We start from the raw sequence: 57671 nt of genomic DNA, 5'->3' as shown, positions 1-57671 counted from the left end.
AGCGTGGCCCACAACACCCGCGCAGCCCGCATCTTGGCAATTTCCATGAAATGATTCATGCCGATGCCCCAGAAAAACGACAGCCGGGGCGCAAACTCGTCGATATTCATCCCGGCTTTCAGGCCGGTGCGGATGTATTCCAGCCCATCGGCCAGCGTGTAGGCCAGTTCCAGGTGGGCCGGAGCGCCCGCTTCGTGCATGTGGTAGCCGCTGATGCTGATCGAATTAAACTTGGGCATAAACCGGCTGGTGTAGGCGAAAATATCCCCGATGATCCGCATCGACGGTTCGGGCGGGTAAATGTAGGTGTTGCGCACCATGAACTCCTTCAAGATGTCGTTCTGGATGGTGCCCGACAACTTTTCGGGCGAGACTCCCTGCTCTTCTGCAGCCACAATGTAAAACGCCATGATCGGAATAACCGCCCCGTTCATCGTCATCGACACCGACATCTGATCGAGCGGAATCTGGTCGAAAAGGATCTTCATGTCCTCGACGGTATCGATGGCTACCCCGGCTTTGCCCACATCACCGACCACGCGCGGATGATCCGAATCGTAGCCCCGGTGCGTCGCCAGGTCGAAAGCCACCGAAAGCCCTTTTTGCCCGGCGGCCAGGTTTCGGCGGTAAAAAGCGTTGGAGGCTTCGGCGGTCGAAAAACCGGCATACTGGCGGATGGTCCACGGCTGGGTCACGTACATGCTGCTGTACGGCCCGCGCAGAAACGGTGGAATCCCGGCCACGGAGCCCAGGTGTTGTGCGTTGGCGAGATCAGCGGCTTCGTACTGCGGTTTAATCCGGAGGCCTTCGGCAGTAGGAAAGGGCTGGGGGCGTGAAGCAGCGTTTTTCCTGCTCGCCGACTCGTCCGAAAGGAATGTCTGGGGGGAGGTATTAAAATGGGGGCGCATACGATGACTTTATTCAAAGGTTGCGGCTAAGCGTCGATCCAGAAGCAAACCCGGTTTGTCCGGAGCCGTTGGGTGGTTAGCAAGGCTGGAGTTACCGGCTTCTTCCGTTCGAAATCGGGTGACGCCCACCAGAATCCGCCCGGCTTTTACGGCTTCCACCTGAGCCTGATACGCTATCTCGATTTCGTTTTGCAGAAAACCGCTTCGAAAAACCGCCTGCAAACCGCCCCGTTGCTCCACGTCCAGAAACAACGCCCAGGCGGCTTCGACCAATTGTTGCGTCAACGTTTCAAGGTAATATGAGCCAGCCGCCGGGTCAGTGGTTTTGTCCAGATGGGCTTCTTCTTGCAGCAAAATCGACACGTTCCGGGCAATTCGGATGGAAAATTCGTCGGGTTCGCGAAAAACAGCGTCGTACGGATGCACCGTCAAGGCGTCGCAGCCTCCGATCACGGCGGCCATCGCTTCGGTAGTGGCCCGGAGGAGGTTGGTGTCGGGCGTGGCCGCAGCGTCGTAGAAGGTGGACGTTTGGGCGTGAAGGAATAATGAATAGTGAATATCGAATACCGAATAATGAACTATTAGCCGCTGCCAGAGGATGCGGAGGGCGCGGAGTTTGGCAATTTCGGTGAAATAACTCGTGCCGACCGACACCGAAAGCATGGTTTTCGGTAAGAGTTGCGCGATGGATAAGCCATTGTCGGTCAGGTAGTCATACAGTTCGACCAAGGCGTTAAGCGTAAAGGCCAATTCCTGCGAAGCTGTGGCCCCGGCGTTGTGAAAAACGTGGCTGCCAATGGTCAGCGTCCGGAACTGGGGCGAGTCCAGTGTCAGGCGCGTGGCTTGGGCGAGTTGGGTCAGCGCATCGGTTGGGTCGTCGCCGGTTTGAAGCAAATGGGCCATTGGCTCATCGACCAGACCGCCCCGAAGCTGGTAGGGCAGCAACGGTTTCAGCTGATTGACCAGTGTCCCGGAGTGTCCCTCGGTCCGGAACCAGACCGGCGTGTCGCTTAGCTTCAGGCCGTTGAGCAGTCGCGCCCAGTCGAGGTCAGCCACGTTTGAATGCCTGAGGTCCAGCCAAAGGGCATCGGCTCCTTTCGCGAGCGTATCGCGCAAAACCGCATTGGCATCGGTTTCAGTAGTCAACCGGACCGTCGGCATAGTCAGCCAGCCCGGCGTCCGTTGAAGCGCTTGCCGGTTTTTGGAAACTGTCAGATTATCAACATCTTCGGGCGTATAGAAGGGTTCCGTTACAAAACCGTCCGGCGTCAGCCGTTGCAACGATGCAAACGGTTTTCCTTTCAGGTCGGCTACTACCTGCTGCGTCCACTGGGCTTTCGTAACGGGCGAAAAAAGGGCTTTTATGTTCAATTCGGTCATGGCTGGATGGGCTGGATGCTGGATACTCGATGCTGGATGCTTGATAAAAGGCACCGGAAATCCAGTATCTAGCATCCAGTATCAAAGTTAGGTCTTTTCGGGTAACGCCATAGCAGACGTAACTCGTATCCACGGTCGTGTTGCATTATTTTGATAATCTATTTTACTGTATTGACCCGCTCGAAAAATGCCTTTACTTTTATCCTTCCGGAGTTTGACGGGGAAGCTTGTCGGCTCTGATTTTTTTTCTACTTTTGTCTCCCTTTTTTCACCCACCGGGCTGAGCGCCGACTGGCAATTGGCTTTTGAATTGGCGAAATGTAAACGTGAGCGTACCCGTATCCGGCATACAGCGCGAAGCAGTGACGGTCTGGAACCGTTGCCTGCAGGTCATCCAGGAGAACATCCCGGACCAGAGTTTTCGCACCTGGTTCGAACCGATCGTTCCTCTGCGCCTGCACGGCAGCGAACTGACCATCCAGGTACCCAGCCAGTTTTTCTACGAATGGCTGGAGGAGAACTACGTGCATCTGCTCCGGAAAGCACTCGATTTTGCCATTGGTCACCACGGGCAATTGCAGTATTCCATCATTGTCGACAAAGGCGATGAGGGGAATAAACCGCTGACGGTCAACGTACCGACGACAAAGTCGCCCCAAACCGCCAAGCCCGACAACGTCGATGCGGACATTCTGAAGAGTCCGTTCGAAATGAAGGACCTCGATTCGCTGCAACTCGACTCGTACTTAAATCCGGCTTATACCTTCGACAATTTCATTGAGGGCGACTGCAACCGGCTGGGCCGCTCGGCGGGGTTTGCCATCGCTCAGAATCCGGGGACGACGGCCTTCAATCCGCTGATGATTTACGGCGGGGTTGGGCTGGGCAAGACGCACCTCGTCCAGGCGGTTGGCAATTACATCAAGAATAACAACCAGGACAAGTTTGTTCTGTACGTTTCCTCCGAAAAGTTTACGAACCAGTTTATCAACGCCATCCGAACCGATTCACTGCGCGACTTCATGAGTTTTTACATGCAGGTCGACGTGCTGATCATCGACGATGTACAGTTCTGGGCCGGGAAAGAAAAAACGCAGGAAACGTTCTTCCATATTTTCAATCATCTGCACGGCGGCAAGAAGCAGATCATCATGACCTCCGACCGCGCCCCCCGCGATTTGCAGGGCATGCAGGACCGGTTACAGTCGCGCTTCAAGCAGGGGTTGACGGCGGATTTGCAACAGCCGGATCTGGAAACCCGGACGGCCATCATTCAGAAAAAACTGCAATCGGAGGGGATTTTTATCGAGCACAACGTCATCGAATACCTGGCCCACAGCATCAACACCAATGTGCGGGAACTGGAAGGTGTCATAGTCTCGCTCATGGCGCAGGCATCGCTCAACCGCCGGGAAATCGACCTTGACTTGGCCCGCAGCACCCTCCGCAACATCGTCATCGATTCGGACAAGGAGGTCACCATCGATACGGTACAGGATGTTGTGGCCGATTTTTTTAAGGTAACCGTGGCTGATCTGAAGAGCAAAAGCCGTAAGAAAGAAACGGTTTTTCCCCGTCAGATTGCGATGTACCTGGCCAAAGAACAAACGGAACTTTCACTAAAGTCGATTGGCTACCACTTTGGTGGGCGCGACCACAGCACAGTCATTCACGCCATCCAGACCATCAGCGATCAAGTCAGTAATAATCCGCAAATCCGCGAAACCGTCGAGAAGCTGAAAAGCTCGTTGAAATAAGACGTACTCACGGACTTTAGTCCGTGTTTTGGGAGTTTAACCTATCTAAATGGTAATTTAAACTCACAAGGACTAAAGTCCGTGGGTACGTCAAAACCGTAAATCGTTGATTCGCTACCTTCCCCGGCACCAGATCGACACGCAGGCCTACGACCACTGTATTGCCCGCTCCCCGCAACGCCTGATTTATGCCTTTTCCTGGTATTTGGACGTGGTTTCTCCCAACTGGGCGGTGTTGGTCGAAGGGGAGTATCAGCGCGTGATGCCGCTGCCCGTTCGGACGCGGTACGGCGTAAAAGCCTTGGTTCAGCCCCTTTTCTGTCATCAGTTGGGCGTCTTTGCCGCCAATGAAACGCCCGATGCTACGGTTTTGGACCGTTTTCTACAAACCCTTCAGCAGCACATCCGCTATATTCCGGCTTACCAGTTTCAGGCCGCCAATGCGACGCATTTGTCAGCGGAGTGGGGGCCGTTGAGATCGATGACCAACCATGTATTGAATTTGCAAAAACCGTATGAAGAACTGACCTCCGGATACTCGAAAGACCGGAAAGTTAACCTGAAACGCGGGTTGCAACATAACTGGGAAGTGGCTGATAGCGACCAGATTCAACCCCTGATCGACCTGTTTCAGAGGTACAACACGGTCGGAATCGGGCGGGTAGCGCCCCAGGCTTACGATCAGCTCCGGAATCTGGTAGCGGTTTTGCGGGAACGGGAGCAGGTTCGTATCCGGGTAGCATCAGAAAACGGGCAGATCGAAGCGGGTTGTTTGCTGCTGACGGATGTAAACCGCGTGATTCACCTGTTCTGCTCGGCCAGCCCGCAGGGGCGGAAAGGCAACGCCCGGACCGTCATTCTGGATCAGTTTATTCGGGAGTATGCCGAACAGCCAATGCTGTTTGATTTTGAAAGCCCGGAAGTTGAAAGTCTGGCGGCTTTCAACCGGAGTTTTGGTGCGGAGCCGGAAGCGTACGTTCGGCTGGTCAGCAACCGGTTGCTGGGCCCAGTGCGGTTTTTGCACTGGGTTAAAAAATGGTTACACCAAAACGTATTGCCGCGATGACGATCCGTTACCTCGACCGCCCGGACCTCGACCTCGTTGGCTGGGACAATTGCGTCGGTACGTCGACTCAACGACTCTTCTACGGTTTTTCGTGGTACCTGGACGCCCTGACCACCGGACCGCGGGCGCCGTACTGGGGTGGGATCGTTGCCGAATCCGGTGGGAAGTATGTGGCCGTGATGCCAGTTGTTTACCGAAAAAAATGGGGGATTCGGTACGTGTACCAACCCGATTATTGCCAGCAACTCGGTATTTTCAGTCAGCAAGGGTTGGCTTTACAGCCGGTTTTGCCCCAATTCTGGGCGCAACTGACCCGACAGTTTAAATGGGTACTTTCCTACCGGTTCAACGAAAAGAACGAGGAGGAGCTTTTCTTTCCTGACGGTTTTTCGGTTTTGAAACGGGAAAATCATCTCTTGCCATTGGACAAACCGTATAAAGCGCTTTTTGAAGTGTATGCCACCGATCGCAAAATTAATCTCAACCGGGCGCGAAACACGGGTTGGTGCGTGGAAGAGCGCCCGGACGTCCGGGCGCTGATCCAACTCCACCGGCAGTATAACGAAGAAAAAGCCGTGGGCGGCATCAAGCTGGATTTAACCATCTACGACCGGTTTGCCAATGCCTGCGATGAATTGTACCGCCGGGGACTGGCCCGAATCTGGCTGGCCCGGAAGCCCGACAGCGAGACGGCCGAAGCCGGCGGATTATTCGTGCTGGACCGCGACCGGATCGTTTACCTGTTCAACGGCGCGTCGGTGGTGGGGCGAAAGCAGCAGGCCCGGCTCTGGCTGATCGACCGGCTGATCGAAGAGTTTGCCGGAACCGCGCTGGCGTTTGATTTTGAAAGCCCGGCAGTGGGGGCCGAGTCGGTAAAGGCGTATTACCAGAGTTTCGGAGCCGAGGCAAAACCGTATTCCGAAATAGCCTACAACCACCTGCCGAAATGGCTGACGTACGCCCGGACTTTAGTCCGTGGCTTTTTAACTCGCAGAAAAGCCACGGACTAAAGTCCGGGCGTACGTTAACGTTTGAAAAACCGCAGTTCGTTGCGCAGGCCGGAATGGCTTTTGAGGTCCATTTCCATCGCGCCGACCCACAGGTCTACTTCTACTTTCACCGGGATCTTGTTTCCGTCGTCCGACACCCAGATCCGAATGGCATCTTCGCCTTTAAAGAGTTTGTTTTCAGGCAAAACCGGGTTGATTTTGAGAACGTTGATGTGGCCAAATTTGGTCTTAATGGTTTCTTTTCCCCGATACCGGACTTTCATATTATACACCTTGTCGTCAAAAAAGGCCGGGACTTCGATGAGTTGGCCGGGGTGAACGCGGTTGAAGTCGATCGTCCGTAGAAAGTAGTAACCGCTGATTACGTCGTGAACGTTTTCGGGCACCTTGAAAACGTCTTTTTCGGTCTTTTCCTCCGAACGAACGGTATTGGCAAAATGGTTGAATGTGACATTTTCTTCCTTGCGGTGATTGCCTTCTTCGATGTGGATGAAGAATTTCTGGGGCAAAATCGCCGTGGTATCGATGTACGACCGCCAGGTATTCCGGATGCGGGTGATGAGGTCGAAAGCGCCCACGGTTCGGCCGTAGACGTTCACCCGGTAGCAGGGACGCTCGTTGACTTTGTACACCGTCGGTGCGACATCCACTGTGGCTTCGGCCGCGTTGAAAATGCCGTAATGGACTTTATACTCCAGATGCTCACCCGCTCCGAAACTGGTGTTGTTCACCCGTCGGTAGGCATTATCCGGTTTCAGGGCAACCTGCGACAAGGCTGCCGTGGTCAGGATGGATAGGATAAGGATGACTCGTTTCATAAGCGCGTAACACCAGACCCCGCAAAGTTCAGGATTAGAGATTGGTCTTCATCATTCCATCGGGATGAATCGCCAAAAAAGCCGGTTCAACCGAACAGTATTGATTTACAACGACGGATACGTCTTTTTCAGATACGTCAGATACTGGTTAAAATTGCTGTTAAACTTCTCTTCAAATTCACGCCGGAAGCGGTTTTGTTGCTGCCGGTAGGTTTTATAGCCCACGAAATACGCGTTATTCGGTAAATTTTCCTTCGTAAACCGTCGCTTTTTCGGAACCGGCGACGTCCCGGAAGGTTTCGCGTCCAACGTATCGACGGTTGCAACAATCTGATCAATCAACTGCCACTTGGTTGCCTCTTTGACCCGTTCGGGCGTCTGAGCGTTGTAGGTGGCATACAAACTGTCGAGTTTCCCGGTGCCGCGCAACACGTGTTCGTCGTAACGTTCGCCGTACTGTTTGGCTGCCAGGTAGCCCGTTGCTTCCGGGGAGTTAGCCCCGTACTTCTGAGTAAGAAATTTCAACGCGCCATATTCACCGACAAAATCGGCGAGGTTTTCGTTGTATTCCAGGTTATTTTTTACAAACAAGGTGCCATGTGTAAGTTCATGGATGATCAGTTCAGCCAGTTGGCCTTCCGATCGTTTTAACATGGACGACAGAATCGGATCGCGGAAAAATCCTAAGGTCGACCAGGCCGACACTTCATTTAAACGCGTATCATAGCCCTGTTGTTTCAGAGTTGCCAGCTCCTGATCGGCCCGGTCTTTCTCAAAGAACCCTTTGTAGGCAAACGTACCGATGATCGGAAACTGCCACTCTTTGGCGACAAGGCGGTATTTCTCCGAGGCTACGACTACCCACAGAATCGGTTTCCCGTGCTGATCGTAGAAGGTGGTATAATTTTTAGACGGATTAATACCCAGAGAGTCAACAGCATAACGCTTGATTTCCTGAATAAGTTCTATTTTTTGCTTCAATGAGTCGGGAAAAGACGCATCGGCCAATACCTCCTCAACCGGTCGGGTGTTCCACAAAATGACGAACTGACCCTTCGCCTGCATCCAGCCGTAGCTCACCAGCTCATAGTTCCAGACACCTACGACAATACATACCCCCAAAAAGCCCAAAAAGATTTTTCGAATCATAGAGACAGTCTAAATTTTGTAATTCTCCTTGTTGAAGCCACCCCCAACCCCCTAAAGGGGGCTTCTGAATCCGGAGTTTTGAGCCCCCTTTAGGGGTTGGGGGTGGCCCGGAGACAGGTAAATGCCATTTTTAGACAGTCTCATAGACAAAGGTACCGTCTTCAGTGGGTAAAGTTGATATAAATTCCTTCCGAATGCTCAAAGAGCCGGTTCTTAAGATCATAATGCGGTTCAAACCGGGCTGTCACCGAAAGTCCGCCCGCAATTGGAATGTCTTTTAAAAAACGCACGATCAGCAATTGGCGGTTTTTCTCCTGATAAACACTATTGTATCGGCGGGTATAATTCTGGTATAAATACCCGCCCAGTTCGGCGCGGTAGTTCGTGCCTTGCCAGTAACTGACCAAAACCGTCAGCGGCTTCAGATTGATAGTCAGGTTGGGGTAAAACGCTCCGCCCGAATCGCTTTTTCCCGCCAGTTCTGAATACCCAACGACGTACGTATCCAGCCGTGCAGATCGGAAGAAACCGGGTAGTCTGTTCGCCCAGGTCAGACTCAGGCTCCCGGCGGCATTGACGGCTGTGCGAACCGGCAACGAAGTGTTTATGTTCTGCCCGCCCGCATGAAAAACGGTTACCTGCACCGGGATCGACAACGCCCAGTGCTTGTCCGGGTCCCTTTTACTAATGGTCTGCTCCAGCGAAAAACCGCCCCAAAACTGTTCCTGGCGCGTGTAACCGGGTAAGGTATTTTGCAAATAACTAATCCAGAAATCGAAGAACGTGTGCTCAGTCTGGTGATGGATTTGTAGGCCATTTTCCAGCCGCTGCTGCAACAGCCGCTCAAAATTGTATAGTGGTTCGATTAGCCGGTGACTTACGGCCCCTTCCAACGTCCCAAAGAGGTAATTCCATCGGTTGTGTTTGAACTTGATGGTGAGGGTAGGCGCAAGCTGGGTGATCCGTTCCTGACCGAAATCTTTTTTTAGAAATACGCCCGCTTCCAGAACCACGTTTGGAGCAGGCTGGTAAGCAACCCGAGGATTTACCTGATAACCAAAAAGGGTGTAGCCATCGGTGATGGGCCCGAAGTATTCATTGTTCCGGACAAAACCCAGCAGATGGACGCGGAAGTTCAATTTTCGAACGCTATCAAACCGGGCATACTGTTCGAATACCTGATTGTTGAGTTGAGCAGAAGATATGTTTGAGTTAAAATATAAATAACATAAAAATAAAACATTTTTTGGTGTTATGATTGGATTTCTAAAGAATAAATGTTTTATTTGTGTTACTATTTGACCGGTTTTCCGGCGGACAATACCTTTCATATCATACTGTTTATTTTAAAAGCCCGCCTTGCAAATCTGGTCATAAAATGCTAATTTTATAAGGTTAAACATACTAAAAATCATTTTTTGCGTAAACACATCACATGGCACAAGCACCTGTTAGTACGGCTAATGACAGCAAACTGAAAGCCCTGCAAACCACCATTGAAAAGTTGGATAAAGCCTACGGGAAAGGAACCGTCATGCGGCTGAGCGAGAGCAAAGTTGTTGATGTTCCGGTCATTTCGACGGGTTCTCTGGGGCTGGACCTGGCACTGGGCATTGGTGGGGTTCCGCGCGGCCGGATTGTTGAAATCTACGGGCCGGAATCGTCGGGGAAAACGACGCTAACGATGCATTGCATCGCCGAAGCGCAGAAAAACGGTGGCCTGGCTGCCTTCATCGACGCCGAGCACGCTTTCGACCGTGTCTATGCCGAAAAACTGGGGATCGATACCAAAAATTTGCTTATCTCTCAGCCTGACAACGGCGAACAGGCGCTCGAAATTGCCGAACATCTGATTAGTTCCGGAGCGATCGACATCATTGTTATCGACTCTGTAGCCGCCCTGGTTCCGAAAGCCGAGCTGGAAGGCGATATGGGCGAGAGCAAAATGGGTCTGCAAGCCCGGTTGATGTCACAAGCGCTGCGGAAATTGACGGGGGTGATCAATAAAACCGGTTGCTGCTGTATCTTCATCAACCAGTTGCGCGAAAAAATCGGTGTGATGTTCGGGAACCCCGAAACAACTACTGGTGGTAACGCCCTGAAATTCTATTCATCGGTTCGTCTGGATATTCGCCGGATTGGGCAGATCAAGGATGGAGACGATATTCTGGGGAACCGGACGAAAGTAAAAGTAGTTAAAAATAAACTCGCGGCTCCGTTCAAAGTGATCGAATTCGACATTATGTACGGGCAGGGGATTTCAAAAGTCGGCGAAGTGCTTGACCTGGCCGTTGAACTGGAAATCGTGAAGAAATCCGGCTCGTGGTTCTCGTACGAAGGCAACCGGTTGTCGCAGGGTCGTGATGCCGTGAAAAACCTGTTGCTCGACAATCCTGAACTGATGGCCGAACTGGAAGCCAAAATCCGGGCGCAGGTCAACAGCGATGAAGGAGCGCTGGTTGACCCGGCAGGGGCTACGGCAGACGATGAAGATACCCTTGAGTAAGCGTTCTGCCGTGCGGTCGATTCAGTGAGTTTGAAGCAGAGTGTTTCAATTATTGTTTGACAAATGAAGAGGTGGTTGGCTGTTGCCGACCACCTCTTTTTTCGTACCCACGGACTAAAGTCCGTGTTTGAGTTGACCATTTAGGTAGAATAAACTCTAAAAACACGGACTAAAGTCCGTGGGTACGAAAAACGGTGTCAACCTTTGTTGACACCGTTGAACAAGTACGTATGAGTTGAATGAAACTACAGTTCCCGAATTCGAAGGTTCCGGTACCAGACCTTCTCTTTCGGATTGTGGCTTTGTAGTGCAATTTTGCCTTTGGCGTGGGCTTTGGCGTACGGCATTTCTTTGAATTTGCTTTTCGCAACCATGGCCTTCCAATCGTCACTGCCATAGATGTATTCTACTACCTTTTTGCCATTTAGGTAATGTTCTACATTGTTGTTATTGACAACAATGCGACCTTTGTTCCATTCGCCGACTGGTTTTACAGCACCGGGGTCGCTGGGGCCTTGGAGGTCATAATTAGCACCGGTCAACTGGCTGTCTTTCAATTTCTGACCATCACCTAATGGATAGTCTTTGTTGTCGATTACCTGGAATTCAGGACCAGACCAGTACGTCGCTTTGTTGGCGGGATCTTCAATGACCTTGTAAACCACTCCGCTATTGCTTTTCGCCGGAATCTTGAACTCAAATTCGAATTCGAAGTTTTCAAACTCCTGATCCGTGACAAGATCTCCACCGGTTCCGTCCGGAGCTAGGGTACCGTCTTCAATGTTCCAGCCAACAACGTGATCTTTCAGATAACTATGCCAGCCTTTGGTCGATTTGCCGTCGAACAATGCCACCCATTTCCCGGGTTTTGAACCTATGTTCGACAAACTCATCAACGACACCATCCCGGCCACCAGGCCGATTGCAAAAATTGTTTTTTTCATGGTTTTGAGGGTTTGTGGTTTTCCGTTTTCAGTATACGGTTTTCAGTACGCCGACGCTAACCAGTATTATTGAATGCGTCAGCACTATAAACTGAAAACCGTATACTGAAAACAGTTGTTCTATACCGCATTCATCATTTTCATCGCGTTCGGGTCCCAGTTGACGATCTGCTTTTTGAACAGACTGACGTTGCTGCACAGCGTCGGGCCGCAGGCCCGTAGTCCGAACGTCGCGTCTTCGGCCACCGGTTTGTTGGTCCGCACGGAGTCGAAGAAATTGACAAAGTGCTCATAGCGGTCGCCTTTGTAGTCTTTCGGCGTTTTATATACCATCTCCCGCGGGGCTTCCATTTCGGGGCGGTTCGGGTAGAGTTTGTTGTACTCCTTCAAATACGCTTCCTGCTGATCTTTCGGGAAGTTATCGATCGACAACCCCGGTGCTTTCGGCAGTTTGTGGCGCCGAACCGTCAGGCTGTCCCAACCAATGGACAAATCGCCTTCCGTCCCCACCAGACGGACGAGGTAGCCTCCTCCTCCGCCGTCGACAAAATTACTGCGCGTAGTCAGGTTGAACTCCGGATGCTCGGCGGTTTGCGGATAATCGAAAATGGCCAGGTGAATATCCGGCACATCCCGCCCATCTTTCCAATACCGTAATCCTCCGCTGGCATACACTCGGTTAGGGCCTTTTGAACCGGTGATGGTGTGGAGCGTCGTCAGCAAGTGTACGTAAAGGTCACCGGCCACACCCGTGCCGTAGTCCTGGTAGTTCCGCCAGCGGAAAAAACGCTTCGGATCCCACTCGCGTTTCTTGGCCGTGCCGAGGTAGGTGTCCCAGTCGACGGTTTGGGGTGAGGCATCTGGCGGAATTGAGTATTGCCAGGCACCCATCGCGCTGTGCCGGTCATACTGGGCTTCGGCAAACACCAGATCACCAATATCGCCGGCTTTTAGCAATTCTTTCGCCTTGGCAATGATGATCGAACTGGCAAACTGGCTACCGACCTGAAAGACCTTACCGGTTTCTTTCTGCACCTTAATCAATGTATGACCATCTTCGACCTTTTGCACCATCGGTTTTTCACAATAAATGTGCTTGCCTTTGCGCATGGCGTCCGACGAAATTTTCTCGTGCCAGTGGTCGGTGGTGCCGTTGATGATCACGTCTACATCCGGGCGTTCGATCACCTGGCGGTAGTCGCGGGTCGTAAACAGGCCGTCGCCCCAGAGCTCTTTAGCCCGGCGTAACCGGCCGTCGTACAGGTCACAGGCAGCTACGACTTCCGTGCCTTCCACCATCAAGGCGGTTTGCGTATCGCCAATGCCCATGCCGCCCGTACCGATCAAACCGATGCGAATCTTTTCGTTGGCGGCTGTAGTGCGGTGGTTTTTGATCAGATTAAGGTACATAGGAGCCGTTCCGGCATTGGCAAGGGTTGAGGGAACGGCTGCGGCTGCGGTTCCGGCCAGGCCCAGTGTTTTTAGAAACGACCGGCGTGAAGGAGCCTGTTCAGGGTTTTCCATAATGCAGATTGAATGTTTTCAGGAGCCTGTAAGTTACGACTTTTTAGAATAGGTCACGAAAAAAGCCCCGCCGAATTGGCGGGGCCCATGGGTTGTTGAGCCGGTTTTTACTTACATAACATCCTGTCGGGCGGCTTCCGGGTCGTTGTATTTCAGGTCCAGTTGGTCAGTCGATTTCATGTCCGAAGCGGCCGAACTGCCCTCCTGCATGGGCTGTTTTTTCACGGCGCTTTCATCCAGTGCTTCCTTGGGCTGATCAAGCATCTGAGCGGTTTCCTGCGGTCGCTCACCCGGCTGATAATCGTGCGTATCCTTGGCGTCGGCATCGTAGGGACGTGCCGCCGTGCCGGTATCCGGTTTTTCTTCCATGCCTTCGTCGGCCTGGGGCTTGCTGTAATTATCCGGCCCGGGACCTTGCTGATTTTCCGGTTTCGATGATGTTCCGAGGAATTCCGGAAGTTCTTCGTTTTTGGCCGGGTCCTGGCTTTGTGTGGGTACATCGGCTCCGGGCATGGTATCGGTCAGCATACTGGTGGGGGTGTTCGACGCGCCCGGCCGGTTGCTGGTCTGGTTATCTCCTTCGACCGAATTGTTGACCTCGTGCGAGCGTTCCGGTTCGCTGGGTTCCGTGATTTCGGGCTGATGTGGTCGGGGTGTCGAGGGCAAATCCGGAATTTCCGGGCCAGCGGGCGTTGGGCTCGGGGGCGTAGGCGTGTCGGGTCCGGCCGGAACCGGGTTGTTCGGATCGGGCGTCGAGGGAAGTTCGGGCACCATGTCGGCCTGCGGATGGGCTGATTGAATATCAACCACGTCGTAGGTGCGCTGATTCGGAGAATAAAGCCCGCGTTCTTCGTCATTGGTGTATTGACTAGCCAGGTCATCACTCACTTCACTGTCGACTTCCGCCGTCGGAACCAGCTTGCCGTCGACTAGTTTTACCATATGTGTCTGGGCCTGATCCTGGCCGTATTTTGTATCCGCGTTTTCGTTATTAACCAGATCCGCAGGTTGCGAATCATGAAAGACATTCGATTCCATACCGTATGTTAGGAGTTAGTGAATAGATAATAGATATAAACTATAACTGACGGTCGGGAAAAAGGTTTTCTTCGAATGCCTGCAAAACCATGCCCGATGTAGCGGAAAATTAATCGCTGGCAGGCAGAATCCGACCCGTTGGCGTTGAGGCAACCCGTAACCAGAAGTTACACAAATCTTCCACCACCGACTGGTAATCGTTGAACGAAGCCGGTTTCCGGACATACGAATTTGCCCCCAATTCGTAGGCGCGATCGATGTCAGTTTGGGCGTTCGACGTACTGAAAATCAACACAGGCATCAAATTGTAGCGCGGGTCGGACCGGAGTTTCTGCAACACGTCAAAACCGCTCATTAGGGGCATGTTTAGGTCTAGCAGCACAAAAACCGGCAGAACCTTAGCTGCTTCCAGCCGCTTCAGCAGATCCATTCCACTGGAAACCAGCAATACATTCTCCTCGTTCAAACACAACTTAAAGGCTTCCTGGATTAAAAACAAATCATCATCGTCGTCATCAACGACGGCTATAACAGGTTTGGTAGTCATAAGTTGAGTGGCTGAAAACCATCTATGGAATTCGTAACGGTTTTGGCAAATCAGTGCGGCTGTTGGCGGTTGTTCCGATTGGAGAATGATTGGGGTGATATGATATCTTCGGCTTTGATGGCAGGCAGGGCCACCCGTTTCTTCCAGTACGAACAGAATGGCGCCATGGCGGTATTCCAGTCGGAGGGTTTTGGCATGTAACAGGTAGCACCCAATTGATAAGCTTGCTTTACGCGTTCGGGATCATCTCCCTGACCGAAAATGATTACCGGAATACGTCGAAGTACAGGATGGTGTTTGAGCAAGGCAAGGATGGATTCGGGCTGGCAGGCGTCCTGGTCCAGCATAATCAGAGTTGGCACAAACATGGCGTCGGCCAGCCCTTTCTGAAAATACGCGCGAAGGGTTGCGTCCTCGTTACTAAAAAAATGCCGGTAGGATACACCGTGAGAACGAAACGCGTGCTCCAGCGACTGCTGTTCTTGGGTATCGGAGCCAATAATCAGGATGGATAATGGGCCAGTCATGGTCTCAGAAAATGAATAACAACAAATGCCAACTTTCAAAATTAAAACTAGCTTATGGGGAAAAAGTTAGCGAAAGTTGGTAAAGTTTTCGTCATTTTCTGTTGGTTAATTATCCTAAACGCCTGATAATTAAACTGTTAACAAGGTTGAAAAAAGCGGACGGTTTGAGGGTTCGCCAATTATCAATTTCATCCAGCGTGCCACCAAAATTCATGTAGTAATCAAGGTGGTAGCGTTTCCACTCGCTCTCGACAAAATCCCGAAAGTTGACAGCCGCGATCCAACCGTCTTCGACATCCTCAAACCATTCTTCGTAATAACTGTCATCCGAACCGTGAAAGTTCAATATATTCTCGCCTACTAGGATAAACTTATTGATGTGCTCGTTCACCAGCGGATCGATTACCTGCCGTTTCAGGTACATGATGTCGTTGTGCAACGTGTCGTTCCATTCGCCAAATAACTCAATCACGGCAAACCGGTTTTCGTAATCAACGAACAGAATTTTGCAGTATAGTGTCTCCGAACCAATTTCATCCCAAAGCGGGTGGATGTAATAGCCGTAAATGGTGTTCGTGTATTGGTTCATGTTGTAAACGCGGCCGTAGAACGGCGATTGCGGATCGTCCGTCGCGCTATACCATTTCTCCCAGTTGTAAAAAGGCTCAATCTCGTGCATGACGCTCCGGCGGTTTAGGCTTCGCCGGTTATCACAAAGATAACAAAACTATCCCGGACGAACCGTAGCCAGGAGGGGCCGTCCGATAACGAAAAAGTCCAGTAGCTAAGCCTCTGGACTTTCTGTCGGAAACGTGTATGGCTGATGAGAAATACTACCTCCATAGCATCCCTCATCGCGTGATGCAAATACCTACGAACGACTGAAGGATTTAGATTGCCAGAATTGAAAAAAAACAAAAAAATTATCGTGCAGATGATTTTTTTACATAACAGGTTGTATATCAGTGGGTTTTCTAAGTGAGATTTTTAATCAGAAAGCCAAAAAAATGAAGACACACTACGGTTTTGCGCTGAAACCGAAGAATACCGCCTGATTTTTTTTGCTGATTCAACGAAAAACGATCAATAGGTCTTGGTCATATCCGCCGGAATTTGCAGGATAAAACTAGCCAGATTTTCGTTGGCTTTATCGGGTTTGGCGGTGTCGGGTACTTCAACCGATGCAATGGTTACAATTTTCAAGTCAGGTTGTTTTTGGCGCAGGTACCAGATTATGCCCTCAAAATTGTTGGAGTGGTACGAACCGTTGTAATGCAGGAAGGTGGTGCCGGGTTTGCGGTTTTGCAGAATAAAATGAGCCATTGTCGCGTCTTTAATGGCCTGGGCGCGGGCGAAATTCGCACCTTGTTCGGGAGCGGTTTTGGCGTTGTCGCCGTGCATCATGTCGAGCATGGCCTTATAACCCGGTAAGGTCAGATCAACAGTCAGGGGGAGGGGCGCTATCCACGCCTTTTGAGCGGTTGGGAGGGTGTCGAGGGCCGCCAGTCCCTGCCGGGCGACAGTGCTGGCATACCGACGCGGCACGTTGGTCGCTACCATCGGAATTTTATTATCCCGCGCAAAATCAACCAGCGGGCGGTAGTCGGTTTTGTAATTATTCCAGAGCCTGGCCTGTTTCGCAAATTCCTTGTCCGAGGTTTTTCCGGCTACATAATCCGACAAAGCCGCCTGATTATCGGCTTCGAACATCTCCGCGCCCAGCAACAGTTGGGTCTTTTTTTCGGCGTACAAATCTTTCGTAAGTTGCAGTTCCAGCCAGTGGCAGATCGGGTTGTTATGCAACTCGCCGAAAAAGACTACGTCGGCATCATTGGCCTCTTTCAGTACTTTCTGGTAATTGACGGCTTTAAGTTTCTGGGAATAAAACTGATATGCCGGTTTGTCACTGGCAAAAGCTAGGCAGGCTGCAGCCAGCAGAAGGAAATATCTCATCGGAATTTGCTTATTTAGACGCAATATAAACAAGGATTCCGGTTTTAGAGGTGAAAAATGTTATTACACAGGGTTAATCAGAGGTTATCAGGGAAATCTCTGATTAACTCTGATAACCTCTGATTAACCCTGTGTAACAATCTTAAAAAACTACAACTCCCGAATCCAAATATTCCGGAAGCCGACCGGGTTGCCGTGGTCCTGGAGCAGCAGCGGCCCTTTGCCGTGCGGCTGAATTTTCGGATAGCCAATGTATTCCGTTGTGCCTTTGATGCGGGTGTCATACTGGACCAGGACCCCATTCAGAAGCACTGTCACCTTGCCCTGTTCGAGCATCATACCGTCTTTGTTAAACCGGGGTGCATAATAGATGATGTCGTAGGTCTGCCATTCGCCCGGTTTTCGGCTGGGATTGACCAGCGGAATGGCCTGTTTGTAAATCGAGCCGACCATCCCGTTCGAGTACGTCGGGTTGTTGTAGCCGTCGAGCACCTGAAGTTCGTAACGACCCTGTAGGAAAATACCACTATTGCCACGTCCCTGGCCCTGGCCTTCAATTTTGTCGGGCGTCCGGAATTCAATGTGAAGCTGGAAATCCTGAAACTCCTGCTTGGTGCGCAGGGAGGCCCCTTTGGCAGAGTACATGGCCCCGTCGCGGATCGGCCAGGGGTTTGAACCTTCCGTGACGCCACTCCAGTTGGCTTCGCTGTACCCTTTCACCGATACCCATTTGCTGCCGTCTTTGCCGTCGAACAATACAATGGCATCCGAAGGGGCCGTGGTGCCGGAAGCTGCGCCGGGCGACAATTCGCCGGGTGTAACTACGCGCGGAACCGGTTCCCAGATTTCAGACGATTCCGGATTTTGCTGCCGTTTTTCCTGGGCGACTGCCAGTTGCGCCAGAAACGTCAATAAGGCAATGGCTAGTGTACGTTTTTTCATTCGAAAAATTGGATTGTATGAACAATGAGTTGCACGAAAATACCGCCTTCAAAGATAGCCGAAATCTCAACGCTTTGACGTTTTTGCGCCCGGCGACAGGCTATTTTCTTTATCCGTTCCGCCAATCCTTGTAAAGAGCTGAGAAACATCCAACTCGGCAGGATTATTTCATCTTGGAAGGACAAAATCAAATGCCGGAATTGTATAATTGTGTAAGTTAAAGCCTATTTTATAAAAAAATTTAAAAAATGGGTAACTTTCGGCTTCAATTAAACCTATAATTCTCATTTTCCATGAACACAACGTTCACCCGTTTGGTGTGGGGCGTCGGCTGGATTTGTAGCGCCGGGCTGGCTTTTGCGCAGCCTAAAGCAGATCAGCCAACGGCTCTGCCACTCAACGATTTAAGTGCTTTTCAGAAACCCGGGAACAACTGGCGGATCGTCGGGGATGTGGCGGCCAACCTATCGCAGAACACCGTGCTGACCAGTACGAAAGGAACCGGTATTTTGGCCAATTTACCCGCTAAAGACGGGAACATCGATCTGGTATCGAATTTTCAACACGGGGATGTGGACCTGGATTTGGATTTTTTGATCGCGAAAGGGTCCAATTCCGGAATTTATCTGCAAGGACGTTACGAAGTACAGTTGCTCGATAGTTGGGGTGTTAAAGCACCAAAAGCGGGCGACAATGGAGGAATTTATGAGCGCTGGGATGACAGCCGCCCGGAGGGACAGAAAGGCTACGAAGGTCATCCGCCCCGCCAGAATGCCAGCCGGGCACCCGGTTTGTGGCAACACCTGAAAATCTCGTTCCAGGCCCCCCGTTTCGACGCCAGCGGCAAGAAAATTGAGAACGCCCGCATGCTGCTCGTCGAATTGAACGGCGTTGCGATTCACGAAAACGTGGAACTCTCAGGACCGACGCGGGGTGCACTCGGCAACAACGAGGTAGCGATGGGGCCGCTGCGGATTCAGGGCGACCACGGACCGGTGGCTATCCGGAATATTGTCATTAAAAACTACGACAAACCGCGCCCCGAACTGACGAACCTAAAGTACACCGTGTACAAAGGACGGTTTGATAAGGAGCCGGATTTCAGCAAATTACCGCCCGAAGCTGAAGGTTCGTCGGTGCTGCTGACGGCCAACGTCACCCGGATTCCGAACGACTTTCTGATTCGGTACACCGGCACGCTGCGGGTTAAAGAACCGGGCGAATACGCTTTCAACCTGGGCGCAGCCGGGGGCGGTGGTATGATGAAAATCAACAACCAGGTGGTGATTGCGCCGGGCGACCGGCGGCAACGCGGCACGGTTTCGCTGCCAGCCGGTGAGGTGCCGTTCGAACTGCTGTATGCCAAAATGGAAGACTGGGCCAAACCGTCGATCGGGCTGGCTGTAACCGGTCCCGGTATCCGCGAATACATCATCAGCGATCCGGGCAGTGCCGCCACCGGCGACCCAGTCGACCCAATCCTGGTCAATGCAACCGCAAATACGGTTTTGCGCAGTTTTATGGACATGCCGGGCTACAAAAACGCCCAGGGCCGGACGTTGCGCGTCGTTCACGCCGTATCGGTGGGCAGCCCGGAGCAGGTGCATTACACCTACGACATGGACAACGGGACGCTCGTGCAGGTTTGGCGCGGACAGTTTCTGGACGCAACACCGATGTGGCACGAGCGGGGCGATGGCTCTTCGCGGCCCGTCGGCATGGTGCAGCGCTTAGGCACGCCGATGCTCGGACTTGCAAAACTGGCTTCTCCGCAAGCCGCCTGGGTGTCGGACACGACCGGGACCGGTTTTCGGACGCGGGGTTATGTGCTGGACGAAAGTGACCGCCCGACGTTCCGGTATCAGGTGTACGGTGCCACGGTCAGCGATGCCATCCGGGTGTTGGAAAACGGGCAGGGCGTTCGGCGTGAAATGACCGTGCAGAACCCGTCGGCGGATCTGTACGCACGTCTGGCGGAAGGTGCTACGATTGCAGCTTTGGAAAATGGCATGTATCTCGTAGACGGCAAGGCGTATTACGTCCGGGTCGATGACGCCGGAGGAGCTACCCCGGCTGTGCGCAAAGTGGGCGACCGGCAGGAGTTGATTGTGCCGGTGAAAGGAAAATTGAGTTACTCCATTTTGTTTTAAAATCGATGAAACGAATTCATACATCCCTATTTCGTCGGGCGGCCCTGAGCGCGTTGGTATCGGCGGCCGTTTGTTCGGCGGGTTGGGCGCAGGAGTCGCCCAAGGAAGAAGATTTTTATAAAATCCTGAAGGTGTCGGCACCGGAAGGAACGCTGCTGGAAGTGGGTGGTCTGACGGTTCTGCCCAACGGCGACCTGGGCGTGGCCACGCGCCGGGGCGATGTCTGGATTGTGGAAAACCCGACAAGCCGCCGGCCGTTTTTCCGGAAATTTGCCTCTGGTTTGCACGAAGTGCTGGGGTTGGCCTACAAAGACGGTGCCCTCTATTGCGCCCAGCGCGGTGAATTGACCAAACTGGTCGATTCCAACAAAGACGGGAAAGCCGACATTTTGGAAACCGTAACCAACATCCCGGTTTCGGGGCACTACCACGAATACACGTTTGGACCGAAACTCGCCCCCGACGGTTCGTTTTTCATCTCGGGCAACGTAGCCTTCGGCGATGAGAAATGGTGGGCGGGCGAAAGCCGGGTACCCTGGCGGGGCTGGATCATGCACATCACCAAAGACGGCCAGATCGAACCCTGGGCAACGGGCGTTCGGTCGCCAGCCGGTTTGGGCATGATCGACGGCGAACTGTTTTACACCGACAACCAGGGCGACTGGATTGGTTCCGGGGGCGTCTGGCACGTCAAGAAAGGCGCTTTTATGGGCCACCCGGCCGGTTTGCGTTGGAGCGGTGACCCGAAGTCGCCGGTAAAACTGACGCAGGAGCAATTGTACGCCCGCATCAACCCGCGCGACAACCGCGACGAGCGGGGCAGGGCCATCAAACCGGAAAACGTCGTCGACGAGAAATTCGTGACCTTGTTCGAAATGAAGAAGGAGTTTCCGGAAATTCAGTTGCCGGTTGTGTGGTTGCCCCACGGGATTCAGGGCATCTCGAACTCCGAGATCGTGAAAATTCCGGAAGGATCGTTCGGGCCGTTCCAGGGCCAGTTGCTGGTGGGTGATCAGGGCCAGAGCAAGATTACGCGGGTGTTCATGGAAAAAGTGAACGGCGAGTTTCAGGGTGCTTCGTTCGATTTCCGGAGCGGTTTTCGCTCGGGTGTGCTGCGGATGGCCTGGGCCAAAGACGGTTCGCTGTTCGTGGGCGAAACCAACCGGGGCTGGGGCTCGGCGGGGGAAGCCGACGAAGGGCTGCAACGCCTGACCTGGAACAACGTCATGCCGTTTGAAATGCGCGCGGTGCGGGCGATGCCCGACGGTTTTGAAATCGAGTTTACGATGCCCGTCGACCGCAAATCAGCCGAAGATCTGGCGTCGTACTCGGTCGAAAGCTTCATTTACAAGTACCACCCGGTGTATGGTAGCCCGACGGTCAATAAGGAAACGCACGCCGTGAAAGGTGTGAAAGTGTCGGCGGATGGCCTGAAGGCCCGCGTGATTGTCGACAACCTGCGGCAGTATTACATCCATAACCTGACGCTGGACGGCGTCCGGGCGGCCGAAGGTTCGTATTCACTCGTGCATCCGACGGCGTATTACACGCTGAACAACATTCCGGAAGGGCAGAAACTGGCGATGAATGAGGTGAGCACCACTAATTCGGCGGCCGCCAAAGTGGCCCCGGCCGCTGCCACCTCAACCGCTCCGGGCAAGAAAACCGCCCCCACCAAAGCCGGGGTAAAAGCCGGTGCGAAAACGACCGCAGCGCCCTCGGCCAAAACCGGAACGCTGGTGGCCAAAGCACCGACGTACGACGAAGTAAAACCGCTGCTGAACCGCCACACCTGCTCGGCCTGCCACAATGCCGAAAAACGGCAGGTGGGTCCGGCGTTTGCCGATGTGGCCAAACGCGGCTATTCCAATGAAAAAATCGTCGAGCTGATTTACAATCCGAAACCGCAGAACTGGCCGGATTATTCGACCGAGATGCCGCCCATGCCGCAGGTTCCGAAAGCCGACGCGCTGAAAATTGCCGCCTGGATCAATTCACTCGCTAACGGAAAAACCGCTTCGTCTGCCACCAAAAACGCCGACGAACCCTGAGGGAGTAAAGGAGTTAAGAATTAAAAGTTAAGAGTTAAAAGTAAAGGGGGGTTGGAGGGTTGAGACGGCTGGATGGTTACGGGATAATCATTCGGCTGTTTCAGCCCTCCAACCATTTCAGCCATCCAATAACCAACCATCTAGCATCCAAACCATCCAGTATCTAGCTACTCATTTTTCGTTTTTGCAAACACCAGCAGGCTGTTGGCGGGGAGGGTGATGCGGGCGGAGGTGGGTTGTCCGGCCCGGGCGGGGCCGTTGGCGATGATGCCGCCCGGATTGCCGACGGCGTTGGGGTTGTAGGCCGTGCCGGAAGGCAGGCTGTCGTAGGCGTCGCTGTTAAAGACTTCGTGCCAGAAACCGCCTACGGGGAGGGGGAGCGGGTAGTTCCAGCGGGTATCTTCGGCCAGCGAAACGACGACGATCACATCCTGACCTATTCCCTCTACCCAGCGTTGAAACGCCAGTACCCGGTCCTGGTTGTGGTTGAAGTACGGATTCAGCCCTTCACCCTGCAGGGCCGGATACCGACGACGCAGCCAGCATAATTCACGAACAAACTTCAGAAAATCGCGCATCGGTCCCGGTTGCTGAAGACCGTCCCAGTAAATGAAAAATTCATTCCGTTTCGGATCGTTGTGCCAGGGTTTGTCTTCCAGAAATTCCTGCCCCATAAACAGCATCGGAATACCGGGGGCCGTGAGCACCAACCCGGTGGCTACCCGCGCCCGGCTGCGGGCATACCAACTGTGAGCGTTGCTGGGGTCGGCCAGCTTCGGAATGCGCGGCAAAATTTCGTGCTGCTGCTCGATGGGCCGGTCGGCGTCGACCAGATCGTGGTTTTCGATATGCACCACGGATTGCCAGGTTGCCGGGAAGGCGACCGGTTTTTTTAATTTATTGCGCAAGGTGTCAAGGTGAATGGGGGCGGTTTTCCCGCCACTGGCGCTCTGAATCACATCGCGGATGGCGTAACGCAGGCCGTCGTCGAGGGCCGCATCAAAACCCAAACCGTCGGGAACCGGCAGCACCGCGCTGGCACGGTCCCAGTCCCAATACTCGGCAATCTGGATGGCCGTGGGCTTGTGGAAGCGGAGCGTATCAGTCAGTTCGCGGCAGAATGTCCGCCCGCCGTTGTTGGTGATCACCCGCACCTCGTCGTACCGAAAACCGTCGACGTGAAATTCATCCAGAAAATACCGGGTGTTGTCGGTAATGAACGCGCGCACCTCGGGTTTTGTGTAATCAAAAATGCGGCCACCCGCCCAGCCAGGACCACCGATGAAATACTGATCCGAGTCCCACCAGTTCTGGCTGGCGGGTTGATCGAAAAACCGCATGCTTTCTTCGTCCATCGGGCCACCCGCGTGGTTGTAGACTACATCCAGAATAACCGCAATGCCGTACAAATGGAACAGATCGATCATTGCCTTAAGCTGATTGCTCTGGCTGAACAAGTCTTTGGCCTGGAGTTCGGGCTGGCCTTTTTTGGCAAGCAATTCATTAACCCGGTTGAGGTAAGGGCCGATGCGGTTGGGGGCCACGCAGTAGTCCATTTCGGGCGAGAAAAAGTCGGTATTGTTATACCCCCGGCTGTATTGCAGGTGCGCCTTGTCTTTTTCGCCCCAATCCTGAATCGGCAGCGGCTGCACGGCGTTGATGCCCAACTCGGCCAGGTATTCGATCCGGTCGATTACATCCAGAAACTTGCCGAATCGGGCGTCGGCGGGGCCGTCTGACGCGTAAAAGACGCCGACGTGGAACTGGTAAATGATGAGTTCGTGAAAGGCCGGGGGTCGAAAACCGCCATCATGCCACGGATAATCGTTTGCCCCGCGCGCGATGCAATCGACTTCCGGATAGCCAAACAGTTCGAGTTCGCGGGCGCGCGGATCGCGTTTGTAGTCGGCCCCGCCCGGGCCTTCTATCCAGAAGCGGTACAGCGTGCCGTCGACCACACCCGGAAAGAACCCCGTCCAGTAGTCGCCCCGGCGCAGGAGCCGGTTTTCGTCCGTGGGCACCCAGTCGCTGGTAGAACCTGGATCGTACAGAACCACGTGGACGGCCAAAGCTCCCGGCGCCCAGGTTTTGAAGGTAGCCCCACCGTCGATGAGCTGTACGCCGAGCGGGGTTGAATCGGAGATAAAGGTCTGGGAAGCAGGCATGGCGAAGGCGCTTGGTTGAAATGACGCTCCCCCAAATTACGGTCCGTCGGCCTATTTCTGAAGACCTTGTTCGTAAACGGCAACGGCTATTTTGTGACCGTATAAACAGCAAGCAGCCCGGCCGGTTGGTCGGGCTGCTTGTTCCGGGGTATTGGCCAACCGCTAGATCGTACGTCTGCGGGCCGCTCCGGCGGTTTTTCTTCAGTTGGTACCGCCCGTTGGTTTGACCGGGATCGAGATGGAAGTCTGGTCCCAGGCGATGGTAACGTCTGATTCGGTGGGCGTAATGGTCAGTTTTTCCACCACGGCCGGAGTCGTTTTGGCGGGAACTTTGATCTGAGCAACGTCCAGTTTTTTCAGTTCAGCCCCTTTCACCGGGTCGATGTAGTCATAGGCACCCCATTGGCCTAGTTTGCTGTTCAGGATCACGGTCCATTCTTTTTCATCGGGAATGGTAAAAAGGGTATAGGTCCCGGCTTTCACCATTTTGTTCCCAAACATCACGTCTTTGGTAAACGAAATTTCGGTTGCCTCGTCTGCACCGGTCCGCCAGACTTTGCCGTATTTCTCCAGGCCATTGGGGCCAAAGATCACCCGTCCGCGTTTGGAAGGCTGGCCGTACACCACTTTAATGGTTTTGCCGGGGCTTTCAACTTTGAGGTGTGGGCTTTTGTTCTGCGCAAACATCAGCGAGGAGGTGGCTGTCACCAGCACGGCAATCATAAATAACAATCCCTTTTTCATAGGTATCAGAAGGTTGTTTGGTGAATGATTCGTCACAAAGAAAACAAAACTTAGATCAAATTAACAGTACAGGGGTTTAAACGGCCCATAAAATTAGTTGAACGACGGTCTGAAATAGTACAATTGAATACCGGGACGATACCATCGACGTGGTCTTGCCTACGCTCTTTCAGCGTTCCTTCGGATTTGATTTTCCCATTGTCGCTGAACCCCTTACCTTTGCGCATCGTTTCCGAATTTCTATGCCGTTGATTTCCCCGTCGGATTACCGTTCTCCCGCACATCTGTGGAATGGCCACCTGCAAACCATCGTGCCCGCGCTGTTTCGGAAAGTGGACGTTCCCTACGTCCGTGAGCGCATCGAAACCCCCGACGACGATTTCCTCGACCTCGACTGGAGCTTTTCGGGAGTTAAGAGTTTAGAGTTAAGAGTTAAGACCGGGCCGCCGGGCGGTTTAGAGTTAGATGCCGAACTACTGAGCGGATTTGGTTCTGAAAAACTCTTAACCGCCCGGCGGCCCGGTCTTAACTCTAAATTCTTAACTATCCTTTCCCACGGCCTGGAGGGGGATTCACGGCGGCAGTATCTGGCGGGGATGGTGCGGCATCTGACGGCCAACGGCTTCGACTGCCTGGCCTGGCATTACCGGAGTTGCAGCGGGGAAATGAACCGCCAGACCCGGTTTTATCATCTGGGCGAAACGACGGATTTGCAATTGGTGATCGACTATGCTCTGCAGAAAGGGTACGAGCGAATTAATCTGCTGGGATTCAGCGCCGGAGGAAATATTACGCTCAAGTACCTGGGCGAACAGGGCCAGGCGATTCATCCGGCGATTCAACGAGCCGTGGTGTTTTCGGTGCCGCTGCATCTGACGACTGCGTCGCGCCGACTGGAAGCCTGGGACAGCCAGATTTACAACAAGCGCTTCAACCGGACCCTGAAACGAAAAGTTTTTGAGAAAGCAGCCTTAATACCGGGCACGATCCAGACGGAGGGATTGCAAAAAGTGCGAACTTTGCGGGAGTTTGACAACCTGTTCACCGCGCGTTTACACGGTTTTCGGGATGCCGAGGATTATTACGAGAAAAGCAGTTCGTTGCAGTACCTCGACAAGATTGCCGTTCCGACGCTGGTGGTCAACGCCAAAAACGATCCTTTTTTGTCGCGCGAGTGTTTTCCGGAAGAACTGGCCCGCCAACTTCCCCACGTCTGGATGGAATTTCCGGCCGAGGGCGGTCATTGCGGTTTTACACCGGTCGGGCGTAACAAAACCGTCTACTGGTCGGAGCAGCGGGCGTTGCGGTTTTTAAGAGAAGAATGAACGATGAGCCGGGAGGAACACATTGATTATTGGCGCCGACAGGCACTCGATGACTGGGAAACCGTTGAGGTGCTTTATCGCGGTAAAAAATATTTGCAATCGTTGTTTTGGCTTCATCTTACTATTGAAAAGTTATGCAAAGCTGTATGGATAGCGAACAATAAGGATACCGTACCGCCCCGCATTCACAACTTACTGCGATTGCTGAATAACTCGAACGTCCGTGCAACGGAAGAGCATACGATTCTGATGGTGGAGCTAAATCGCTTTCAACTGGAAGGGAGGTATCCCAATTATATTGCTGATTTGCAAACTACCATTACATCAGAACTGGTTGTCGATTACATGATGAGGTCAAAATCGTTAAAAGAATGGTTACTCAGTCAATTGCCATCGAATTGATAAAAAAATACATCCTGGTTTGTCAGGATCGTCAGATTCGGATCAACAAAGCCGTTTTGTTCGGGTCTGTTGCTAAAGGAGTGGCCCGGCCGGAATCGGATATTGATGTTTTGCTGGTTTCCGATCAGTTTACGCATGATTCCGTCCAGAACTGGCGTATGTTGGCTCCCGTAACAGCGCAATTTGTTGATATCGAGCCACATCCATATCCGACCGATTTGTATTCAAAAAAAGATCCTTTCATTCAGGAAGTTGAGCGCACAGGCATTGAAATCAATGCCTGAGTGCTCTTTTATTTGCTCAATATGTTAACCAAAACGCTCGAACAGACGTATTTCGTCATCGATTTCGACAGCACCTTCACCAAGGTCGAGGCTTTGGATGTGCTGGGGGAAATCTCACTGGCTGGTCACCGCGATCGCGAAGCCATTCTCGAACAAATCAAGATCATCACCGACCGGGGCATGTCGGGGGAATTGTCGCTGGCGCAATCCATCGAGATGCGGCTGCAACTGCTGAACGCCCACCGCGATCACCTGCCCGCGCTGATCGAAACGCTGAAAAGTCAGATTTCGGACTCGTTTCAGCGAAACCGGGATTTTCTGACCGAACACGCCGATCAGATATTTATCGTGTCGAGCGGTTTCAAAGAGTTTATCGTACCGATTGTTACCTCGCTGGGCATCAAGGAAGAAAATGTATTTGCTAATACGTTTGTCTATGATGCCGACGGCAATATTGTTGGCTGTGATTGTGAAAATCCGCTGTCAACGGATAAGGGCAAAGTAAAACTGATGCGGAACCTAAAGCTGGATGGCGACATTTACGTGATAGGCGACGGCTACACCGACTACGAAATTCGGGAGTCGGGACTGGCCAACCGGTTTTACGCCTTTACCGAAAATGTTATGCGCCCCAAAGTCATTGAAAAAGCCGACCACGTAGCCCCCTCATTGGACGAGTTCCTGTACCACAACAAACTGAGTCGCAGCCAGTCGTATCCGAAAAGCCGCATCAAGGTGCTGCTGCTGGAAAACGTTCATCCCGTGGCGGTGCATCTGTTTGAGAGCGAAGGGTTTAACGTCGAGATTCTAAAAGGGGCGCTGGATGAGGACGAGCTGATCGAGAAAATCCGGGATGTGTCGATTCTGGGGATTCGTTCGAAAACCCAGGTCACGGGCCGGGTGCTTGAACACGCCAATAAGCTGATGTGCATCGGCGCGTTCTGCATCGGCACGAACCAGATTGACCTGAAAACCTGTACCGAAAAAGGCATTGCGGTTTTCAACGCGCCGTACAGCAACACCCGTTCGGTGGTCGAACTGGCCATCGGTGAAATCATCATGCTGGTGCGGAATATCGTGCCGAAAAGCAACAAGATGCACGAGGGCATTTGGGATAAATCGGCCAAGAACAGCTTCGAAGTCCGGGGGAAAAAGCTGGGGTTGATCGGTTACGGCAACATCGGCACGCAACTGTCGGTCGTGGCTGAAGCACTCGGGATGGAAGTGTACTTCTACGACATTGTCGATAAACTGGCGCTGGGCAATGCCCGGAAATGCAAAACGCTGGACGAGTTGCTGGTAATTTCGGATTTTATCAGCCTGCACACCGACGGTCGGGCCAGCAACAAAAACCTGATTGGCGCCCGGGAGTTTGGCCTGATGAAAGAAGGCGTGATCTTCCTGAACCTGTCGCGGGGCCACATCGTCGATGTTTCGGCGCTGGTCGAAGCCGTGAAGAGCGGCAAGGTAGCCGGTGTAGGTATTGATGTGTTTCCGTACGAGCCGAAAACCAATAACGAGGAGTTTATCAACGAGTTGCGCGGATTGCCGAACGTGATTTTGACTCCACACATCGGCGGCAGCACGGAGGAAGCCCAGGAGAACATCGGTAATTTTGTGCCCGGAAAACTGCTTGAGTACATCAACAACGGCAGCACGTACGGCAGTGTCAATTTCCCCGAACTGCAATTGCCGCTGCTAAAAGATTCGCACCGGTTGCTGCACATTCACGCCAATGTGCCGGGCATCATGGGCAAAATCAACGCCATTTTCGCGAAATACCACATTAATATTCACGGGCAGTACCTGAAAACCACTGAGCAAATTGGTTATGTGATTACAGACATTGCCAAGGATTATTCCGACGAGGTCGTCAACGAACTGCGGCAAATCGACAACACGATCAAGTTCAGATTGTTATACTAATTGTACAACGGAGCGCTGCTCCGTTGAATGTCAAAGCAGATTACAACTCTTGTCATTTTATGGCTCAACGGAGCAGCGCTCCGTTGTACTTACTACTTTACAATGAGAGAGGAGGTGAAGAGAAAACAACTGGAGTGGCCCCCTTCGAAAGTCCTTCTGATTGCGCTCTTTGCCCCTCTTTTGCTTTTTCTGGGCACCCTACCCAAACTGCATTCGATGTACGAACGGCGGCAGATTCGGAAAAACAGCGCGATGGCGGTGGGTACGGTGGTCCGGTACGAATATGTAAAGAAGAAATACCGGCAGTATTTTCGGGCCTGCGTCTGGTATACAGCCGATGGAAAACCGTTTACGGTAACCGCCCGGGTTCAGGACCGCTTGTCGAACCAGCAGTTGCATGCGATCCTGAACGAGAAACTACCGGTCATCTACGAGAAGGGCAATCCGGCCAACGGGGTCGTGCTTGCCAACGAGGAGCGGTTTGGAAATTTTGGACTGATGTTGCCCGATAGTCTGCGCTGGACAAGGGATTACTTTTATTGATCGACTATGAAACAAACCTACTTCACCGCCGGACCGGCGGAATTGTATCCGACGATTTATCAGCACCTGCAAACGGCAATGGATGAGCAGATTGGGTCGATTTCGCACCGGAGTGCCAAATTTCGGAGTCTGTACCAGTTCTGTGTCGAGCAACTGCGGGAGTTACTGAACATCCCGGAGACGCACGGCGTTTACTTCACCGGCTCGGCTTCCGAAGTGTGGGAACGGATTCTACTCAATTGTGTCGAGTTCGAAAGTTTTCACCTGATCAACGGGTCGTTTTCGAAGAAATTCTGCGAGTATGCTACGGCTTTGCAGAAGTACACGCACAAGCAGGAAAAACCGTTCGGCGAGGGGTTTGACTACGGGGAAGTGCAGGTACCGGAGTATGCCGAACTAATCGCCGTGACGCACAACGAAACCAGTTCGGGCGTGCAGATGCGGACGGTGGATATTCACAAACTGAAGCGTAGCAACGCCAAAAAGCTGATGGCGGTCGATATGGTGTCGTCGGCACCGTATCCCGATTTGGACTTTTCGCTGGTCGATACGGCGTTTTTCTCGGTGCAGAAAGCGTTCGGGATGCCCGCTGGTTTGGGCGTCTGGATTGCGGGCGATAAATGCCTCGAAAAAGCGGAATTGCTCAAACACGGTGATCAGCACATTGGTGCCCATCACACCCTGCCGACGCTCCACCAAAACTTCAAAAAGTACGAGACGCCCGCAACGCCCAACGTCCTGTTCATTTACCTATTGGGAAAGATCGCCCAGGATTTCAACCGGATCGGGATCGAGACGATTCGGAAAGAAACCGACGAGAAGGCCAAGTTATTGTACAAATTCATCGAAAGCCATCCGCAGTTTTCGCCTTTCGTGAAAGAAGACCGGCACCGCTCGCGGACGGTGGTGGTGGCCAATACGCAAAAACCGTCGTCGGAAGTCATCGCCAAAGCGAAGGAATCCGGGCTGGTGGTCGGCAGTGGCTACGGGCAGTACAAGGACGGTCAAATCCGAATTGCCAACTTTCCCGCCACCAATGCCGAGCAGATCAGCCAGTTGATTGAGGTGCTCGGGCGGGTGTAGTTTCTCCCCATCCCATATACTTTCGTTATTCGTTATTCAACATTCGGTGTTCGTTATTCTGTTATCGCTTGCCTGTCGCGAGTGAAATGGAATGTCGAATATCGAATGTTGAATAACGAATAGCGAAGTCAAAAGGAAATAGCGAAGTCAAAAGGAAAGCCGCAGACCAACAATTTCCTGATTGTCGGGTTAAAATAGAAAAAACTTAACGACAATCGATGAACTCGTTTCATACTTCACGCTTTCTTCTCACGTTCGCCTGTCTGGTATCGGCGCTGACCGTACACGCGCAGGAAACCGATACGCTCCGTCGTGAAGCGCCCGTCATGGTGTCGCCGGATACGGTTCTGCTCCGGACAGAAACTTATCCGGAAGACCGGTTTTTCAACCGGCCGGGTTTACCCTGGTTTCGACGTAATGCTGCTTTTATCGGGGCTGGACTCGGTTTTGCGACCGGCAAGGGGCAAGGATTATATACGGCTTTTACACCCCGGCTGGCGTTTTTCGTGCAGCGTGGGCTGGCCGTCGGTTTACGGGGCGCGTTTGAACGGCGGGCCAAAACCAGCTACCGGGCCAATTCAGGGGGGGCTTTCGTGCGGTATTACCCGGTTCGCGGAAATTTTTTTGTATTCGGTGAAGGTGGGTTCAACCTCGGTCGGTTCAACTCCAGCGACGTAGGCCCCGGCGACCGGCGCGGCTTCAGCAGCCTGAATATCGGAGTGGGTTTGGGCGTGAAACTGCAAGAGAAGCTTAGCCTGGAAGCGATGTTTGAGAACAATTACTACGACAAAGCGCCCGTCTATGCAGGCAACAACCGGGGGCCACAGATTAAACTAGGGGTTAATTTTCACCTCAATTCGCAGCGATGAAACTTTGCAAAACCGCTTCTTAGGAAGATTTCTGAACTAATATCACTGGTTTTAGTGAGAAGGCGGAGCGGTTTTACTTCGGTGATTTCAGGCTGTTTAGCATGGTGCGGGTTATCGTTTGGTACAACTTACGCCAGGCAGTTTCCGTTGCGGGCGTCCACTGTTCCTGCAACATCGTAGCCAGGGTCTTCAGCAGGGAATCGCCGACGGTGTCGTAATCGACCGACAGGACGCCGTACTGAACGTGACGTTGCGCCAGTGCCCTTAGCTCAGGCTCATAGGCCTCAATATTTTGCAGATTTGCGACGATGAACGTCATCATATCCATAAATTTGCGGACTTGCCCCGACAGATCCGTGCCAAACAAAAATCGGAGCGAAGGATCATCCCAGAACAAGGTTTGGTAAAAAAGCTCTCCTATCTTATCTCCCTGAAGCAGAACATAGCTCCAGGACTGTTTGAGAAGTAAAATCTGCTCTTCTTGCATGATTATCAGTGGGTAATGTACGAATATCCGGCTGCACTCCAGATCGGTAGGAAACCCTCATTCGGGAACCCTGTAATTTCGTTTTCTGCCATCTTTCGTGTAAAACCGGGAACCCCGCTGATGCTCGCGGTTTTACACGAAAACTTGATGGACCGTTTTACCAAACCCGCGTCTGATCGACTTCCGATTTGTACAGCTTTTGCCCCGGCTGAACATTGAACGCCCGGTAAAATGGTGCAAAGTTAGTCAAAGGACCGTTGACACGGAATTTGGCCGGTGAGTGCGGATCGACCTGCACGCGAACCCGCTGCGCTTCGTCCCGGATGACGGTCCGCCAGATTTGCGCAAAACCCAGGAAAAACCGCTGATCGGGCGTAAAACCGTCGATTTTCTCGTTGCTTTTGCCCTGTTCGGTCAGCTTGAAGGCGTCGTAGGAAATCGCCAATCCGCCCAAATCCGCCAGATTCTCGCCCAGTGTCAGCCGCCCGTTCAGGTTCAGGTTGTTCAATACCGTGTACTTGCTGTACTGATCGACCACCTGGTTGGCTTTGGTCGTAAATTTGTCGGCATCAGCTTTCTGCCACCAGTCGCGTAGGTTCCCCTTCACGTCGTACTGCCGACCCTGATCGTCGAACAGGTGCGTCAACTCGTGGCCGATCACCATGCCGATACCGCCGTAATTGATGGCATCGTCGGCATCTTTGTCAAAGAACGGGAATTGCAGAATCCCGGCCGGGAACACGATTTCGTTGAATGTTGGGTTGGCGTAGGCATTCACGGTCGGGGGCGTCATGACCCATTCGCTGCGGTCGACCGGTTTTTCAATTTTGCCCATGCTCTCCTTATTGTCGTGCTTTCGGGCGCTCTGGATGTTACCAAAATAATCATCCCGCTTGATCTCGACATCGGAATAGTCCTTCCATTTGTCCGGATACCCGATTTTGTTGGTAATGCCATCGAGCTTCTCCAACGCAATTTTTTTCGTTTCCGGCGACATCCAGTCCAGCTTTTCAATCCGGTTCCGATACGCCGTCTGAAGGTTGTTCACCAACGTCAGCATCCGCTCCTTGGCTTCGGGCGGGAAGTATTTTTTCACCCACAATTGCCCCAGCAACTCGCCCAGGTACGAATCCGTATTATCGGCCACCCGCTTCCAGCGTTCCGACAGTGCCTGTTGTCCGGAGAGCGTTTTACCATAAAATTCAAACCGGGCGTTGACAAACGGTTTGCTGAGCAAGGCCGCATTGTGGTCGATAAAGTCAAACGCCAGCCGGTCTTTGATCACCCCGATGGGCGTTGTCGCCAGCAACGTGTTCAGAGCCTGGTAATATTCGGGCTGGCCCATCAGCACTGTATCGGTTTTAGCCGTCATGGTGCTCAGGAAGGCCTTCCAGTCGATATTGGGCGTGAGTTTATTCAGTTCGGCGACGGAATACTTATGGTAATTTTTGATCGGATCGCGCAGGTCGGCCGCAGCTTTGTGCGATTTGGCGAGGTTGGTTTCAAACGCCAGGATGCCATCGGCTTTTTTGCGCGCCGTGGTCGAATCGACGCCCGTCAGCGTAAAAAGTTTGACGATGTAATTCAGAAAAGCCGCCCGAATTTTTTTGGTTTCTTCGTCATTTTTGAAGTAATACTCTTTTTCGGGCAGGCTCAACCCAGCCTGGCTGAAGTTAATCCGGTTGATGTCGCTGCGCCGGTCGTCGGCTCCCACGTAAAACCCGAACAGCGCCCCGCCCCGGTTGGTTTCGTCGGCGGCCAGGTAGTTCAGGACTTGTTTGTAGTCTTTCAGACCGGCAATAATGGCCAGTTCCGGTTTCAGCGGATTGTAGCCTTTCTGCTCAATCGTGACGGTATCCATGCCGCTGGCGTAGAAATCACCGACCTTCTGTTCCGTGCTGCCTTTAGCCGCATCAGCCCCGGCGGCTTCTTCCAGAATGGCGCGCGTTTTTTTCTGATTTTCTTCGTAGAGCGTATAAAACGAACCCCAGCCCGTCTGATCGTCGGGGATTTTGGTGTTTTTTATCCAGGCACCGTTAGCGTAGGTGAAAAAATCGTTGCCGGGTGCCACCGTGGTGTCCATGCCTGATTTGTCGAAAAACACGGTGCGGGTGGCCGTTTCTTCCTTTTCGGTTTTGCAGGCCGTCAGCAGCAGCGCACCGCCAACGACCAGCAGGAGAGATCTTGCGGGTTTCATACAGTGGTTTAGTAGTTGATAATTTTAGAAAACCGTAAAAGTAGTTTTTTTATTGATTCACTAACTCACCGGTTTTGAATGATATCGACCGTTGGTCCATTTGCCGGTAGCTCAAAACCGAATCCAGCGAATTCTCTTTTTGACTAGTTTTGAATGCGTTAAAACAACTGCCGCTGAATACGTCATTGCTTTCCGGCCAAGCGCCTGGACTGGTTTATTGATTGATCCCACGGGACATGCGGTCACTTTTTGGGTGGCCCGACTTTTTATTGTCTTCACTTTCAATCAATACTACCATGAACTCTTTGATTTCCAATCGCTTGCAATTAATTCCCCTTCCACTTTCCGACCTCGAACGGCTGGCGAACAGCCGCTCGGCGATGGAAACCGCCCGTGGCCTGGCAGTTTCATCGCTGGAATTGAGCGATGACGGCGGCTTTCTGATCGAACTGGACGAAGCGCTCCACAGCTTTGTGCTGCCTAATGTCCGGGCGAATCCCGAAACCTGGTTCTGGTATACGTATTGGCTAATCGTTCACCGCGAATTGAACCTGACCGTCGGTGGGATTGGGGTGGCCGGGCCGCCCGATGCCGATGGTCAGACGATGATCGGCTATTTTATCGATCGAAAATTCGAAGGGCAGAACCTGACCACCGAAGCGGTTACCTCCTTCGTAAGCTGGATTTTCGAACAGCCAGGTGTAAAAACCGTGGCGGCCGACACGCCCAAAGAACACTTTGCTTCGCAGCGGGTGTTGCAAAAAAACGGTTTTGTGTGGGCGGGTGAAGTCGAGGAGGGCTTCCGCTGGCGGAAAAACCGGCCCGAATCAGCGAGTTAGGTAAACCGCCAGGCCCACCAGATCAGCACGCCCTGCAACGGCAACCGCCCCCAGCGAATCCAGGCCGGGATGCTTTCGAACCTGTCCGAGGTTGCCATGTACAAATTAGCCGGAAAAACCGCAATCAGCAGCAAAATAAGGCCCCAGGCTGAGAGCGAGCGGGTTTCCGGAAAAAGCAGACCAATCCCTAAGGCCAGTTCGGCGATTCCGCTCAGAATGACCATCAGCCGGTGGTACGGAATGTAGGGCGGCATGATGCGCAGGTAGGGTTCGGGGTAGAAAAAATGCAGAAGCCCCGATCCGGCATAAAGGGCCGCAATGCTATAAAGACTCAGGTTGTTCATGGATAAGCGGTTACGGTTTTGAACGGAACAGCCTGGGTTTTAACGGTGTCCGGATTGTACATTTAGGGGAAAAGGTAAAAGAATACGGAAAAAATCTAACAAAATGTGCCGGGTACTGGTAGAATAAGTGGACAGAAAAGACTAGCGGCTTTAATCATGAGTCAAGATAAGGAATTTACCGGAAAAGTAGCTTTGGTGACCGGAGCGGGTTCCGGAATCGGAAAAGCGGCTGCTCTGTTGCTGGCACGCCGGGGAGCGCGGCTGGCTGCGTTGGGCCGCACGGAAGACGAATTGCAGGCCACCGTCGATCAGATTCGGCAGGAGGGGGGCGAGGCCATTTCGCTGCTGGCCGACATCTCGAAACCGGAGGACATGGAGAAAGCTTATCAGGAAATCAAAAACCGCTTTGGGGGGCTACACATCGTGTTTGCCAACGCGGGGGTCAACGGAGTTTGGGCACCGATTGAGGACCTGGAAACCGACGAATGGGACAAAACCATGACCATCAACCTGCGCGGCACATTTCTGACGGTGAAGTACGCCATTCCACTGCTGAAAGAAAAAGGCGGTTCGATCATTATCACGTCTTCAGTCAATGGCACCCGGATTTTTAGCAACGCCGGAGCCACAGCCTACTCGACCACCAAAGCCGGGCAGGTAGCGTTTACCCAGATGGCTGCACTTGAACTGGCCAAATACCGCATCCGGGTCAACGTGGTATGCCCCGGCGCGATTGAAACCAAAATCGACGACAGCACCGAAAAACGCGACATCGAATCGATCAAAGAGCCGGTCGAATTTCCCGAAGGCGTCATCCCGCTGACCGACGGCAAACCGGGCACCAGCCAACAGGTGGCCGAGCTGGTGGCCTTTCTGGCTTCCGACCACGCCAGCCACATCACCGGCACGCCCATCTGGATCGACGGCGCGGAGTCGCTGCTGATGGGGTAATCAGGGGATCACTCGACAAGATGCCCGACAAACTGCGCGCCGTTGTCGAGAATGACGCCCCCGCGCCGGAAGCCCAGCCCGCAGCCTTCGCCCGCGAAAAAGACCCCGGCCTGGTAGCGGTTTCCGGCTGCATCGGTCGGTAAGTCGACGTATTCCTGAAAAACCGTCGGGTAGTCGCCGTACTCGCCCTCGGCTTCGGCCGTCACGCGGCCTTGTTCGTCCACGATCCGGACGTTGGCCCCCTCGCGGCCGAACAGCACTTTTTCGACATAAGGCCGGTCTGTCAGAGGTTGCGTGTCGGTTTTCAGCAGGAGCGGGTGGTAGGGGTAGAACTCCCACAGAATCTTGAGGATATACTTCGACTGAAACAGCAGTGAATAGGCCGGATTGAGCACCAGCACCTGCCGACGGCGCACGGCTTCGGTCAGGATGGGGGCCAGGTCGGGTTCTTCGTAACCGATGTACTCCCAGGGCAGCAGTTTAAACCAGAAGTCGAACTTATCGAAGTGGCCGGTTTCCGGGTTTTGCTTGAAAAGCCCTTCTTCCGCCGAAAACTCCACCTTGTCGATGTACTCGAAATCGACTGAAAAACCGGCTTCTCGGGCGGCTTCGCCCAGCACGGCAACATTGCTGTCGTCTTCCGGAAAACCGCGCATGGCCGAGAGCAACAAGGTCGGTTGCAGGTCGCTGTTCTCCGCAAGAATCTCCCGAAACTGGGCCACCAGTGTTTCATAAACCGCATTGAACTGACGCTGTTCATCGAGTCCGTTGGCGCGCAGGTGCGCGTATTGAACCACCGCTGTTTCCGGGATGCAGGTGGCCGTGTCGGCGTTGAATTCGATCAGTTTGATGGGCTGGCCGTCGAGGCCGCCCGCCAGGTCGAAGCGGCCGTACAACTGAATGTGCCGTTCGTCGTTCCAGGAAAGTTTGATCAACTCCACGAGATTGTCGGGAATGCCCAGTTCCGAAAACCGGTTGTGGTCGATGACGTGCTGCCCGGCTTCAACCAGCATCTCGAACAACTGGTTGGCAGCTTCATAGTAGGCGTCGGCTTCGTCCGGGCTGACCACCACGGCTTCGTTCGTCAGGTAAGACAGCGTATCGGTGCCGAGCATCCAGTTCCAGCCAATATTCCGTAGTTGTTGATCCGGCGAAACCGGTAGGGAGCGGGTCGTGATCATGGTGTGTGGGTTTACGGTTTTCAGTATTCAGTTTTCAAACGGTGTTTAATTTCGTTATTCAATATTCGGTGTTCGATATTAATGCCATAAGTTTCTGTTATCGCTCGTGTATCACAAGTGACAATGGAGGAAGTCGCGTTAACAGGATTCGGTTTCTGAGTACTGGACATAAAATGTACAACGGAGTGTCACTCCATTGCTGGAATTTAACAAGTATCTGTTAACGAAGCAATTAACCCAACGGAGTACCACTCCGTTGTACAAATGTCCAGTACTGAGATTCGGTTTTCAGTTGACGGTATAAATAGCGAATAATGAATAGCGAATATCGAATAATGAAATATAATAGGATGCGGAAAACCGTAAACTGAAAACCGAATACTCTTTACCAAAACCGGTAAAATACCGATGGTTTGGTGACGATGAAGTAAATAGTCAAACCGGCCAGAAGCGCCGACAGCCCTTCCCGAATGGGCCAGTCGGGCGAGAAAAAAATCTGTCCTCGTTGCGCCACGGCACGCGGATCGCCCTCGGCATTGCTCCAGATCCAGCGGCTGCGGAATACGCTGGAGGCATTGAACCGGAGTTCACGCCCGTCGTGGAACGTCAGGTACAGCCGCCCCCACCAGCCGGTTCGGATGGTGGCGATGGAGGAGCCGTCGGCGTCGTTGACGGTGATGTTGGCAAACTGCGTCGACCGGTCGATCAGGTACGTTCCGAACCGGGATTCAAGCGTGGCCTGCACGCGGTCGCTGATCGTCAAAACCGCCTGGGGCAAACCCAGCTCCGAATAAATTTCGTACCGTTCGGCCAGCGTTGGCTGAATCCAGGACAAAACCGTTCGGTGCTGGGACGCGGGATGCATAAAGCGTTACGAAGAAAAGACTCATGAACAACGAAAAACCCGCGCCGATCGTCTGTTGTTCATGGATCAATCGTCAAAACCAGCCAGCGCCCGGAATCCGGAACGGCCAGGGAATCGAGATCAGAATCGCGATCAGACCCAGCCCGAAGAAGGTGAAAACCGTGCGGTGTTTCTGGATAGGCCCTCCCATCCGACGCGACTTCGACCGGCCGATCGTGATCAGAACGACGGCGATCAGCATACCGGTGATGTGTTCGACGGTATAAAACCGGTAAATGCTTTCCTTCATAACTTCGCCGAAGGACATGCCACCGCCGAAGATGGGCACTTTGGGACTGATGAAGTAGAGAATCAGGCCAATCAGAAACTGAGTATGCGTAGCAATCAGGGTGAACAAGTACAGTTTGTTGTCGCCCGCTGTGTACTCATCGCGGGCCTGCCACTTCCGGAACGAGGTGACGATGGCGGCTAGCAACAGAAGTAAAACAACCCAGCGGAGTCCCGAGTGGGCATGAAGCAGTGCATTATACATGGAGTGAGCAAGATGTTTGTCGTACGACAAAGAAACAACATTTGGCCGTACGACGGACGAGAATTGATGGAAGATTCCGGACAAAACCGCCAACTTTGCTGTTAATGTACTGGCGAGGGACACTTTCTTTCCTCTCCTGTCTTATCTCTTTTCTCTAAAAATGATTCTTTACAACCTGACCATCAATATTGATAAAGCCATCGAGCGGGAATGGATTCACTGGATGCGGGCCGAGCATGTCCCCGCCATCCTGGCCACCGGTTTGCCGCTCGACCACAAAATTTTGCATTTGCTGACGGAAGTTGATAACAACGGCGCGACCTACACTTTCCAGTTCTCGTTTCGCTCCAAACTGGATTTCTTCCGGTTTCAGAAATTTCACTCGGATGAATTAATGGATAAAATCCAGCAGCGATACGCCAACCAGTATGTCACGTTCCAGAGTTTGCTGGAAGAAGTGTGAAGAATGTTTGATCGTTTAAGGTTTGAGCCGGGCCGCCAGTGCGGTTTAACGTTTGACGGTTAACGATGCCATCCGGCTAAACCAATCGGGCGGGAAACCGTTAGAAAGGTACCTGATATAGAAATCGGTATCTTTTATGGAGAGACAAACACCCAAACCTGTTACAAAAAAGCCGGACATACCGCCCGAACTGGCCGTGTTCAAAACAAATAAAACGATTCCGGCGGTAATCGAAAAGCAGGTGCTGACGGCGCTCTCGTTTTATCCCGAGCTAAAAAATACCGTCATCCGGTTTGTCTTTAAGCGTCGGATCAAGTCATCAGTCATGCAGGCGCAGCCGGTTTTTCGGACCATTCTGCAAGGCCGGGAAAACCGGGCCTACCGGATTAACATCAGCGCCGTGTTTCGGCTGACGCATTCCGTGGTGCCCATTCACCAGCTTCCCGACGTCATCCTGATCGGCTGGATTGGGCACGAACTGGGCCACATCATGGATTACGAAAACCGTAGCAACGCCGGGCTGGTCGGTTTCGGAATTTCCTATGTGTTCTCACCGGCGTACGTCCGAAAAGTCGAGCGGATTGCCGATACCTACGCCGTTGAGCGCGGGCTTGGCCCGTATCTGGTAGAAACCAAACGATTTATTCTCGATCATGCTGAATTGCCGCAAACGTACAAGGACAAAATCGCCCGGCTCTACGTTTCGCCGGAGGAGATCGTAGAACAGGTCAAAAAGCTGGAAGAAGCGAAAGTGGCCGAACAGAAACAAAGACAAGTCCCTGTCAGCGGTCGCAGACCCTGACAGCGGTTGAGTTCATTCCCGCCCAGTCAGGGTCTGCGACCGTAGCGACGGGCTGGCGCTGAAGGACATCGCAGAAGCAGCCGAAACGCGCCTTAGGCTAGCGCTTTAATGTACTGCTCGAACTCCCGAAAATCTTCCTCTTTCATCACCCGCGGAATCTTCGCCTGGCCGCCCAACTTCTTGTATTCTTCACTCCAGCGGTAAAAGTGTTCCACCGGAATTACTTCCGTTTCAACACCCTTTAAGGATTTGCTGCGGGCCACTTTGTAGTTTTTGTTGGCTTCACACAACGCCTGATCCAGCGCAGCGGCCACCTGCTGATCGTCGGCGGTTCGGTCGGAACCGATAAACCATTTGTTGATGTATTCCCCATCTTTCCGGACAGCGGCCACCACAAATTCCTGAATCTCAATATCAAACTGTTGCTGCAATTTTTGCATGGCCTGTGTCATCTGAAAAACCGACAGTTGCTCACCGACGACGTTCAGAAAATGCTTGGTTCGGCCGGTTATTTTGATCTCCGACCGTTGTTTATCAGTGATCATCACCGTGTCGCCGATCATGTACCGCCAGGTGCCCGAAACCGTCGAAATCAGCAGCACGTAATCCGTATTCTCCTCAGCCTCTTCCAGCGACAGCACCCGGGCATCCGGTTTTACCCGGCCGTTTTCGTCCATGTTCTCGTCCGTAAACGGGACGAATTCGAAGAAAATGCCGTTGTCCAGAATCAGCGCCATCGACGACGTATCGGGCCGTTTCTGAGTCGCCAGGTAGCCTTCCGAGGTCAGGTAGGTGTCGATGTAGGTTAGCGGTCGGGCAAAGAGTTTTTCGAGGCTTTTGCGGTACGGTTCAAACGCCACTCCGCCCGTGGTATAGACGTGCAGGTTCGGCCAGATTTCGTGGATGTTCGACAGTCGGTTGTAGGTAATGATTTCTTTCAGCATCATCTCCACCCAGGATGGAATGCCGCTCAGGCTGCCAATGTCCCAGGTCGGGGCTTCCTGGGCAATCTTCCGCACTTTTTCGTCCCAGTCTTTGATGGACGCAATCTCGATACCCGGTTTGTAAAACGTCCGGAACCAGGCCGGGAGGTTGGCCGCGCTGATGCCGCTGATCTCGCCCTCCTGGTGGTCGTCTTTCTCGATCAGGCTGGTGCTGCTGCCCAGCATCAGAATTTGTTTGGTAAAAAAGTCGGACGGAAGATCGAAGTTTTTTAGACTCATCACCTGCTGAATGCCCGATTTCCGAATGGCTTCGAGCATATCGTCCGTCACCGGAATGGCTTTGCTGTTGCTGGTGGTGCCGCTGCTCAGGGCAAAGTATTGCTGCCCGCCGGGCCAGGTGACGTTTTGGTGGCCTTCGAGCAAATAATGCCACCAGTCGGTATAGAGTTTGTCGTAATCATGAACGGGAACTGCCTGTTGGAAAGCCTTCACCAGATCGTCGCTGGTCAGCAGGTCGGAAAACTGGTGTTTTTTTCCGAAAGCCGTCAGCCGGGCTTTCGTGATCAGGTGCCGGAGAACCTCTCGTTGCGCCGTTGCCGGATCAGGTTCCGAGGTGATCAGGCCATACACGTCAATTGCTTTCTTTATTAACTCGCCAATAACTGCCATCGGTGTTTGATCGAATAGGATTCATTCGATAAACCCGGTTTGGGGCGGTTTGTTCTTGGGGAATTATCGATTACTCACCCCAACCCCTAAAGGACGGTCGGCCGCTGCCGGACTTTTAAAACTGGCGAAGCTCCATTTAGGGGGTTGGGGTAAGTAGTCGAGTTAAACCGCCTTTTCGTTATCGATCAATTCCTTGCGGCTGGTCCGTTTGTCGAGCGAAAGTAGAAACGCCGGGAGCAGAATCAGGTTGGCGGCCATACCCATCAACAGCGTGATCGACACCAGAACACCCAGCGCTACGGTTCCCTGGAAGGTGGAAAAGGCGAAAATGGCAAATCCGGCGAAGAGGATGAACGCCGTGTAAATCATGCTGATTCCGGCCTGGTGAATCGTGTTGGTGATGGCTTTCGAGATGCCCAGACCGCGCCGGAGTTCCTCCCGATACCGGGCCACGAAGTAAATGGTTCCATCCGACGCAATCCCGAAGGCCACGCTGAAAATCAGAATCGTCGACGGTTTCAGCCGGATACCGAAATACCCCATGATGCCGGCCGTGATGATCAGCGGGACAATGCGGGGCAGCGAGCAGATGATCACCGTGCGGATGTCTTTCAGCAAGAGTGCCAGCAGGGCCGTGATGAGAATAACCGCCAGGTAAACACTCTCTTTCAGGTTATCGACCAGGTATTCGTTGCCTTTCGTAAAAATGGCGCTGCTGCCTGTAATCCGGACGTCGTACATATCGCCGTTGGACACGCGCTGACCGGTTTCGCGGTCGATGTTGAAAATGGAATCCACCTTGGGTTGGAGCTTCGTCAACAGTTCCCGGATGCGAACCGTGCCGACATCGGCCATCTGAAAACTAATGCGCGTATACCGGCGGGTGCTGTCGAGAAAGCCTTTGAAAAGATTGGATTGGCCCTGCATCTGGGGGGCGTAGGCGGCCAGTTTTCCCATTTCGAGCGCGCCGGGCAGCACGTAATATTTCGGGTCGCCCCCGCGATAGGCCTGGTACAAAAACTTGGCGGCTTCGACCACCGAGAGCGGGCGCGTAAATTCCGGGTATTTCTCAAATTCCCGCTGCAATAACCGCATTTTGGTCAAGGTGGGGGGCGTCAGGATGCGGCCCGGCTGGCGCGAATCGACGGAAACCTCGAACGGCAGAACGCCCCGGAAGCTGCTTTCGAAGAATTTAAGATCCGTATAAATCGGGTCGTTTTTGGGCAAATCATCCACCACGTAGCCCACGGCCTGAATCCGCATGGCCCCGATCAGGCTCACAACCACCAGAATCCCGATGATCGCATAAACCGTCCGTCGACGGTAGTGGACGGTGTGGTTCACCCAGGTCAGGAAGCTGACCAGCCAGCGGCTTTCCATATGGCCCCGCTGTTTCGACGAGGGTTCGGGCAAATACCCAAACACGATCGGAATCAGAATCAGGCAGATGGCGTAGGTAACTACCACGCCCAGCGCGGCCACCAACCCGAATTGCGCGAGCATCGGACTGCTGGCAAAATAGAACACAAAGAAACCGATGGCGGTGGTAACATTGGCAAAAAAGGTCATCTCGCCGATGGCTTCGGTGGCGATGTTCAGCGCCCGGGTTTTGTCGTGGTGCTGGCTATATTCTTCGAAATACTTGTTAATCAGGAAGATGGTGTTCGGAATGCCGATCACGATGATCAGGGGCGGTAACAAACCGGTCAGCAGCGTGATTTTGTAGCCAAACAGGACCAGAAAGCCCAGCGACCAGACCACGCCGACGCCGACAATGCTGATGGCGGCCAAAACCGCCACAATTGACCGGAAGAAAAACAGGAGAATAACCGCCGTGACGCCAAAGGCCAACGCCATGAACAGCACCATTTCGTTACTGACCTTGCCCGTGAATTTGGTCCGGATGTAAGGCATTCCGGACATATGAATTGGAATATTGAATTTGGCCCCAAACGCCCGTACTTTTTTCTCGATTTCCAGCACGTAGCCGATGCGGTCTTTGGTATTCAGCTTTTTAGAATCGAACGTAACGGCCATCAGATGGGCCCGCCCAGTGCTGTCGGAGACGAAGCCTTTGTAAAACGGCAGCGAAGCCACCAGCGCCTGAATGCTGTCTACCTCGGCCTGGGTAGTGGGGGGGCGGGATACAATCGGCAAAAACTGAAACTGTTTGATGCTGTCGTTACGAACGACCCGAAACAGGCTGGCGGCCGACAGAACCGTCTGGACACCTTCCGACTTTTTGAGGTCCTGATTGAGCTGGTACCAACCGTTGAAAACCGGTAATTTGTACAGATCCGGCGTTTCGATCCCAATGACCATCACACTTCCATCCTCCCCAAACCGCTTCTTGAACGATTCATACAGTTCAAAGTCAGGGTCGTTGGAGGGAAGAATCCGGGCCACTTCGTAGGAAAGTTGAAGGCGTGTCGCCTGGTACGCCATGAAAACCGTTCCGACGAAAATGAAGATGAGCAGGAGAAGGCGGTTTTTTAAAATGAAATCCGAAACGCGGTGCCAGAACATCAAGAACAAACGAAAGGTAAGGGGCGCAAGGTACTAAAATTGGGTGAGTTTTTTTGAATAATACCCGGCTGCTTCTAACCGGCAAGGCTGCCGCTAAAATCAAAAATGGCTAAACAAGTCATTCAATATTCTAGTTTAATGTATTAATCCTGCTTTATGTGATCAAATTTCAAGTACAATTTAAAATTAGATTTTTTCGAGATAATTAATCTACCATTTTTTCCCCAAATAATCATGAATTACACTACCCTACAAAACGTAGCGCCTAGTGTGCACATGCCCACGAGTGTCGCATTCATTGGCGATTACTTGCCTCGTCAGTGTGGTATCGCGACGTTTACGTCGGATTTGTACAAATCATTCACCACCTTTTATCCGGCTTCGGCCGCGATGGTGGTTTCGGTAAACGATGTACCCGAGGGCTATGATTATCCGGAGGAAGTCCGTTATGAATTTTACCAGCACGACTTGAATTCGTACAAAAAAGCCGCCGAGTTTCTCAATTCGATGAATACCGAGGTGGTTTGTCTGCAACATGAGTACGGTATTTACGGGGGAACAGCCGGAAATTACATCCTGACACTGCTGCGGAATCTGACGATGCCGGTCGTTACGACTTTTCACACGGTGCTGCGGAATCCCGACCAGGATCAGTTGATGGTGCTCAAAACCATCGCCGATCTGTCGGCGCGGGTGATCGTGATGAGCGAAAAAGGACGCCAGTTTTTAAAAGATATTTACGATGTCCCGGAAGACAAAATTGATGTGATTGCCCACGGGATTCCGGATATGCCGTTTGTCGATCCGCATTTTCACAAAGACCGGTTCGGGATCGAGGGTAAGCAAGTGCTGCTGACGTTCGGCTTGTTGTCGCCCAACAAAGGCATTGAGAACGTAATCAAGGCATTGCCACGGGTTGTCGAGCGCTTTCCGAATACGGTATACATTGTACTCGGCGCGACCCACCCGAACCTCGTCCGCGATCAGGGTGAGGTGTACCGCGACAGCCTGAAAAAGCTGGCCGCTGATTGTGGTGTGAAAGATAATGTTCTGTTTTTCAATCAGTTTGTTGAGCTGGATAATCTGGTCGAATTTCTGGGAGCCGCTGATATTTACATCACGCCCTACCTGAATCCGGCTCAGATCACGTCCGGAACGCTGTCTTATGCGTTTGGCTGCGGAAAAGCCGTAATATCAACACCGTACTGGCACGCCGAAGAACTCCTGGCCGACGGCCGGGGCGTTCTGGTGCCGTTCAACGATTCGGAAGCCATGACGGAGGCTATCCTGAACCTGATGAGCGACGATACGCTCCGGCATGGCATGCGTAAAAAAGCGTACATGATGGGCCGGAGCATGACCTGGGAACGGGTGATGGAACGATACACCCAGACTTTCGTGGAAGCGCGGCAGCAGCCGATTGCGTTGCCGGGCAGCCCGTTAGCGGTTCTCAACGGTGGAACCAACGCGACCTACAAATTGCCACCGGTTCGGCTGGACCATCTGTACCGCCTGAGCGATTCGACGGGCATTATCCAGCACGCGCGGTACCATTTACCCCATTACGAGGAAGGCTATTGCACCGACGATAATGCGCGTGCCCTGATTCTGACCGTGATGCTGGAAGAAGCCGGGCTGGGCGACCGCAAGCTGGCCCGGTCGAAGGATACGTACGCAGCCTTTCTGAATTATGCCTATTTGCAGGGCCGCGGACAGTTCCGGAACTTCATGAGCTACGACCGACGCTGGCTCGAAGAGGTTGGCTCCGACGACAGTACGGGCCGGGCGCTCTGGGCGCTGGGAACCTGCATCGGCCGGACATCCGATAAAAACCTGATTACGTGGGCCATGCCCATGCTGCATCAGGCCCTGCCTTCGTTGCTGGAATTGCCCTCGCCCCGGTCCTGGGCCTTCGGAATTCTGGGTGCCTGCGAATACCTGAAGCGATTTGGCAACGACCGGATGGTGAAAACCGTGTTGCAACAACTGGTTGACAAGATGGTGAATCGATTCAATGACAGCACCTCCAAAGAATGGCCCTGGTTTGAAGGCTACCTCACTTATGATAACGCCAAATTGTCGCACGCGCTGATCTGTGCCGGCGAGACGTTGCAGGATGCGAACGTGATGGAACTGGGTGTCAAATCCCTCAACTGGCTCATCAGCCTGCAAATGACCGGCACCGGAACATCGAATACGGGCTACTTTCAACCCATCGGCACGAACGGTTTTTACGTAAAAGGAGCCCAACGAGCCTATTTTGACCAGCAGCCGCTAGAAGCCCAGGGATCGGTATCGGCCTGTCTGGCGGCTTACCGCGTCACGAAAGAAACGGTCTGGCTGAAACGGGCCACGAAAATATTCAAGTGGTTTACGGGCCACAACGACCTGGGACTATCGGTTTTTGACCCGAACACGGGCGGTTGCCGCGACGGTTTGCACGTCGACCGGGTGAATCAGAACCAGGGCGCTGAGTCGACTTTGGCGTATCTGATGGCGCTCGCGGAGCTTCATATTACACAAAAACAAATTTCAGACAGCGAAATTGCAAATACGGCACTAACCTTGTTAGTTTAATCGTTGAAGGCAGAAACGTGTGAGGGAGTGAACCGGGTCCTAATAGGCCGGGTGTTCAGTCCCTCATGCTATAACCTGGCTGTCCACAACTTTTAGTCCTCTATGATAAAAGCAACACGCACCGGCATTGTACTTCGTCCTGACCCGACCCGTGTTCTCTTTCGCCCCTTTGAACTCAGTAGTTCGACCCGCATTCTGAAAATTATTGCACGGGTCAATGCCATGACGGAGAAAGAGGTTGAACGCAAACTAGCGGAAGTGATTCGCGAATTTGGGAGTCGGCACTACAAACTGGAACGGTTTTTCCTGAAACGCTTTGAACACATCAAGCCCCAATTATTAACCGATGAACCGCTGACGCTGGAGCGAAAACTGCTGTTGGGGGCCTATTTCACGATGGAATATTCGCTCGAATCGGCGGCCTTGTTTAACCCGTCGATGGTTTGGCACCCCGATCAGACCAATGTGCCGCCCGGTTTTAAGCGGTTCATTCTGAGCATGCGGGCCACCGGCGAAGGGCACATTTCGTCGATTACGTTCCGGATGGGGTACATTGATCAGGACAGCAAGATCGTGCTGCGCAAACCGTCGCGGTACGTGACATCTCCCGAAATCGTTCCGAATCACCGCTTCAACCGGTTGCAGTTTGAGCGTAAACTCTACGAACTCCGGATGTCGAATCCGATTTCGGAAATGATGATGAGCGGATTGGGGGAGGAGTTTGCCCTGGAAGAAATGGAGGATCGGTTGAAGCGGGTACTGACTCAGTATCGCCATCACGCTGAATATGAAACGATTGCCAGTAGTCTGCGAACGCTGGCCCGCTCGAACTACGAGCTGGATTTTGACGAAGATCAGAGCCTGGATGAACGTTGTATTTTTCCGACCTCACCCAACGAAACCAACGGGATCGAAGATGCCCGCTTCGTTCGGTTTGTCGACGACGATGGCGACGTCACCTACTACGCGACGTATACGGCCTACAACGGTCAGGTGACATTCCCGCAATTGCTGATGACGAAGGATTTTACGCATTTCAGTGTCAGCACCTTAAACGGGGCCGAAGTTCAGAACAAGGGCATGGCGCTGTTTCCCCGGAAAATCAACGGGCGGTACGTCATGCTGTCGCGGCAGGACGGCGAAAACATCTACCTGATGTACTCCGACGATCTGTATTTCTGGCAGACGAAGGAAATGCTGCTCAAACCAACCTATCACTGGGAATTTGTGCAACTCGGCAATTGCGGTTCGCCTATCGAAACCGAAGCAGGCTGGCTGGTGTTGAGCCACGGCGTCGGGCCGATGCGGAAATATGCCATCGGAGCCTTTTTGCTCGATCTGAACGACCCCTCAAAAGTAATTGGCCGGACGACTGAACCGCTGTTAAGCCCCGACGAAAATGAACGAGAAGGTTACGTACCGAATGTGGTTTACAGTTGTGGGGGCGTCATCAACGGCAACGATCTGATCATTCCGTACGCCATGTCCGACTACGCCAGCAGCTTTGCCACGGTCAATTTGCAGGAATTGCTCGAAGTCCTGACCGGCCGTTCAAAACCGGTTGAAGTAAAGGCGGAAGCACAGAATTCATAAATCAAGGAATGGCCCTGGACATAAAAAAAACCTTCCGGTTAGTGGCTCGTCCCACTAAACTCGGAAGGTTTTCGCTTTTAAGTTCCAAAGTCAGCTCAAGCCTGCCGATCAGGCCAGATCAAACCGGTCCAGGTTCATCACTTTATTCCAGGCGGCCACAAAGTCTTTGACGAATTTATCCTGACCATCGGCGCTGCCGTACACTTCGGCAATCGCCCTCAGTTCGGAGTTGGAACCAAACACCAGATCCGCCCGGGTGGCCGTCCATTTGACGGAACCCGTGGCCCGGTCGCTGCCTTCATACAATTCCCGGTCGGCGGATACGGCTTTCCAGGCCGTCCGCATATCGAGCAGGTTGACAAAGAAATCGTTGGTCAGCAAGCCGGGCCGCGACGTAAAGACGCCGTGTTTGGACCCGTCGAAGTTCGTGTCCAAGGCACGCAACCCGCCCACCAGCACGGTCAGTTCGGGCGCCGTTAAGGTGAGCAATTGGGCTTTATCGATCAGCAATTCTTCGGTCGATGCCGAACCGCTGGCTTTACGGTAGTTCCGAAAACCGTCGGCCAGGGGTTCCAGGTAGCCCACGGATTCGACGTCGGTCTGGTCCTGCGAGGCATCCATCCGGCCCGGCGTAAACGGAACTGTTATCGAGTACCCGGCATCCTTGGCGGCTTTTTCGACACCGGCACAACCGGCTAGCACGATCAGATCGGCCAGCGAAACTTTCTTGCCGCCGGTTTGGGTTTCGTTGAATTCCTTCTGGATACTTTCCAGGGTACCCAGCACTTTTTGCAACTGCGTCGGATTGTTCACGCGCCAGTAGCGTTGCGGAGCCAGGCGGATTCGCGCTCCGTTCGCTCCACCGCGCTTATCCGAACCGCGGAAGGTTGACGCCGACGCCCAAGCCGTCGAAACCAGTTCCGATACGGTCAAGCCAGAGGCCAGAATATTCGCTTTGAGGGCGGCACTATCGTTTTCATCGATTAACACGTGATCCACCGCGGGAATCGGGTCCTGCCACAGCAGCACTTCTTCCGGAACATCCGGGCCGAGGTAGCGGGCGCGAGGACCCATATCGCGGTGTGTCAATTTAAACCAGGCCCGGGCAAAAGCGTCGGCGAAGGCGTCGGGGTTCTCCAGAAACCGACGGGAAATTTTTTCGTAAATCGGGTCAACGCGCAGCGCCAGGTCGGTGGTCAGCATGGTTGGCCGACGCTTTTTGCTGCTATCGAACGCATCCGGAATAATGCTGTCGGCGTTCTTGGCCACCCATTGGTGCGCACCACCCGGGCTTTTGGTCAATTCCCATTCAAAGCCAAACAGGTTTTCGAAGAAGTTGTTACTCCATTGCGTGGGCGTTTTCGTCCAGGTAACTTCCAACCCGCTGGTGATCGTATCCGCGCCCTTACCGGAACCAAAGCTGTTCGCCCAGCCGAAGCCCTGCAATTCCAAGTCGGCCGCTTCCGGCTCTTTCCCGACGTTCTCCGAAGGGGCCGCACCGTGGGTTTTGCCGAAGCTATGGCCTCCGGCGATCAGGGCAACGGTTTCTTCGTCGTTCATGGCCATGCGACCGAAGGTGACCCGGATGTCTTTGGCGGCCGCAACGGGATCGGGGTTGCCGTCCGGCCCTTCCGGGTTTACGTAAATCAACCCCATGTGGGCGGCTGCCAGCGGTTCTTCCAGGTTGCGGGAGTGGTAATCGCCGTCCGCATCCTGATCCGAACTGACCACACCGTGCTCGGCTACGCCCGGAACCCCTTTGGCGTACCGGTTTTCATTCCCGAGCCAGGTCGTTTCGGCACCCCAATACACGTCCTCATCCGGTTCCCACACATCGGCGCGCCCACCGGCAAAACCGAACGTCTTAAAACCCATCGATTCCAGGGCGACATTACCGGCCAGGATCATCAGGTCGGCCCAGGAGATGTTTTTGCCGTATTTCTGCTTGATGGGCCACAGCAAACGGCGGGCTTTATCAAGACTCACGTTATCGGGCCAGCTATTCAGCGGAGCAAACCGTTGCTGTCCGGAACCGCCACCGCCCCGGCCATCGAACACCCGGTACGTCCCCGCACTGTGCCATGCCATGCGGATGAACAGGGGGCCGTAATGCCCAAAGTCGGCCGGCCACCAGTCCTGCGAATCGGTCATGAGCGCGTGCAGGTCTTGCTTCACCGCTTCCAGGTCGAGGCTTTTGAAGGCTTCGGCGTAGTCAAAGCCTTCATCCATCGGGTTGGATAAAGACGAATGTTGACGCAGGATGTTCAGTTTTAATTGGTTGGGCCACCAGTCACGGTTTCGGGTGCCACCTCCGGCGACATTGTGTTTCATGGTGCCGTTGTGAAACGGGCATTTACTGATGTCAGTTGATTCCTTTTCCATTTCGATACGTTCATGGTTAAATGATGACCTACCAGCCTCGATGGGATGTAGTGCGCTAAAATTATATTTTTGAAAAACATAATCATAATCAATAATTTCTATATTCAAATAGCTAAAATCTATTTACTGTCTTATCCGGACAAGTTGAGAACCTTCCTGCCGATCAACAGCGTAATAAAGCCTACCAAAAGCAGAATTCTTTTATACTTTTTCACCATACCTGATTGAAAGGATGGGACAGCAAAAAAGTCGCTATCCGGAAAAGTTGCATTGATGGTTGTCAAAATCGTCTTTTTTAGCCTTCATATAAAAAATAACTCATTCATTCCTGCATTAGAGCCTGGTCGAAGCTATCCAATTCTTCATGCTTCCTGTAGTTGACCTTCTTAAAAGAAGCAGGAAAATCGGCGGGAAACTGGCTGGCAGTTACCGAACAACCTTCCGAAGGCAGAACCATTAAGTCGTAAAAATTAATGCTTAGTTAATACTTTGATAATGAGTTGGATGATTTCGGTGATTTTATTTGTGAGTTTAAATTTAGAGTGAGCGGAAAAATCAAAAAGGTAACTTTAAAGATTGTCTTTTTCCAAGATAGTGCCTTTATTATTAATTTTTTTTAGAAATAGTAACCAATGTTGGACATTTGCTCATTAGATTTACAAAAAAAAATCGCGTTTCCTTCCAACTATTTCTACCAATCTATTAACTAACCGCCGTCTCAACGGCTCCGAAATTTTATGGTGAAACTCTTACTACCACAAGCCCGGCTTGGCAGGATGATGAGACTATCCATTCCGCAAGTGCTGCTGGCTGTCTCCTGCGCCAACCTGACCTTTGCCGAAAATGCCCCGAATGGGGGTCTGTCTTCCAGAAAAGCGCTGGCCACCGTTGCGGTGGAACGGACTGTAACCGGTAAGGTTACGGATGAAGCTAATTCACCTTTGCCGGGGGTTAGCATTGTTTTGAAAGGAACCCAGCGCGGTACGGTAACCGACGCCAATGGGGGTTACCGAATCGATGTACCCGATAACGGCGGTACGCTTGTGTTTTCGTTCGTAGGGTATCTGTCACAGGAGGTGAACGTCGGAACCCAGGCTACTGTCAATATCAGCCTGAAAACCGACGATAAAGTCCTGGAAGAGATCGTTGTTATCGGTTACGGTACGGCCAAGAAAAGCGACTTGACCGGTGCCGTAGGCTCGGTTCGGGAAGCCGAACTGAAAGAGCGTCCGGCGGCTTCGCTGACCCAGGCGCTGTCGGGCCGGATGCCGGGCGTGCAGGTGAACACCAACTCGGGTCGGCCTGGTGGTCGGACCACGATTCGCGTTCGCGGTTTCAGCTCCATCAACTCGTCGAACAACCCGCTCTACGTAGTCGACGGCGTGATGCTGCCGCAAGGGAACCAGAACCAGTTTTCGTCGGCCATCGACTACATCAACCCGAACGACATTGTATCGGTCGAAGTCCTGAAAGATGCTTCGTCGACGGCCATCTACGGAGCGCGGGGTGCCAACGGGGTAATTCTTGTGACGACGAAAAAAGGGAAAGCCGGTGAAGGGTCCGTTACCTACAACGCTGACTTCAGCGTGAATACCATCGGGCCAAACCGTCCACAAGTATTGAATTCGCAACAATACATCCAGGTGGAGGACCTGGCCTGGGCCAACATGGCGAAATATGACCCGGTTGGCTGGGCTGCGGGCAAATGGGCCTACCTGAACCCTAAACTGCGCCGGGTTGACCCGCGCGTCTGGAATCCGGATGGCAGCCCGAAATTCGATACGAACTGGCTGGAAGAAACCACCCAGAACAAACTATCGCAAAACCATCAACTAGGCTTCAGTGGCGGTAACGAACGGACGCAGTACTCCGTTTCGCTGGGTTACCGCGATGATCAGGGTTTGATCAAAACTTCGTACATGAAGCGGTATTCGGGCCGATTTACGGTGGACGATCAGGTGAAAAAATGGTTGAAAGTGAGCGGTACGCTGAGCTACAACAACCAGACCGAAAACCTGGTCGATATCAACGATGCCGTGGCGCGTCAGATCGTGGAAGACTTTCCGTTCCTGCCCGTACGGTATGAAGATGGTACGTTCGCCAATAACCGCGATTATCCGTACGCGGAAGGAACGATGAGCTCGTACCACCGGTTGATGGGTCGGAAATACATTCTGAACACGCAGACAACCCTGGGTAGTCTGTCATCGAACATCACGTTTATGCCGGGACTGGAAATGCGTACCATCCTGGGTGCCAACGTCATGACGCAGGAAAACAACCAGTCGCAAACCCGGACGCTGAACATCGGCGGTAACGGAAACGCGTCGGCCAGCAACCGGAAAGAAACCTTCTGGTCGTTTGAAAACTACCTGACGTACAACAAGCAGATCAACGAGAAACACTCGATCAATGCCCTGTTGGGGATTTCATGGCAGCAAACCGATATCTTCAGTATCAACGCCAGTGTCAATAACTTCGCGACGGACTACTTCCTTTACAACAACCTGGGTGCCGGGGCTACCAACCCGTCTGTTGGTTCAGGTGCATCGAGCTTCTCGTTTAATTCGTACTTCGGTCGGATCAACTACAACCTGATGGAGAAATACCTCCTGACGGTGACGGGCCGGGCCGATGGTTCGTCGAAATTCGGGGCAAACAACAAATTTGCCTTCTTCCCCTCGGCGGCCCTGGCCTGGCGGGCATCGGAAGAAGAATTCCTGAAAGGCAACGCCATCATCTCGAACCTGAAGTTCCGGACTAGCTACGGCTTGACGGGGAACTCGGAAATTCCGCCTTACACCTCGCTCTCCTTGTTAAGCTCCAACTATGCGACGATCTATGGAGATGCCCGCGTGGCCGGTACGGGGATCAGCCGGTTGGCCAACCCGGATCTGCGGTGGGAAAAAACCGCTCAGACCGACGTTGGGGTGGAAATCGGTTTGCTGAAAGGCCGCATCAACCTGGAAGCTGACTACTACTACCGCAAGACGACCGACATGCTGCTCGATGCTCCGGTACCGCGCACGAGTGGCTATGCCACGATTCGCCGGAACGTCGGTTCGATGGAAAACAAAGGGTTTGAATTTGCCCTGAATACGGTGAACATTGATGCGGGCGGCTTCCAGTGGAACTCGACCTTCAACATCTCGTTCAACCGCAACAAAGTGTTGTCACTGGCAACGCCTTCGGACATCTTCAACGTCGGTGGGCCGAACTTCACCAACCCGACCAACATCATTCGGATCGGCGAGCCGGTGGGTTCATTCTGGGGGCTGACTCGTCTGGGAACCTGGAGCGAAGCGGAACGCGAAGAAGCGGCCCGGTTTACCAGCTACCGGAATGGTCTAACGATTCTGCCGGGTGACATCAAGTACCTGGATGTGAACGGAGACCGCGCTATCACGGATGCCGACCGGAGCATCATCGGGAATGGTAGCCCGAAAGGTTGGGGGGCGTTTACGAACAACCTGCGCTACAAAAACTTCGACCTGACGTTTGAGATGCAGTTTATGTTTGGAAACGATGTCATGCTGATGAACCTGCACCCGAGCGAAGACCGCCAGGCGCTGGCCAACAGCTATACTTCGGTGTTGAACGCCTGGACTCCGCAGAACCAGAACACGATGATTGCCGAAATCCGGGATACGCGGGCCGGTTACGTCACCAACGTCGACAGCCACTGGATCAAAGACGGTTCGTTCCTGCGGGGCCGGAACCTGTTGTTCGGTTACACGTTCCCGGGCAATGTAACGAGCAAACTGAAACTGAACCGCCTGCGGGCTTACGCAACGGTGCAGAACTTCTTCCTGCTGGTGGATGATCCGATCGTGGGTGACCCGGAAGTAACGCCGACCAACCAGGGGGATGGCAACAGTGCCTTCTCACAAGGGATGATCTGGCACAACTATCCGAAGCCGACTACCTGGATGTTTGGTATTCAGATCGGTCTGTAATTGAGTAAATCGGTTTACAGTAGTCGGTTTGCGGTGAATAACCGAGGCTGATCAGGCAGCGGCTAGCCCCCAATCGGGTACTAAAAACCTTACATTTTCAAGTAAAAAGAGACATTTCACGCAATGAAACATATGCTTAGTAAAATGAGCAAGGTGGCGCTGTTGGGTGCCATCCTGCTGGGACCGGTCGGGTGTTCGGACTTCCTGGAAGAGCAGGCACCGTCCAACCTGACCCCTGACAACTTCTATACCATCCCCGACCACGCGGAAGCGGCTCTGGCTTCGGTGTATGCCGACCTGCGGTTTATGGGCGATGGGGCCGGGATTTTCTCCTCGAACTGGCAATTGCTCGAAGCCCTAACCGGTACCTCAACCACGGAAACCGCCCAGAACTCCGACTTGAACAACCTCTACGGTCTGGTTCACGATGGGAATACGGCGCACGTCGTCAACTACTGGAACGGCTTGTATAAAGTGGTGGCACAGGCCAACCAGGTTCTTGACAAAGTTCCGGCCATCAATCCGATGCCGGAAGCCCAGAAAACCAAGATTCTTGGCGAAGCGCGCTTCCTGCGGGCCTGGGCCTATTTTATGATCGTGCAGTTATGGGGAGATGCTCCCCTGATTACCCAGCCGCAAACGGCAACGTCGGAAGACTTTCAGCCGGGCCGTGCTCCCAAAGAGGAGATCTACAACCTCATTGTGGAGGACCTGAAAGCGGCCGAAGCCGCCGGGCTGGCCTGGATGGACGTGAGCGGTCGGGTGAACCTGGCAGCCACCAAAACCCTGCTGGCGAAAGTGTACCTGACGATGGCTGGCTTCCCGCTGAGCAAAGGCGCTACGCACTACAAACTGGCTGCCGACAAAGCGCTGGAAGTCATTACCTACGCCAACGCGAACCCGACGACGATCAACCTGTTTACGACCTACGAGGACGTACATCGCGAGAGCACCGAAAACCGGCTGGAACACCTGTTCATGCTGCAGTACAACACGCTGGTGGCCGGTAACCCGATGGATAACTTTTACCCTAACTTCAAGCCGGTGACCTTCAACGGGCCGTCGGGAACGGGCAGCTCGGTACCCACGCGTTCGTTCTATGACTCCTACGAAAAAGGCGATCTGCGCGCCAAGGATCAGGATGGGTATTTCTACACGACCTACTTTACCAACGGCAACGGAGCTCGGTTTGAACTGGGTGCCCCGTATGTGTTCAAGCACTTCAACCGCACGGCCAACGGAACGTCGGGTGTGGCCGGAACGCGTCAGAACAACCTGAACGTACCGGTTATTCGCTACGCCGAAACGCTGCTGATCTATGCCGAAGCCCAAAACGAAGTAGGTGGACCGACGCAGGCGGCTTACGATGCCATGAAGCGGATTCGGGATCGGGCGCAGTTGACCACTCCGGCCCTGGGTACCTTCACGCAGGCCACCTTCCGGGAAGCCGTTTGGCGGGAGCGCTGGCACGAACTGTGCTATGAGCAGATCACCTGGTTTGACATGGTGCGGTTGCGGAAAGTGTACAACGAGAAAACCAATGGCTTCGACAACTTCGTGGGCCACGTAAACTTAAGCTCCAACCAGGCATTGCAGGAGAAACACCTGTTGCTGCCGCTGGGTAAGCAGGAGATGTTGAACAACCCCAACCTCAAACCGCAAAACCCGGGTTATCCGAACTAAGTCGTTTTGCCTATTTTAAAAAGCCGCCCCAGCCAAAACCGGGGCGGCTTTTCTTTTTTCAAAAACCGGCGATTCCCGTTCTTTGCCGCTTTATTTACCCTTTATCATTTATGAAACAGGAACTTGCTCAGATCGCATTGGTCGTTGATGAGTACGATGAAGCGATTGCTTTTTATACCCAAAAACTCAGTTTTACCCTTATCGAAGATACCGTCTTATCAGAAACCAAACGGTGGGTGGTCGTGGCGCCACCGGGTTCGACGGGCTGCCGGTTGTTGCTGGCCAAAGCGGCCAACGACTTGCAGAAAAGCCGGGTGGGCAACCAGACTGGCGGGCGGGTTTTTCTGTTCCTGCACACCGACGACTTCTGGCGGGATTATCAAACACTCATTGCCAACGAGGTAGTCTTTGTTCGTGATCCCAGCCGCGAACCCTACGGAACCGTGGCGGTTTTTGAGGACTTGTACGGGAATTTGTGGGATTTGATCGGGCCGGCCTAAAATCACTATTTCATAACCTTTTCCGGGCGGTGTAGTTATAAATGAGTGGTAACTACCTCAACACACCAACGGTATGGAAAAGGATACAGGAATAAATGAAGAAGACCGGGCAGCGATCGATAATCGCAACCGGCCGGAACAGGAAGATTCGGCCAATGCCATGGATAGCCGCGAGATCCACGACGGCGAAGATGGCCGGAACGACCGGTTTATGGGTAGCACCGATATGGATGGGGCCAACGGCGTGCTCCGGTTCAACGACCGGGATGACAGCGATAGCGGGCTGGCCGACGATGTAACGGAAGAGGGCATGAACAACGTGGCGGCTTCTGGTTCGAAAACCAATACCTCGACGGTAGATGTCACCACGCACGGCCCCGACGATTATGCCTCCAATGAGGACGTACCGGCGCCGGAGGCTCAGGAAGAGGCTAAAGAGAAGGATGAGGAAGGAGCGAAAGCAACAACCAGCCGGAGCAGTGATCAGCAGGACCAGGAGCAGACTGAAGAGGATGTCGCCCATACCGGCACATCGACCGAACACAAACCAGTTTATTAACCTACGTTAC

47 protein-coding genes (1 of these 47 only partly in view) are annotated in these 57671 nt (G+C 53.0%); 23 read left to right on the top strand and 24 right to left on the bottom strand.

The features are described 5' to 3' along the window. Together scpA and ACO2Q8_RS20905 are read right to left on the bottom strand one after the other, a co-directional pair. A protein-coding gene (gene scpA / locus ACO2Q8_RS20910) for a methylmalonyl-CoA mutase (protein ID WP_423346802.1) crosses the window boundary here: on the bottom strand, window positions 1–908 show its start. Its footprint begins 1279 nt before the window's first position; 908 of the gene's 2187 nt are visible here — the first part of the coding sequence; the start codon lies at window positions 906–908; the stop codon falls past the left edge of the window. Between the two features lie 9 nt (window positions 909–917). Then, window positions 918–2288: a methylmalonyl-CoA mutase family protein gene (locus ACO2Q8_RS20905; protein ID WP_423346801.1), complete on the bottom strand. Its 1371-nt coding sequence runs from the start codon at window positions 2286–2288 to the stop codon at window positions 918–920. A 347-nt stretch (window positions 2289–2635) separates the two neighbouring features. Here ACO2Q8_RS20905 and dnaA point away from each other — a divergent pair, with 347 nt between their 5' ends. The 3 genes from dnaA (at window position 2636) to ACO2Q8_RS20890 (ending at window position 6121) form a co-directional block, all read left to right on the top strand. Continuing rightward, window positions 2636–4045 (top strand): chromosomal replication initiator protein DnaA, encoded by a 1410-nt coding sequence (dnaA, locus tag ACO2Q8_RS20900; RefSeq protein ID WP_423346908.1) that lies wholly within the window; start codon window positions 2636–2638, stop codon window positions 4043–4045. A 106-nt stretch (window positions 4046–4151) separates the two neighbouring features. Further along, window positions 4152–5111, top strand: coding sequence for a GNAT family N-acetyltransferase (locus ACO2Q8_RS20895; protein WP_423346800.1), 960 nt, complete (start codon window positions 4152–4154; stop codon window positions 5109–5111). Then, window positions 5108–6121 carry a hypothetical protein gene (locus ACO2Q8_RS20890; protein WP_423346799.1) on the top strand — a complete coding sequence of 338 codons (1014 nt, stop codon included), beginning with the start codon at window positions 5108–5110 and terminating at the stop codon, window positions 6119–6121. Before ACO2Q8_RS20895 ends, ACO2Q8_RS20890 begins: the two co-directional genes overlap by 4 nt. A 14-nt stretch (window positions 6122–6135) precedes the next feature. Here ACO2Q8_RS20890 and ACO2Q8_RS20885 read toward each other — a convergent pair whose 3' ends face one another. From ACO2Q8_RS20885 to ACO2Q8_RS20875, 3 genes are all read right to left on the bottom strand, one after another. Next, entirely contained in the window at window positions 6136–6939 is an 804-nt protein-coding gene (locus tag ACO2Q8_RS20885; RefSeq protein WP_423346798.1) for a DUF3108 domain-containing protein, read from the bottom strand. 105 nt (window positions 6940–7044) lie between these two features. Further along, window positions 7045–8088 (bottom strand): aminopeptidase, encoded by a 1044-nt coding sequence (locus ACO2Q8_RS20880; protein WP_423346797.1) that lies wholly within the window; start codon window positions 8086–8088, stop codon window positions 7045–7047. A gap of 161 nt (window positions 8089–8249) precedes the next feature. Then, window positions 8250–9227: a hypothetical protein gene (locus ACO2Q8_RS20875; protein WP_423346796.1), complete on the bottom strand. Its 978-nt coding sequence runs from the start codon at window positions 9225–9227 to the stop codon at window positions 8250–8252. A 296-nt stretch (window positions 9228–9523) separates the two neighbouring features. Here ACO2Q8_RS20875 and recA point away from each other — a divergent pair, with 296 nt between their 5' ends. Continuing rightward, entirely contained in the window at window positions 9524–10594 is a 1071-nt protein-coding gene (gene recA, locus ACO2Q8_RS20870; protein WP_423346795.1) for a recombinase RecA, read from the top strand. Between the two features lie 245 nt (window positions 10595–10839). Here the strand turns inward: recA and ACO2Q8_RS20865 are convergent, their stop codons facing one another. The 8 genes from ACO2Q8_RS20865 to ACO2Q8_RS20830 form a co-directional block, all read right to left on the bottom strand. Further along, window positions 10840–11538, bottom strand: coding sequence for a 3-keto-disaccharide hydrolase (locus tag ACO2Q8_RS20865; protein WP_423346794.1), 699 nt, complete (start codon window positions 11536–11538; stop codon window positions 10840–10842). Window positions 11539–11658: 120 nt separating this feature from the next. Further along, window positions 11659–13062 carry a Gfo/Idh/MocA family protein gene (locus tag ACO2Q8_RS20860; protein ID WP_423346793.1) on the bottom strand — a complete coding sequence of 468 codons (1404 nt, stop codon included), beginning with the start codon at window positions 13060–13062 and terminating at the stop codon, window positions 11659–11661. Window positions 13063–13173: 111 nt separating this feature from the next. Then, window positions 13174–14100 (bottom strand): hypothetical protein, encoded by a 927-nt coding sequence (locus tag ACO2Q8_RS20855; protein ID WP_423346792.1) that lies wholly within the window; start codon window positions 14098–14100, stop codon window positions 13174–13176. 109 nt (window positions 14101–14209) lie between these two features. Next, the gene (locus tag ACO2Q8_RS20850; RefSeq protein WP_423346791.1) at window positions 14210–14647 is read right to left on the bottom strand and encodes a response regulator; all 438 of its coding nucleotides are present in this window, start codon (window positions 14645–14647) and stop codon (window positions 14210–14212) included. A gap of 50 nt (window positions 14648–14697) precedes the next feature. Next, window positions 14698–15174: a hypothetical protein gene (locus ACO2Q8_RS20845; RefSeq protein ID WP_423346790.1), complete on the bottom strand. Its 477-nt coding sequence runs from the start codon at window positions 15172–15174 to the stop codon at window positions 14698–14700. A gap of 109 nt (window positions 15175–15283) precedes the next feature. After that, complete coding sequence (locus ACO2Q8_RS20840; RefSeq protein ID WP_423346789.1) at window positions 15284–15853, bottom strand: hypothetical protein; 570 nt, start codon at window positions 15851–15853, stop codon at window positions 15284–15286. 404 nt (window positions 15854–16257) lie between these two features. After that, on the bottom strand, window positions 16258–17127 hold the full coding sequence (locus tag ACO2Q8_RS20835; RefSeq protein WP_423346788.1) for a ChaN family lipoprotein: 870 nt from the start codon (window positions 17125–17127) through the stop codon (window positions 16258–16260). Window positions 17128–17277: 150 nt separating this feature from the next. Beyond that, window positions 17278–18069, bottom strand: coding sequence for a 3-keto-disaccharide hydrolase (locus tag ACO2Q8_RS20830; RefSeq protein WP_423346787.1), 792 nt, complete (start codon window positions 18067–18069; stop codon window positions 17278–17280). 293 nt (window positions 18070–18362) lie between these two features. Between ACO2Q8_RS20830 and ACO2Q8_RS20825 the strand changes: the two genes are divergently transcribed. Then, window positions 18363–20219, top strand: coding sequence for a family 16 glycoside hydrolase (locus ACO2Q8_RS20825; RefSeq protein ID WP_423346786.1), 1857 nt, complete (start codon window positions 18363–18365; stop codon window positions 20217–20219). Window positions 20220–20224: 5 nt separating this feature from the next. After that, the gene (locus ACO2Q8_RS20820) at window positions 20225–22270 is read left to right on the top strand and encodes a hypothetical protein (RefSeq protein ID WP_423346785.1); all 2046 of its coding nucleotides are present in this window, start codon (window positions 20225–20227) and stop codon (window positions 22268–22270) included. A gap of 167 nt (window positions 22271–22437) precedes the next feature. Here ACO2Q8_RS20820 and ACO2Q8_RS20815 read toward each other — a convergent pair whose 3' ends face one another. Both ACO2Q8_RS20815 and ACO2Q8_RS20810 read right to left on the bottom strand, forming a co-directional pair. Then, window positions 22438–24435: an alpha amylase C-terminal domain-containing protein gene (locus ACO2Q8_RS20815; RefSeq protein WP_423346784.1), complete on the bottom strand. Its 1998-nt coding sequence runs from the start codon at window positions 24433–24435 to the stop codon at window positions 22438–22440. 201 nt (window positions 24436–24636) lie between these two features. Further along, window positions 24637–25179: a DUF2911 domain-containing protein gene (locus ACO2Q8_RS20810; RefSeq protein ID WP_423346783.1), complete on the bottom strand. Its 543-nt coding sequence runs from the start codon at window positions 25177–25179 to the stop codon at window positions 24637–24639. A 242-nt stretch (window positions 25180–25421) separates the two neighbouring features. Between ACO2Q8_RS20810 and ACO2Q8_RS20805 the strand changes: the two genes are divergently transcribed. The 7 genes from ACO2Q8_RS20805 to ACO2Q8_RS20775 all read left to right on the top strand — a co-directional run bounded on the left by ACO2Q8_RS20805 (window position 25422) and on the right by ACO2Q8_RS20775 (window position 31611). After that, complete coding sequence (locus ACO2Q8_RS20805) at window positions 25422–26504, top strand: YheT family hydrolase (protein WP_423346782.1); 1083 nt, start codon at window positions 25422–25424, stop codon at window positions 26502–26504. Between the two features lie 3 nt (window positions 26505–26507). Further along, window positions 26508–26906, top strand: coding sequence for a HEPN domain-containing protein (locus ACO2Q8_RS20800; RefSeq protein WP_423346781.1), 399 nt, complete (start codon window positions 26508–26510; stop codon window positions 26904–26906). Further along, on the top strand, window positions 26876–27190 hold the full coding sequence (locus ACO2Q8_RS20795) for a nucleotidyltransferase domain-containing protein (RefSeq protein ID WP_423346780.1): 315 nt from the start codon (window positions 26876–26878) through the stop codon (window positions 27188–27190). Before ACO2Q8_RS20800 ends, ACO2Q8_RS20795 begins: the two co-directional genes overlap by 31 nt. 21 nt (window positions 27191–27211) lie before the next feature. Beyond that, window positions 27212–29116: a phosphoglycerate dehydrogenase gene (gene serA / locus ACO2Q8_RS20790; protein ID WP_423346779.1), complete on the top strand. Its 1905-nt coding sequence runs from the start codon at window positions 27212–27214 to the stop codon at window positions 29114–29116. Window positions 29117–29218: 102 nt separating this feature from the next. Next, complete coding sequence (locus ACO2Q8_RS20785) at window positions 29219–29659, top strand: hypothetical protein (RefSeq protein WP_423346778.1); 441 nt, start codon at window positions 29219–29221, stop codon at window positions 29657–29659. 6 nt (window positions 29660–29665) lie between these two features. Continuing rightward, on the top strand, window positions 29666–30742 hold the full coding sequence (locus ACO2Q8_RS20780) for an aminotransferase class V-fold PLP-dependent enzyme (protein ID WP_423346777.1): 1077 nt from the start codon (window positions 29666–29668) through the stop codon (window positions 30740–30742). A 218-nt stretch (window positions 30743–30960) separates the two neighbouring features. After that, window positions 30961–31611, top strand: a complete 651-nt coding sequence (locus ACO2Q8_RS20775; protein WP_423346776.1) for a hypothetical protein — start codon at window positions 30961–30963, stop codon at window positions 31609–31611. A gap of 73 nt (window positions 31612–31684) precedes the next feature. Here ACO2Q8_RS20775 and ACO2Q8_RS20770 read toward each other — a convergent pair whose 3' ends face one another. Both ACO2Q8_RS20770 and ACO2Q8_RS20765 read right to left on the bottom strand, forming a co-directional pair. After that, window positions 31685–32098 carry a globin domain-containing protein gene (locus ACO2Q8_RS20770; RefSeq protein ID WP_423346775.1) on the bottom strand — a complete coding sequence of 138 codons (414 nt, stop codon included), beginning with the start codon at window positions 32096–32098 and terminating at the stop codon, window positions 31685–31687. 157 nt (window positions 32099–32255) lie between these two features. Next, window positions 32256–34295, bottom strand: coding sequence for a M13 family metallopeptidase (locus tag ACO2Q8_RS20765; protein ID WP_423346774.1), 2040 nt, complete (start codon window positions 34293–34295; stop codon window positions 32256–32258). Between the two features lie 296 nt (window positions 34296–34591). On the opposite strand from ACO2Q8_RS20765, the gene ACO2Q8_RS20760 reads away from it, so the two are divergent. Continuing rightward, window positions 34592–35134: a GNAT family N-acetyltransferase gene (locus ACO2Q8_RS20760; RefSeq protein WP_423346773.1), complete on the top strand. Its 543-nt coding sequence runs from the start codon at window positions 34592–34594 to the stop codon at window positions 35132–35134. Here ACO2Q8_RS20760 and ACO2Q8_RS20755 read toward each other — a convergent pair. After that, window positions 35131–35478 (bottom strand): DoxX family protein, encoded by a 348-nt coding sequence (locus ACO2Q8_RS20755; protein ID WP_423346772.1) that lies wholly within the window; start codon window positions 35476–35478, stop codon window positions 35131–35133. The genes ACO2Q8_RS20760 and ACO2Q8_RS20755 overlap by 4 nt on opposite strands. A gap of 156 nt (window positions 35479–35634) precedes the next feature. Here ACO2Q8_RS20755 and ACO2Q8_RS20750 point away from each other — a divergent pair, with 156 nt between their 5' ends. Beyond that, window positions 35635–36429, top strand: a complete 795-nt coding sequence (locus ACO2Q8_RS20750; protein WP_423346771.1) for an SDR family oxidoreductase — start codon at window positions 35635–35637, stop codon at window positions 36427–36429. A gap of 8 nt (window positions 36430–36437) precedes the next feature. Here the strand turns inward: ACO2Q8_RS20750 and ACO2Q8_RS20745 are convergent, their stop codons facing one another. The 3 genes from ACO2Q8_RS20745 to ACO2Q8_RS20735 all read right to left on the bottom strand — a co-directional run bounded on the left by ACO2Q8_RS20745 (window position 36438) and on the right by ACO2Q8_RS20735 (window position 39007). Continuing rightward, window positions 36438–37610, bottom strand: a complete 1173-nt coding sequence (locus tag ACO2Q8_RS20745; protein WP_423346770.1) for a glutathionylspermidine synthase family protein — start codon at window positions 37608–37610, stop codon at window positions 36438–36440. Between the two features lie 385 nt (window positions 37611–37995). Beyond that, window positions 37996–38475 carry a hypothetical protein gene (locus ACO2Q8_RS20740; protein WP_423346769.1) on the bottom strand — a complete coding sequence of 160 codons (480 nt, stop codon included), beginning with the start codon at window positions 38473–38475 and terminating at the stop codon, window positions 37996–37998. A gap of 73 nt (window positions 38476–38548) precedes the next feature. Then, window positions 38549–39007 (bottom strand): cytochrome B, encoded by a 459-nt coding sequence (locus ACO2Q8_RS20735; RefSeq protein WP_423346768.1) that lies wholly within the window; start codon window positions 39005–39007, stop codon window positions 38549–38551. Window positions 39008–39167: 160 nt separating this feature from the next. Here ACO2Q8_RS20735 and ACO2Q8_RS20730 point away from each other — a divergent pair, with 160 nt between their 5' ends. Both ACO2Q8_RS20730 and ACO2Q8_RS20725 read left to right on the top strand, forming a co-directional pair. After that, on the top strand, window positions 39168–39470 hold the full coding sequence (locus ACO2Q8_RS20730; RefSeq protein ID WP_423346767.1) for a DUF4286 family protein: 303 nt from the start codon (window positions 39168–39170) through the stop codon (window positions 39468–39470). Window positions 39471–39606: 136 nt separating this feature from the next. Beyond that, window positions 39607–40272, top strand: a complete 666-nt coding sequence (locus ACO2Q8_RS20725) for a hypothetical protein (RefSeq protein WP_423346766.1) — start codon at window positions 39607–39609, stop codon at window positions 40270–40272. A gap of 92 nt (window positions 40273–40364) precedes the next feature. Here ACO2Q8_RS20725 and ACO2Q8_RS20720 read toward each other — a convergent pair whose 3' ends face one another. Next, the gene (locus ACO2Q8_RS20720; protein WP_423346765.1) at window positions 40365–41885 is read right to left on the bottom strand and encodes a GH3 family domain-containing protein; all 1521 of its coding nucleotides are present in this window, start codon (window positions 41883–41885) and stop codon (window positions 40365–40367) included. Between the two features lie 162 nt (window positions 41886–42047). Continuing rightward, window positions 42048–44411, bottom strand: a complete 2364-nt coding sequence (locus ACO2Q8_RS20715) for an efflux RND transporter permease subunit (protein ID WP_423346764.1) — start codon at window positions 44409–44411, stop codon at window positions 42048–42050. A gap of 234 nt (window positions 44412–44645) precedes the next feature. Between ACO2Q8_RS20715 and ACO2Q8_RS20710 the strand changes: the two genes are divergently transcribed. Together ACO2Q8_RS20710 and ACO2Q8_RS20705 are read left to right on the top strand one after the other, a co-directional pair. After that, window positions 44646–46988 (top strand): glycosyltransferase family 4 protein, encoded by a 2343-nt coding sequence (locus ACO2Q8_RS20710; protein ID WP_423346763.1) that lies wholly within the window; start codon window positions 44646–44648, stop codon window positions 46986–46988. Window positions 46989–47090: 102 nt separating this feature from the next. Further along, window positions 47091–48581 (top strand): glycoside hydrolase family 130 protein, encoded by a 1491-nt coding sequence (locus ACO2Q8_RS20705; RefSeq protein ID WP_423346762.1) that lies wholly within the window; start codon window positions 47091–47093, stop codon window positions 48579–48581. Between the two features lie 108 nt (window positions 48582–48689). Here ACO2Q8_RS20705 and katG read toward each other — a convergent pair whose 3' ends face one another. Next, entirely contained in the window at window positions 48690–50963 is a 2274-nt protein-coding gene (katG, locus tag ACO2Q8_RS20700; protein ID WP_423346761.1) for a catalase/peroxidase HPI, read from the bottom strand. Between the two features lie 776 nt (window positions 50964–51739). On the opposite strand from katG, the gene ACO2Q8_RS20695 reads away from it, so the two are divergent. The 4 genes from ACO2Q8_RS20695 to ACO2Q8_RS20680 all read left to right on the top strand — a co-directional run bounded on the left by ACO2Q8_RS20695 (window position 51740) and on the right by ACO2Q8_RS20680 (window position 57661). Then, on the top strand, window positions 51740–54919 hold the full coding sequence (locus ACO2Q8_RS20695; protein ID WP_423346760.1) for a SusC/RagA family TonB-linked outer membrane protein: 3180 nt from the start codon (window positions 51740–51742) through the stop codon (window positions 54917–54919). 123 nt (window positions 54920–55042) lie between these two features. After that, on the top strand, window positions 55043–56602 hold the full coding sequence (locus tag ACO2Q8_RS20690) for a RagB/SusD family nutrient uptake outer membrane protein (RefSeq protein WP_423346759.1): 1560 nt from the start codon (window positions 55043–55045) through the stop codon (window positions 56600–56602). Between the two features lie 110 nt (window positions 56603–56712). Then, complete coding sequence (locus ACO2Q8_RS20685) at window positions 56713–57102, top strand: VOC family protein (protein ID WP_423346758.1); 390 nt, start codon at window positions 56713–56715, stop codon at window positions 57100–57102. A gap of 73 nt (window positions 57103–57175) precedes the next feature. Continuing rightward, on the top strand, window positions 57176–57661 hold the full coding sequence (locus ACO2Q8_RS20680) for a hypothetical protein (protein ID WP_423346757.1): 486 nt from the start codon (window positions 57176–57178) through the stop codon (window positions 57659–57661). Window positions 57662–57671: the final 10 nt, after the last annotated feature.

The sequence above is a fragment of the Larkinella sp. VNQ87 genome (genome assembly GCF_049445795.1).
GTDB lineage: Bacteria > Bacteroidota > Bacteroidia > Cytophagales > Spirosomataceae > Larkinella.
The sequence above is the reverse complement of the archived record's forward strand: the minus strand, read 5'-3'. Positions and strand labels throughout refer to the sequence as shown.

Bases quoted from the DNA above. Each gene is read 5' to 3' on its own strand.
- serA (WP_423346779.1), top strand. From the start codon at position 27,212: ATGTTAACCAAAACGCTCGAACAGACGTATTTCGTCATCGATTTCGAC.
- ACO2Q8_RS20720 (WP_423346765.1), bottom strand. From the start codon at position 41,885: ATGGCAGTTATTGGCGAGTTAATAAAGAAAGCAATTGACGTGTATGGC.
- ACO2Q8_RS20715 (WP_423346764.1), bottom strand. From the start codon at position 44,411: ATGTTCTGGCACCGCGTTTCGGATTTCATTTTAAAAAACCGCCTTCTC.
- ACO2Q8_RS20680 (WP_423346757.1), top strand. From the start codon at position 57,176: ATGGAAAAGGATACAGGAATAAATGAAGAAGACCGGGCAGCGATCGAT.
- ACO2Q8_RS20880 (WP_423346797.1), bottom strand. From the start codon at position 8,088: ATGATTCGAAAAATCTTTTTGGGCTTTTTGGGGGTATGTATTGTCGTA.
- ACO2Q8_RS20755 (WP_423346772.1), bottom strand. From the start codon at position 35,478: ATGAACAACCTGAGTCTTTATAGCATTGCGGCCCTTTATGCCGGATCG.
- ACO2Q8_RS20740 (WP_423346769.1), bottom strand. From the start codon at position 38,475: ATGCATCCCGCGTCCCAGCACCGAACGGTTTTGTCCTGGATTCAGCCA.
- ACO2Q8_RS20725 (WP_423346766.1), top strand. From the start codon at position 39,607: ATGGAGAGACAAACACCCAAACCTGTTACAAAAAAGCCGGACATACCG.
- ACO2Q8_RS20765 (WP_423346774.1), bottom strand. From the start codon at position 34,295: ATGAAACCCGCAAGATCTCTCCTGCTGGTCGTTGGCGGTGCGCTGCTG.
- ACO2Q8_RS20820 (WP_423346785.1), top strand. From the start codon at position 20,225: ATGAAACGAATTCATACATCCCTATTTCGTCGGGCGGCCCTGAGCGCG.
- ACO2Q8_RS20850 (WP_423346791.1), bottom strand. From the start codon at position 14,647: ATGACTACCAAACCTGTTATAGCCGTCGTTGATGACGACGATGATGAT.
- ACO2Q8_RS20890 (WP_423346799.1), top strand. From the start codon at position 5,108: ATGACGATCCGTTACCTCGACCGCCCGGACCTCGACCTCGTTGGCTGG.
- ACO2Q8_RS20840 (WP_423346789.1), bottom strand. From the start codon at position 15,853: ATGCACGAGATTGAGCCTTTTTACAACTGGGAGAAATGGTATAGCGCG.
- ACO2Q8_RS20735 (WP_423346768.1), bottom strand. From the start codon at position 39,007: ATGTATAATGCACTGCTTCATGCCCACTCGGGACTCCGCTGGGTTGTT.
- ACO2Q8_RS20830 (WP_423346787.1), bottom strand. From the start codon at position 18,069: ATGAAAAAACGTACACTAGCCATTGCCTTATTGACGTTTCTGGCGCAA.
- ACO2Q8_RS20805 (WP_423346782.1), top strand. From the start codon at position 25,422: ATGCCGTTGATTTCCCCGTCGGATTACCGTTCTCCCGCACATCTGTGG.
- ACO2Q8_RS20810 (WP_423346783.1), bottom strand. From the start codon at position 25,179: ATGAAAAAGGGATTGTTATTTATGATTGCCGTGCTGGTGACAGCCACC.
- ACO2Q8_RS20855 (WP_423346792.1), bottom strand. From the start codon at position 14,100: ATGGAATCGAATGTCTTTCATGATTCGCAACCTGCGGATCTGGTTAAT.
- ACO2Q8_RS20710 (WP_423346763.1), top strand. From the start codon at position 44,646: ATGAATTACACTACCCTACAAAACGTAGCGCCTAGTGTGCACATGCCC.
- ACO2Q8_RS20825 (WP_423346786.1), top strand. From the start codon at position 18,363: ATGAACACAACGTTCACCCGTTTGGTGTGGGGCGTCGGCTGGATTTGT.
- ACO2Q8_RS20760 (WP_423346773.1), top strand. From the start codon at position 34,592: ATGAACTCTTTGATTTCCAATCGCTTGCAATTAATTCCCCTTCCACTT.
- ACO2Q8_RS20770 (WP_423346775.1), bottom strand. From the start codon at position 32,098: ATGCAAGAAGAGCAGATTTTACTTCTCAAACAGTCCTGGAGCTATGTT.
- ACO2Q8_RS20695 (WP_423346760.1), top strand. From the start codon at position 51,740: ATGATGAGACTATCCATTCCGCAAGTGCTGCTGGCTGTCTCCTGCGCC.
- ACO2Q8_RS20860 (WP_423346793.1), bottom strand. From the start codon at position 13,062: ATGGAAAACCCTGAACAGGCTCCTTCACGCCGGTCGTTTCTAAAAACA.
- ACO2Q8_RS20785 (WP_423346778.1), top strand. From the start codon at position 29,219: ATGAGAGAGGAGGTGAAGAGAAAACAACTGGAGTGGCCCCCTTCGAAA.
- ACO2Q8_RS20835 (WP_423346788.1), bottom strand. From the start codon at position 17,127: ATGAGATATTTCCTTCTGCTGGCTGCAGCCTGCCTAGCTTTTGCCAGT.
- ACO2Q8_RS20750 (WP_423346771.1), top strand. From the start codon at position 35,635: ATGAGTCAAGATAAGGAATTTACCGGAAAAGTAGCTTTGGTGACCGGA.
- ACO2Q8_RS20905 (WP_423346801.1), bottom strand. From the start codon at position 2,288: ATGACCGAATTGAACATAAAAGCCCTTTTTTCGCCCGTTACGAAAGCC.
- ACO2Q8_RS20745 (WP_423346770.1), bottom strand. From the start codon at position 37,610: ATGATCACGACCCGCTCCCTACCGGTTTCGCCGGATCAACAACTACGG.
- ACO2Q8_RS20705 (WP_423346762.1), top strand. From the start codon at position 47,091: ATGATAAAAGCAACACGCACCGGCATTGTACTTCGTCCTGACCCGACC.
- ACO2Q8_RS20885 (WP_423346798.1), bottom strand. From the start codon at position 6,939: ATGAAACGAGTCATCCTTATCCTATCCATCCTGACCACGGCAGCCTTG.
- ACO2Q8_RS20865 (WP_423346794.1), bottom strand. From the start codon at position 11,538: ATGAAAAAAACAATTTTTGCAATCGGCCTGGTGGCCGGGATGGTGTCG.
- ACO2Q8_RS20685 (WP_423346758.1), top strand. From the start codon at position 56,713: ATGAAACAGGAACTTGCTCAGATCGCATTGGTCGTTGATGAGTACGAT.
- katG (WP_423346761.1), bottom strand. From the start codon at position 50,963: ATGGAAAAGGAATCAACTGACATCAGTAAATGCCCGTTTCACAACGGC.
- recA (WP_423346795.1), top strand. From the start codon at position 9,524: ATGGCACAAGCACCTGTTAGTACGGCTAATGACAGCAAACTGAAAGCC.
- ACO2Q8_RS20780 (WP_423346777.1), top strand. From the start codon at position 29,666: ATGAAACAAACCTACTTCACCGCCGGACCGGCGGAATTGTATCCGACG.
- ACO2Q8_RS20730 (WP_423346767.1), top strand. From the start codon at position 39,168: ATGATTCTTTACAACCTGACCATCAATATTGATAAAGCCATCGAGCGG.
- ACO2Q8_RS20845 (WP_423346790.1), bottom strand. From the start codon at position 15,174: ATGACTGGCCCATTATCCATCCTGATTATTGGCTCCGATACCCAAGAA.
- ACO2Q8_RS20775 (WP_423346776.1), top strand. From the start codon at position 30,961: ATGAACTCGTTTCATACTTCACGCTTTCTTCTCACGTTCGCCTGTCTG.
- ACO2Q8_RS20690 (WP_423346759.1), top strand. From the start codon at position 55,043: ATGAAACATATGCTTAGTAAAATGAGCAAGGTGGCGCTGTTGGGTGCC.
- ACO2Q8_RS20815 (WP_423346784.1), bottom strand. From the start codon at position 24,435: ATGCCTGCTTCCCAGACCTTTATCTCCGATTCAACCCCGCTCGGCGTA.
- ACO2Q8_RS20800 (WP_423346781.1), top strand. From the start codon at position 26,508: ATGAGCCGGGAGGAACACATTGATTATTGGCGCCGACAGGCACTCGAT.
- ACO2Q8_RS20795 (WP_423346780.1), top strand. From the start codon at position 26,876: ATGGTTACTCAGTCAATTGCCATCGAATTGATAAAAAAATACATCCTG.